Annotated in this window: 61 protein-coding genes and 1 riboswitch (1 of these 62 only partly in view); of the genes, 53 read left to right on the top strand and 8 right to left on the bottom strand. The window is 54.0% G+C overall.

Annotation, left to right across the window (positions count from 1 at the left end; translation table 11 throughout):
- The 17 genes from ACTHO6_RS13315 to pstB (ACTHO6_RS13235) all read left to right on the top strand — a co-directional run.
- Positions 1 to 238, top strand: the 3' end of a protein-coding gene (locus ACTHO6_RS13315; RefSeq protein ID WP_440242057.1) for an LCP family protein. The gene continues 770 nt to the left of window position 1, outside the view; 238 of the gene's 1008 nt are visible here — the last part of the coding sequence; the start codon falls outside the window, past its left edge; its stop codon occupies positions 236 to 238.
- A 68-nt stretch (positions 239 to 306) separates the two neighbouring features.
- Positions 307 to 1758, top strand: coding sequence for a spore germination protein (locus ACTHO6_RS13310; protein WP_440242056.1), 1452 nt, complete (start codon positions 307 to 309; stop codon positions 1756 to 1758).
- Between the two features lie 12 nt (positions 1759 to 1770).
- Positions 1771 to 2883 (top strand): GerAB/ArcD/ProY family transporter, encoded by a 1113-nt coding sequence (locus ACTHO6_RS13305; RefSeq protein ID WP_440242055.1) that lies wholly within the window; start codon positions 1771 to 1773, stop codon positions 2881 to 2883.
- Positions 2880 to 4046, top strand: coding sequence for a Ger(x)C family spore germination protein (locus ACTHO6_RS13300; RefSeq protein WP_440242054.1), 1167 nt, complete (start codon positions 2880 to 2882; stop codon positions 4044 to 4046). The genes ACTHO6_RS13305 and ACTHO6_RS13300 overlap by 4 nt, the downstream gene beginning before the upstream one ends.
- A gap of 105 nt (positions 4047 to 4151) precedes the next feature.
- A riboswitch (SAM riboswitch) is annotated at positions 4152 to 4270 on the top strand.
- 108 nt (positions 4271 to 4378) lie between these two features.
- Positions 4379 to 5392 (top strand): methionine ABC transporter ATP-binding protein, encoded by a 1014-nt coding sequence (locus ACTHO6_RS13295; protein ID WP_440242052.1) that lies wholly within the window; start codon positions 4379 to 4381, stop codon positions 5390 to 5392.
- Complete coding sequence (locus ACTHO6_RS13290; protein ID WP_440242051.1) at positions 5393 to 6058, top strand: methionine ABC transporter permease; 666 nt, start codon at positions 5393 to 5395, stop codon at positions 6056 to 6058.
- Between the two features lie 58 nt (positions 6059 to 6116).
- Positions 6117 to 6956 (top strand): MetQ/NlpA family ABC transporter substrate-binding protein, encoded by an 840-nt coding sequence (locus ACTHO6_RS13285; protein WP_440242050.1) that lies wholly within the window; start codon positions 6117 to 6119, stop codon positions 6954 to 6956.
- Between the two features lie 325 nt (positions 6957 to 7281).
- Positions 7282 to 8907 (top strand): peptide ABC transporter substrate-binding protein, encoded by a 1626-nt coding sequence (locus ACTHO6_RS13280; RefSeq protein WP_440242049.1) that lies wholly within the window; start codon positions 7282 to 7284, stop codon positions 8905 to 8907.
- Between the two features lie 189 nt (positions 8908 to 9096).
- Positions 9097 to 10731: a peptide ABC transporter substrate-binding protein gene (locus ACTHO6_RS13275; protein ID WP_440242048.1), complete on the top strand. Its 1635-nt coding sequence runs from the start codon at positions 9097 to 9099 to the stop codon at positions 10729 to 10731.
- A gap of 144 nt (positions 10732 to 10875) precedes the next feature.
- Complete coding sequence (locus ACTHO6_RS13270) at positions 10876 to 11133, top strand: hypothetical protein (RefSeq protein WP_440242047.1); 258 nt, start codon at positions 10876 to 10878, stop codon at positions 11131 to 11133.
- 92 nt (positions 11134 to 11225) lie between these two features.
- On the top strand, positions 11226 to 11645 hold the full coding sequence (locus ACTHO6_RS13265) for a hypothetical protein (RefSeq protein ID WP_440242046.1): 420 nt from the start codon (positions 11226 to 11228) through the stop codon (positions 11643 to 11645).
- Between the two features lie 174 nt (positions 11646 to 11819).
- Positions 11820 to 13460 (top strand): N-acetylmuramoyl-L-alanine amidase, encoded by a 1641-nt coding sequence (locus ACTHO6_RS13260; protein ID WP_440242045.1) that lies wholly within the window; start codon positions 11820 to 11822, stop codon positions 13458 to 13460.
- 14 nt (positions 13461 to 13474) lie between these two features.
- Positions 13475 to 14023: a GerMN domain-containing protein gene (locus ACTHO6_RS13255; protein WP_440242044.1), complete on the top strand. Its 549-nt coding sequence runs from the start codon at positions 13475 to 13477 to the stop codon at positions 14021 to 14023.
- A gap of 221 nt (positions 14024 to 14244) precedes the next feature.
- Positions 14245 to 15183, top strand: coding sequence for a phosphate ABC transporter substrate-binding protein (locus tag ACTHO6_RS13250; RefSeq protein ID WP_440242042.1), 939 nt, complete (start codon positions 14245 to 14247; stop codon positions 15181 to 15183).
- A 100-nt stretch (positions 15184 to 15283) separates the two neighbouring features.
- Positions 15284 to 16231 (top strand): phosphate ABC transporter permease subunit PstC, encoded by a 948-nt coding sequence (gene pstC / locus ACTHO6_RS13245; protein WP_440242041.1) that lies wholly within the window; start codon positions 15284 to 15286, stop codon positions 16229 to 16231.
- Complete coding sequence (pstA, locus tag ACTHO6_RS13240) at positions 16232 to 17122, top strand: phosphate ABC transporter permease PstA (protein WP_440242040.1); 891 nt, start codon at positions 16232 to 16234, stop codon at positions 17120 to 17122. It abuts the gene before it with no gap.
- Positions 17123 to 17137: 15 nt separating this feature from the next.
- Complete coding sequence (gene pstB, locus ACTHO6_RS13235; protein ID WP_440242039.1) at positions 17138 to 17911, top strand: phosphate ABC transporter ATP-binding protein PstB; 774 nt, start codon at positions 17138 to 17140, stop codon at positions 17909 to 17911.
- A 126-nt stretch (positions 17912 to 18037) separates the two neighbouring features.
- Here the strand turns inward: pstB (ACTHO6_RS13235) and ACTHO6_RS13230 are convergent, their stop codons facing one another.
- Positions 18038 to 18364, bottom strand: coding sequence for a DUF3139 domain-containing protein (locus ACTHO6_RS13230; protein WP_440242038.1), 327 nt, complete (start codon positions 18362 to 18364; stop codon positions 18038 to 18040).
- A gap of 89 nt (positions 18365 to 18453) precedes the next feature.
- On the opposite strand from ACTHO6_RS13230, the gene ACTHO6_RS13225 reads away from it, so the two are divergent.
- Entirely contained in the window at positions 18454 to 19062 is a 609-nt protein-coding gene (locus ACTHO6_RS13225; RefSeq protein WP_440242037.1) for a YiiX/YebB-like N1pC/P60 family cysteine hydrolase, read from the top strand.
- Positions 19063 to 19064: 2 nt separating this feature from the next.
- Positions 19065 to 19346, top strand: coding sequence for a hypothetical protein (locus tag ACTHO6_RS13220; RefSeq protein ID WP_440242036.1), 282 nt, complete (start codon positions 19065 to 19067; stop codon positions 19344 to 19346).
- A 374-nt stretch (positions 19347 to 19720) separates the two neighbouring features.
- Here ACTHO6_RS13220 and ACTHO6_RS13215 read toward each other — a convergent pair whose 3' ends face one another.
- A complete protein-coding gene (locus tag ACTHO6_RS13215; RefSeq protein WP_440242035.1) occupies positions 19721 to 21748 on the bottom strand; it encodes a methyl-accepting chemotaxis protein in 2028 nt (675 codons plus the stop codon).
- Positions 21749 to 21958: 210 nt separating this feature from the next.
- Here ACTHO6_RS13215 and pstB (ACTHO6_RS13210) point away from each other — a divergent pair, with 210 nt between their 5' ends.
- From pstB (ACTHO6_RS13210) to ACTHO6_RS13190, 5 genes are all read left to right on the top strand, one after another.
- The gene (gene pstB / locus ACTHO6_RS13210; RefSeq protein WP_440242034.1) at positions 21959 to 22711 is read left to right on the top strand and encodes a phosphate ABC transporter ATP-binding protein PstB; all 753 of its coding nucleotides are present in this window, start codon (positions 21959 to 21961) and stop codon (positions 22709 to 22711) included.
- Between the two features lie 143 nt (positions 22712 to 22854).
- Complete coding sequence (locus ACTHO6_RS13205) at positions 22855 to 23247, top strand: hypothetical protein (RefSeq protein ID WP_440242033.1); 393 nt, start codon at positions 22855 to 22857, stop codon at positions 23245 to 23247.
- A gap of 6 nt (positions 23248 to 23253) precedes the next feature.
- Positions 23254 to 23853, top strand: a complete 600-nt coding sequence (locus ACTHO6_RS13200) for a gluconate 2-dehydrogenase subunit 3 family protein (RefSeq protein ID WP_440242032.1) — start codon at positions 23254 to 23256, stop codon at positions 23851 to 23853.
- A gap of 49 nt (positions 23854 to 23902) precedes the next feature.
- The gene (locus ACTHO6_RS13195) at positions 23903 to 25477 is read left to right on the top strand and encodes a GMC family oxidoreductase (RefSeq protein WP_440242130.1); all 1575 of its coding nucleotides are present in this window, start codon (positions 23903 to 23905) and stop codon (positions 25475 to 25477) included.
- 95 nt (positions 25478 to 25572) lie between these two features.
- On the top strand, positions 25573 to 25908 hold the full coding sequence (locus tag ACTHO6_RS13190) for an ArsR/SmtB family transcription factor (protein WP_440242030.1): 336 nt from the start codon (positions 25573 to 25575) through the stop codon (positions 25906 to 25908).
- A gap of 21 nt (positions 25909 to 25929) precedes the next feature.
- On the opposite strand, the gene ACTHO6_RS13185 is transcribed toward ACTHO6_RS13190, so the two are convergent.
- On the bottom strand, positions 25930 to 26304 hold the full coding sequence (locus tag ACTHO6_RS13185; protein ID WP_440242029.1) for a glutaredoxin family protein: 375 nt from the start codon (positions 26302 to 26304) through the stop codon (positions 25930 to 25932).
- A 90-nt stretch (positions 26305 to 26394) separates the two neighbouring features.
- On the opposite strand from ACTHO6_RS13185, the gene ACTHO6_RS13180 reads away from it, so the two are divergent.
- The 14 genes from ACTHO6_RS13180 (at position 26395) to ACTHO6_RS13115 (ending at position 38048) form a co-directional block, all read left to right on the top strand.
- Positions 26395 to 26562, top strand: coding sequence for a gamma-type small acid-soluble spore protein (locus tag ACTHO6_RS13180; protein ID WP_327991561.1), 168 nt, complete (start codon positions 26395 to 26397; stop codon positions 26560 to 26562).
- A 123-nt stretch (positions 26563 to 26685) separates the two neighbouring features.
- Positions 26686 to 27072, top strand: a complete 387-nt coding sequence (gene acpS, locus ACTHO6_RS13175) for a holo-ACP synthase (RefSeq protein WP_440242028.1) — start codon at positions 26686 to 26688, stop codon at positions 27070 to 27072.
- A gap of 241 nt (positions 27073 to 27313) precedes the next feature.
- Entirely contained in the window at positions 27314 to 28351 is a 1038-nt protein-coding gene (locus tag ACTHO6_RS13170) for a DUF4367 domain-containing protein (protein ID WP_440242027.1), read from the top strand.
- A gap of 211 nt (positions 28352 to 28562) precedes the next feature.
- Positions 28563 to 29690, top strand: a complete 1128-nt coding sequence (locus tag ACTHO6_RS13165) for a hypothetical protein (protein ID WP_440242026.1) — start codon at positions 28563 to 28565, stop codon at positions 29688 to 29690.
- A gap of 244 nt (positions 29691 to 29934) precedes the next feature.
- Entirely contained in the window at positions 29935 to 30375 is a 441-nt protein-coding gene (locus tag ACTHO6_RS13160; RefSeq protein ID WP_440242025.1) for a hypothetical protein, read from the top strand.
- 2 nt (positions 30376 to 30377) lie between these two features.
- Positions 30378 to 31580 (top strand): alanine racemase, encoded by a 1203-nt coding sequence (gene alr, locus ACTHO6_RS13155; RefSeq protein ID WP_440242024.1) that lies wholly within the window; start codon positions 30378 to 30380, stop codon positions 31578 to 31580.
- A gap of 178 nt (positions 31581 to 31758) precedes the next feature.
- Positions 31759 to 32058, top strand: a complete 300-nt coding sequence (locus tag ACTHO6_RS13150; RefSeq protein WP_025845698.1) for a CopG family ribbon-helix-helix protein — start codon at positions 31759 to 31761, stop codon at positions 32056 to 32058.
- Between the two features lie 3 nt (positions 32059 to 32061).
- Entirely contained in the window at positions 32062 to 32412 is a 351-nt protein-coding gene (locus ACTHO6_RS13145; RefSeq protein ID WP_005830205.1) for a type II toxin-antitoxin system PemK/MazF family toxin, read from the top strand.
- A 301-nt stretch (positions 32413 to 32713) separates the two neighbouring features.
- Positions 32714 to 33070, top strand: coding sequence for an anti-sigma regulatory factor (locus ACTHO6_RS13140; RefSeq protein WP_440242126.1), 357 nt, complete (start codon positions 32714 to 32716; stop codon positions 33068 to 33070).
- Positions 33064 to 34158: a PP2C family protein-serine/threonine phosphatase gene (locus ACTHO6_RS13135; RefSeq protein WP_440242023.1), complete on the top strand. Its 1095-nt coding sequence runs from the start codon at positions 33064 to 33066 to the stop codon at positions 34156 to 34158. Before ACTHO6_RS13140 ends, ACTHO6_RS13135 begins: the two co-directional genes overlap by 7 nt.
- Positions 34091 to 34417: an STAS domain-containing protein gene (locus ACTHO6_RS13130; RefSeq protein ID WP_440242022.1), complete on the top strand. Its 327-nt coding sequence runs from the start codon at positions 34091 to 34093 to the stop codon at positions 34415 to 34417. Before ACTHO6_RS13135 ends, ACTHO6_RS13130 begins: the two co-directional genes overlap by 68 nt.
- Complete coding sequence (rsbW, locus tag ACTHO6_RS13125) at positions 34417 to 34911, top strand: anti-sigma B factor RsbW (protein WP_440242021.1); 495 nt, start codon at positions 34417 to 34419, stop codon at positions 34909 to 34911. Before ACTHO6_RS13130 ends, rsbW begins: the two co-directional genes overlap by 1 nt.
- Positions 34880 to 35704: an RNA polymerase sigma factor SigB gene (gene sigB, locus ACTHO6_RS13120; protein WP_440242020.1), complete on the top strand. Its 825-nt coding sequence runs from the start codon at positions 34880 to 34882 to the stop codon at positions 35702 to 35704. The genes rsbW and sigB overlap by 32 nt, the downstream gene beginning before the upstream one ends.
- A 181-nt stretch (positions 35705 to 35885) precedes the next feature.
- Complete coding sequence (locus tag ACTHO6_RS13115; RefSeq protein ID WP_440242019.1) at positions 35886 to 38048, top strand: Tex family protein; 2163 nt, start codon at positions 35886 to 35888, stop codon at positions 38046 to 38048.
- A 40-nt stretch (positions 38049 to 38088) separates the two neighbouring features.
- Here the strand turns inward: ACTHO6_RS13115 and cmpA are convergent, their stop codons facing one another.
- Positions 38089 to 38211 carry a cortex morphogenetic protein CmpA gene (gene cmpA, locus ACTHO6_RS13110; protein WP_005830216.1) on the bottom strand — a complete coding sequence of 41 codons (123 nt, stop codon included), beginning with the start codon at positions 38209 to 38211 and terminating at the stop codon, positions 38089 to 38091.
- A gap of 79 nt (positions 38212 to 38290) precedes the next feature.
- Entirely contained in the window at positions 38291 to 38626 is a 336-nt protein-coding gene (locus ACTHO6_RS13105; RefSeq protein WP_440242017.1) for a hydrolase/acyltransferase, read from the bottom strand.
- A gap of 111 nt (positions 38627 to 38737) precedes the next feature.
- Here ACTHO6_RS13105 and ACTHO6_RS13100 point away from each other — a divergent pair, with 111 nt between their 5' ends.
- The 7 genes from ACTHO6_RS13100 to ACTHO6_RS13070 all read left to right on the top strand — a co-directional run bounded on the left by ACTHO6_RS13100 (position 38738) and on the right by ACTHO6_RS13070 (position 45582).
- Complete coding sequence (locus ACTHO6_RS13100; protein ID WP_440242016.1) at positions 38738 to 39199, top strand: SprT family protein; 462 nt, start codon at positions 38738 to 38740, stop codon at positions 39197 to 39199.
- Between the two features lie 85 nt (positions 39200 to 39284).
- Complete coding sequence (thiL, locus tag ACTHO6_RS13095) at positions 39285 to 40307, top strand: thiamine-phosphate kinase (RefSeq protein ID WP_440242015.1); 1023 nt, start codon at positions 39285 to 39287, stop codon at positions 40305 to 40307.
- 18 nt (positions 40308 to 40325) lie between these two features.
- Complete coding sequence (gene tsaE, locus ACTHO6_RS13090) at positions 40326 to 40796, top strand: tRNA (adenosine(37)-N6)-threonylcarbamoyltransferase complex ATPase subunit type 1 TsaE (protein WP_440242014.1); 471 nt, start codon at positions 40326 to 40328, stop codon at positions 40794 to 40796.
- The gene (gene tsaB / locus ACTHO6_RS13085) at positions 40777 to 41499 is read left to right on the top strand and encodes a tRNA (adenosine(37)-N6)-threonylcarbamoyltransferase complex dimerization subunit type 1 TsaB (protein WP_440242013.1); all 723 of its coding nucleotides are present in this window, start codon (positions 40777 to 40779) and stop codon (positions 41497 to 41499) included. The genes tsaE and tsaB overlap by 20 nt, the downstream gene beginning before the upstream one ends.
- 4 nt (positions 41500 to 41503) lie before the next feature.
- The gene (gene rimI / locus ACTHO6_RS13080; protein WP_005830227.1) at positions 41504 to 41959 is read left to right on the top strand and encodes a ribosomal protein S18-alanine N-acetyltransferase; all 456 of its coding nucleotides are present in this window, start codon (positions 41504 to 41506) and stop codon (positions 41957 to 41959) included.
- On the top strand, positions 41959 to 43047 hold the full coding sequence (tsaD, locus tag ACTHO6_RS13075) for a tRNA (adenosine(37)-N6)-threonylcarbamoyltransferase complex transferase subunit TsaD (RefSeq protein ID WP_440242012.1): 1089 nt from the start codon (positions 41959 to 41961) through the stop codon (positions 43045 to 43047). The genes rimI and tsaD overlap by 1 nt, the downstream gene beginning before the upstream one ends.
- A gap of 309 nt (positions 43048 to 43356) precedes the next feature.
- The gene (locus ACTHO6_RS13070) at positions 43357 to 45582 is read left to right on the top strand and encodes a hypothetical protein (RefSeq protein ID WP_440242011.1); all 2226 of its coding nucleotides are present in this window, start codon (positions 43357 to 43359) and stop codon (positions 45580 to 45582) included.
- A 57-nt stretch (positions 45583 to 45639) separates the two neighbouring features.
- Here ACTHO6_RS13070 and ACTHO6_RS13065 read toward each other — a convergent pair whose 3' ends face one another.
- The gene (locus ACTHO6_RS13065) at positions 45640 to 47574 is read right to left on the bottom strand and encodes an ABC-F family ATP-binding cassette domain-containing protein (protein WP_440242010.1); all 1935 of its coding nucleotides are present in this window, start codon (positions 47572 to 47574) and stop codon (positions 45640 to 45642) included.
- 105 nt (positions 47575 to 47679) lie between these two features.
- On the opposite strand from ACTHO6_RS13065, the gene ACTHO6_RS13060 reads away from it, so the two are divergent.
- The 6 genes from ACTHO6_RS13060 to ACTHO6_RS13035 all read left to right on the top strand — a co-directional run bounded on the left by ACTHO6_RS13060 (position 47680) and on the right by ACTHO6_RS13035 (position 51700).
- A complete protein-coding gene (locus ACTHO6_RS13060; protein WP_440242125.1) occupies positions 47680 to 48258 on the top strand; it encodes a 5-formyltetrahydrofolate cyclo-ligase in 579 nt (192 codons plus the stop codon).
- Positions 48259 to 48349: 91 nt separating this feature from the next.
- Positions 48350 to 48865: a MogA/MoaB family molybdenum cofactor biosynthesis protein gene (locus ACTHO6_RS13055; protein WP_440242009.1), complete on the top strand. Its 516-nt coding sequence runs from the start codon at positions 48350 to 48352 to the stop codon at positions 48863 to 48865.
- The gene (locus tag ACTHO6_RS13050) at positions 48859 to 49860 is read left to right on the top strand and encodes a molybdopterin-binding protein (RefSeq protein ID WP_440242008.1); all 1002 of its coding nucleotides are present in this window, start codon (positions 48859 to 48861) and stop codon (positions 49858 to 49860) included. Before ACTHO6_RS13055 ends, ACTHO6_RS13050 begins: the two co-directional genes overlap by 7 nt.
- A gap of 41 nt (positions 49861 to 49901) precedes the next feature.
- A complete protein-coding gene (tatA, locus tag ACTHO6_RS13045) occupies positions 49902 to 50261 on the top strand; it encodes a twin-arginine translocase TatA/TatE family subunit (protein WP_440242007.1) in 360 nt (119 codons plus the stop codon).
- Positions 50262 to 50279: 18 nt separating this feature from the next.
- Positions 50280 to 51056, top strand: a complete 777-nt coding sequence (gene tatC / locus ACTHO6_RS13040) for a twin-arginine translocase subunit TatC (RefSeq protein WP_440242006.1) — start codon at positions 50280 to 50282, stop codon at positions 51054 to 51056.
- A 230-nt stretch (positions 51057 to 51286) separates the two neighbouring features.
- Complete coding sequence (locus tag ACTHO6_RS13035; RefSeq protein ID WP_440242005.1) at positions 51287 to 51700, top strand: hypothetical protein; 414 nt, start codon at positions 51287 to 51289, stop codon at positions 51698 to 51700.
- 7 nt (positions 51701 to 51707) lie between these two features.
- Here the strand turns inward: ACTHO6_RS13035 and ACTHO6_RS13030 are convergent, their stop codons facing one another.
- Positions 51708 to 53051, bottom strand: coding sequence for a CAP domain-containing protein (locus tag ACTHO6_RS13030; protein ID WP_440242004.1), 1344 nt, complete (start codon positions 53049 to 53051; stop codon positions 51708 to 51710).
- A gap of 265 nt (positions 53052 to 53316) precedes the next feature.
- Between ACTHO6_RS13030 and groES the strand changes: the two genes are divergently transcribed.
- Both groES and groL read left to right on the top strand, forming a co-directional pair.
- Entirely contained in the window at positions 53317 to 53601 is a 285-nt protein-coding gene (gene groES, locus ACTHO6_RS13025; RefSeq protein WP_005830242.1) for a co-chaperone GroES, read from the top strand.
- A gap of 53 nt (positions 53602 to 53654) precedes the next feature.
- Entirely contained in the window at positions 53655 to 55277 is a 1623-nt protein-coding gene (gene groL / locus ACTHO6_RS13020; protein WP_440242003.1) for a chaperonin GroEL, read from the top strand.
- Between the two features lie 570 nt (positions 55278 to 55847).
- On the opposite strand, the gene ACTHO6_RS13015 is transcribed toward groL, so the two are convergent.
- Positions 55848 to 56061 (bottom strand): hypothetical protein (locus ACTHO6_RS13015; RefSeq protein WP_440242002.1); only part of this gene is annotated, 214 nt, incomplete at its 5' end.

Below are 56061 nucleotides of genomic sequence, written 5' to 3'. Positions count from 1 at the left end.
CATGGATATGTTGAAGCTGTCTGCTCTTGGCTTGAAAATCAACACGGCGGAGCCAGGCAACTACCAACTGCCGCCAATGGGAATGTTCCGCGAATCCCATCGGGCAGGAGCGGTGCTCATTCCAGATGTCGATCAAATCCAGTCTTTCATTCAGGAAAAATTGCAGCAGTCGAGCAAAGAAGCGGTTCCGCAAACCAATCATACGAACGAAAGCATGGAAAACAGCACGCCAAATTGAGCGTGCTGTTTTTTTAGGCGGTTTCGGGCAGACTAACCACGATTTGCTAGGTATGGGAGGTGAGGGAGATGGACCAGGAGTTTGCCCGCAAATGGTTTTCCCATACAGGGGATTTGAGAACGGAGCATATCGACGAGCCGGAAGGCCGCGTGCGCCTGTACTTTTTAACCAGCCTGGCAGATGCCAAGGTGGTTTACAACGAGTTGATCCCGAAGCTGCGGAAGATTTGTCTGGCAGAGGCGAGCATAGAGGAAGTGGAGAAGCAGCTGGGGGCAAGCGGAAGCAATCGAATCTATCGCACCGAGGACGCGATCCAGCGCTTGCTCGAAGGCTTTATCTACGTGCAGGTGGCGCACGCCGCATACGGCATCGCTTTTCCCAGCGACGGAACGGTCGGGAGAAGCATTCAGGCACCGGAAGTCGAGACAGTCGTTCTCGGTCCGCAGATTGCTTTTGTCGAAGTGCTGAATACCAACATAAGCATCATTCGCAAATACATGACAAGCCCCAAGTTGTTTCATGAGCGACTGACTGTTGGCAAAACCATCCCTGTAAACGTGTCGCTTTTCTATCTGGAGGGAACGGCGGAAGCCGAAAACGTACAAACGGTCCGCCAGCGCATCTCGTCGCTGGAAGTCGACACGGTTCTGGAAGCTACCATGCTGGCTCAATATATAGCCGATAACGAAAAGTCGCTGTTTCCGACACTCCAGCAAACAGAGCGTCCGGATCGGGTGGTACACGGTCTGCGCCAGGGGCAGATTGCCATACTCGTCGAGGGAAGCCCGTTTGCCCTGCTCGGTCCGACTACGCTGCTGCAATTTTTCCAGTCGGCGGATGACTATTACTTGCGCTGGAGTCTTGCTACCTTCAATCGACTGATGCGGCTGTTTGCCATGGTGTTATCCTTGATGCTGACGCCGATCTACGTCGCGACCATGACCTATCACTATGAAATGATCCCTGCGGACCTCTTGCTGTCGCTTGCGCAGTCACGGTCGCGCGTCCCGTTGCCGCCGTTGTGGGAGGCGATTTTGATGGAGCTGATTATCGAGCTGCTGCGGGAAGCGGGAGCGAGGCTGCCGACCAAGGTCGGCCAGACGATCGGGATCGTGGGCGGTATCGTCATCGGGCAAGCGATTGTGCAGGCCGGCTTTACGAGCAACATCCTGATTATCATTGTGGCTCTGGGAGCCTTGTCTTCCTTTATTGCCCCCAGTTATATGATTGGCTCGACCATCCGGGTCATCCGCTTTCCGATGATTTTGCTGGCCGGCTTTCTTGGGGCGTTGGGCATTGTCGTGGGCTTCAGCTTTTTGGCTAGCCATCTGCTGCGCCAGACGAGCCTGGGGCGGCCGTACATGTACCCGTTCTATCCCGTGCGCTTCTTCGATTGGAAGGATGGATTCATCCGGGCGCCGCTCTCTGCCTTGACGGATAACCTGATGTTCTTCACGCGGAAGAAGACAAGGTGGTTTGACCCTGCGAAAGCAAACGAGAAGAAGGACATTGACGAATAAGCGAGGCCGACTATGAATCCCAACATGCAAGTGAACAAGACAAATACCGTATCGGCGTTTCTGGCCGCTCTTATGGTTCACGGGACGCAGCTTGGAATCGGGGTGCTCGGCTTTCAGCGCGTCGTCGCCAGGGAAGCCGGACACGATGCGTGGATATCGGTCGCCATGGCCGGCGTGGTTACCCATCTGACGGTGTGGGTCATCGTCAAGACAATGGAACAATACCCGTCTGCCGACTTGTACGGCATTCACCATGACGTATTCGGAAAATGGCTGGGATCGTGTCTCGGTCTTGTGTATGTCACGTACTTTTTGTCGACGGCATGGATCATTTTGCGCGACTACATCGAGGTCGTGCAGACATGGGTATTTCCGTCCTTGCCCACCTGGATTTTGTCCGGGATTATTCTGTTTCTGGTCTATTACACCGTCGTGGGCGGCATACGAGTCATAGCAGGCTACACGTTCTTTTCCATTGCGGTGACGATCTGGCTCGTGTGCGATCTGTACTTTCCGTTGCAGTACGCCCAGTGGGAATATGTCATGCCGATTCTGGATACAAGCTGGGAAAAGCTGGTCAAGGGAATGATCGCCATGTCGCTGACCAGCATCGGGTTTGAAGTGATCTACACCATTTACCCGTATGTGCAAGACAAGGAGAGGGTAGGGAAAAACGTGCAATGGGCGGTGCTTGCGACTTACGGGATCTACATGCTGGTGATGGTTGTATCGTTAGCGTTTTTCAGCCAGGGACAGCTCATGCGAACCATCTGGGCCACGCTCAATCTGAAAAAGATGGTCCAGCTCCCGATCATGGAGCGGTTTGAGCTGGTCGGCATTTCGATGTGGCTGCTGGTGATTTTGCCGAACATGATGCTGTATTTATGGTCTGCCGCCCGCGGGATCAAGCGCTTGTTCGGATGGAATCTGCGCACGTCGCTGTTTTGGATTTTGCCGTTTTTGTATCTCTCTTCGTTGATGCTGTTGACCCGGCAGGAAATGAACGTGCTAAACGATATCTTTGCCAAGATCAGCCTGTATCTGGCCTACGTGTATCCGTACATTCTCTACCTGGCCGTTCTCATCAAGCAGCGCACTTCACGAGCGAAGGAGAGAGGCGTTTGATCCTGCATGGCAAAAGGAATAGCGGGGGACGACGGTGCAAACCGTTCTGGTGCCTATGGTGCTCGCTTGTTCTGGTCGTTTCCGGTTGTTCTGACCTGCAAATTTTTGACGAAACCGGCATGGCTACGATTGTCGGCTACGACCTGATGAAAGACGGCAAAATTCGGGCCTCGATCGTCATGCCCTCGATCAACCCGGAGGCGGAGCGGAAAATTCAGCTCATCTCCGCGGTCGGCGAAACGAGCAAAGGCATCAGGGACAAAGCGAACCTGCAATCCGACAAGCGCCTGTTGGGCGGGCAAATTCGCGTGGCGCTCTACAACGAGGACTTTGCCAAAAAAGGTCTTGGCAGCATCATCGACACGCTGTACCGCGATCCCTCGCTGTCCAGCCGGTTGTTCCCGTGCGTGCTGGAAGGCAATGCCTACGACACGTTGACGTATCCGTACCCGGAGGAAGGCAATATCGGAATCTACCTGTACCGGATGATTGAACAAAACGTACACGGGGAAAAAATCCCGTCTGCCACCATGCACGAATTTTTTCGCGCGTACTATGACACCGGGATCGACCCGATCATGCCGTACATCGCCAGAAAAGGGGACGAGCTGCAAATCAAAGGGGTCGCATTGTTTCAGGGGGATCGCTTCGTGGGCTGGATCACGCCCAGGGAAGCGTTTCTCATCAAGCTCGTGCATGGGAAATTCCGCGTCGGCAGCTACGAGACGTCCGTGCCCGTCCATATTTTCGGGGAGACAGACAAGGAGCGCGGTCATGACACGGATACGGTACACCTTGCTTTTGATACGATTTCCAGCAGTGCCCGCGTTCAACTGGAACAAGTATCGCCCCCGGTGTTCGATGTTCGCATCCGTTTGCAGGCGCGAATTCTTGAGCTGTCCAGGCCGTTGAAGCTGGAAGAAGCTTCGCTGATGAAAACGATGGAGAAGGCTTTGGAACAGAAAATCCAGCAGGAGCTGGAACAGGTCGTCCAAAAGCTTCAGGGCCTGAATGTCGATCCGGTCGGCTTTGGCATCATCTATCGCGCGCAGCGCAGAGGGCTGGAGCGCTTTTCTCCCAGCGATTGGCGGAAGATGTTTCGGGAAGCGACGTTCCGTTTTCATGTCAAAGCGACCATCATTCGGAATGGAGTCATGGATTAAAAAAGTTTTTCCTGTGATTGCTATTGACGAGATATTTTCAAAAAGGATATAATCCGGTTTGTATCAGAAAACGATGAAAAACGAATATCCTATGCGTGGAAATCTTTCTTATCAAGAGAGGCGGAGGGACAGGCCCGATGAAGCCCGGCAACCGGTTCATTTTATGAAAATGGACGTCGCGGTGCCAATTCCTACAAGATTGGTTGGATCTTGATAGATGAGAAAGGTGGATGCGAACGTATATATGCGTTGCAGCCCCTTTTTCGTTTATGAAAAAGGGGTTTTTACGTTTTTCACAAGGAATGTACGGAGATTTGCAGGAGGTGGATGCGTTGATTCAATTACAGAATTTGCATAAAAGCTATCAGGTACAGGGCAAGACGATTCCGGCCTTGCTCGGGATTGACCTTTCCATAGAGCAAGGAGAAATTTACGGGATTATCGGCCATTCCGGGGCAGGGAAAAGCACGCTGATCCGTTGCATCAACCTGTTGGAGCGGCCCACGTCGGGACAGGTTATTGTCAATGGGGTGGATTTGACCAAGCTCGACGACGCCAAGCTTCAGGAAAAGCGCCGCGAGATCGGGATGATTTTTCAACACTTCAACCTGCTGTCCTCTTCGACGGTTGCGGAAAATGTCGCGTTTCCGCTCAAGCTGGCAAAGCGTCCCAAAGAAGAGATTCAGAAAAAAGTGGACGACCTGCTCAAGCTGGTAGGCTTGGAAGCCCATCGGGACAAATATCCGTCCCAACTCTCCGGCGGTCAGAAGCAGCGCGTCGGCATTGCGAGGGCATTGGCGAACGACCCGAAAGTGCTTTTGTGCGACGAGGCGACCTCGGCTCTCGATCCGCAGACGACCAACTCGATTTTGGCGCTGCTGTTGGACATTAATCGCAAGCTGGGCTTGACCATCGTGCTGATTACCCACGAAATGCATGTCATCCGTTCCACTTGTGACCGGGTCGGCGTGATCGACGGCGGGAAAATCGTCGAGTCGGGCGAGGTGCTGGATGTGTTCCTCAAGCCGCAGCATCCGACAACGCAGGAATTTGTCGAGCAAGTGGCGGATTCCACCGAGCTGCGCGAAGCGGTGGCGCACGAAAAAGCAGCGGGGAACCGCACGATTGCGCGCGTGACTTTCCTGGGGGAAAAGACGTACCAGCCGATCTTGTTCCAGACAATGCAGGAGACAGGCACGGTATTCAGTATTTTGCAGGGAACGATTTCCCGGATGAAGGATACGCCGTACGGCCAACTGGTCGTCGAACTGGAAGGCGATATCCGGCAAAACGAAAAAACCATCGAGACGTTGCGTCAGCGTGGCTTGGAAGTAGAGGTGATATAGATGGACTGGACTATGGAAAATGTGGATTGGTCGGAGATTGCCGAGGGTACACTAGATACGCTGACGATGCTGGGCTTCTCCACGCTGTTTACGATTTTGATCGGCTTGCCGCTGGGAATCATTTTATTCCTTACTTCGCGAGGACAATTGCTGCAAAACAAGGCGTTTTACTCGGTTGCCTCCTTCATCGTCAACGTGTTGCGTTCCGTACCGTTTATCATTTTGATGATCTTGCTGATTCCTTTTACGAAACTGCTTGTGGGCACGTCGCTCGGTGTACTCGGAGCGATTCCGCCGCTCGTGATCGGAGCCGCCCCGTTTTTTGCCCGGCTGGTGGAAACCTCGCTGCGGGAGGTAGATCGCGGAGTCATTGAGGCTGCTCAGTCGATGGGCGCGTCCAATTGGCAAATCATTTGGAATGTCCTGCTGCCAGAGTCTCGTCCGGGACTGATTGCCGGCATTACGATCACGACGGTTGCGCTCGTGTCCTACACCGCCATGTCCGGGGTAATCGGCGGCGGCGGTCTGGGGGATTTGGCCATCCGCTACGGCTATCAACGCTTCCAGACGGATGTGATGATTGTCACGGTCGTCATTTTGCTCGTGTTGGTACAGATCTTACAAACGCTGGGCGATCGCCTGGTATTGCGCTTTAGCCGCAAGTAAGGTCTTTCCATATAAGCTTGCAAGTGCAAGAATCAAAAAAAGTAGGGGGAAATCATTGATGAAAAAGCTAGTCGTATCTGTACTTTCTACCGTATTGGCATTTTCTTTGGCAGCGTGCGGGGGCAAAACGGAAACAGCTCCAGCTCCGGCTGAAGGCGGCGCACAAGGCGGACAGCAAGAAGTAACGTTGAAAGTAGGCGCTTCCCCAATTCCACACGCAGCAATCTTGAAGCACATTGCACCAAAACTGAAAGAGCAAGGCGTCATCCTGGAAGTACAAGAGTTCACCGACTACGTACAGCCAAACGTACAGCTGAACGAAAAACAACTGGACGCAAACTTCTTCCAGCACAAGCCGTACCTGGAAGACTTCAATAAAGGCCAAAACATGGATCTGCAACCGGTGGTAGCGGTACACATCGAGCCGTTCGGTGCGTACAGCAAAAAAATCAAATCGGTTGACGAGCTGGCGGAAGGCGCAACCATCGCGCTGCCAAACGATCCGACCAACAGCGGACGCGCCCTCGCCCTTCTGGAGAAAAATGGCGTCATCAAGCTCAAAGAAGGCGCAGGCATCAGCGGAACAGTGAAAGACATTGTGGAAAACAAGAAAAACCTGAAGTTCAAAGAGGTAGAAGCAGCGATGCTGCCACGCGTTCTGGAAGAAGTCGATCTGGCGCTGATTAACACCAACTACGCGCTCGAAGCGAAGCTCGTACCGACCAAAGACGCGCTGTTCATCGAAGACAAGGAATCTCCGTATGCGAACTTCCTGGTCGCTCGTCCTGACAACAAAGACTCCGAAGCCATCCAAAAGCTGGCGAAGGAACTGACTTCTCCTGAAGTGAAAAAATTCATTGAAGAGGAATACAAAGGCTCCATTATTCCCGCATTCTAATCAAGAAGGAATGGAAGAAGCAACGAAAAGCCCAAGCAGCCCAAGTGCTGGTTGGGCTTTTTGTGTGCGCAGATTGATCGCTATGCAGGCGTTCGGCCGAAAGCGGCGATTCAGCGTAATCGCCTGACAGTCTGCATAGTTTGTCTGGGATGAGGCATACTTCATGTAATGAAGAATGTGAATTTATTTCCCTTTACATAATTTGATCTTTGAATAAAAGATAATTAAGCTTGTTAAAATTGTCTTCAATATTACTAAAAATGCAGTATATTTGTGGAAGGAGTTTTCCAAGGAGTGTCAGGCAGATAAAAAGGGGGCAACACCAATGAAAAAAAGCGTTTTTGCAGCGATCAGCTCCATCCTCGTCCTGAGTGCGGCGCTGGCTGGCTGTGGTGGCGGCGAGAAAGCAGGAGAACAGGGAAATTCAGCTGGAAGTGAACAAACAAGCGGCCCAAAAATTCTGCGCATGAACATGAAGAGTGAGCCGCCGACGGCTGACCCTGGCTTGGCGGAGGATTCTACATCCGGCGCTGTGTTGCTTGCGACTTTTGACGGGCTGACTCGGATCGGCAAAGATGGCAAACCGCATGAATCCGTCGCAGAAAAAATCGACATCTCGGAAGATGGACTGACGTATACCTTCCACCTGCGCGACAGCAAATGGAGCAACGGCGATCCCGTCACGGCGAAAGACTTTGAATACGCATGGAAGCGGGCGCTCGATCCCAAGTTCGGCTCCACGTATGCGTACCAGCTGTACTACCTGAAAAACGCGGAAGAGTACAACACGGGAAAAGCAAAAGCAGAAGAGGTGGGCGTCAAGGCAACCGATGACAAAACGCTCGTGGTGACCTTGAAAAACCCGACGCCGTTTTTCCTCGAGCTGACGGCCTTCTACACCTACTTCCCGGTCAACCAGAAAGTAGTCGAATCCGCAGCAAACTGGGCGGGCGAGGCCAAGACGCACGTAGGGAACGGCCCGTTCAAAATCGAGACGTGGGAGCATAAGAGCAAGCTCGTTCTCGCGAAAAACGAGAACTACTGGGATAAAGACGCTGTCAAACTGGACAAAATCGACTTCTCCATGATCGAAGATGAAAACACCGAGCTGTCCATGTTTGAAAATGGCGAGCTGGATTGGGCGGGTGCCCCTACCAGCGCACTCCCCACCGATGCGATTCCGGCTTTGAAAGAGTCCGGCAAAATGCAAACCCGTGCGATTGCGGGTACGTACCTGTACAAATTCAACACGGAGCAGCCGCCGTTCAACAACGCGAAAATCCGGAAAGCGTTCGCCTATGCGATTGACCGCAAAACGATCATCGACAACGTAACACAAGCGAACCAGGAGCCAGCGATGGGGCTGGTGCCGCCAACCATGGCAGTAGCGGCTGGCCCGTACTTCAAAGACGGCGATGTGGAAACAGCGAAACGACTGCTGGAGGAAGGAATGAAGGAAGAAGGCATCACCAAGCTGCCGCCCCTGACTCTTTCCTATAATACATCCGAAGGCCACAAAAAAATCGCCGAAGCCATCCAGGATCAATGGAAAAAAGCGCTCGGCGTAGAAGTAAAACTGGAAAACAAAGAGTGGAAGGTATTCCTGGACGATTTGCACCAAGGCAAATTCCAGATTGCCCGCTCCAGTTGGACAGGCGACTACAACGATCCTTACACCTTCCTGGATTTGTTCAAGCTGAAAAAAGGCAGCAACAACGATACCAACTGGGAAAATCCGAAGTACCAGGAACTGCTGAACCAATCGGCGCTGGAAAAAGACCCGGAGAAACGCAAACAGATTCTGGCGAAAGCCGAAGCCCTGCTTATGGACGAAATGCCGGCAGCGCCCATTTACTTCTACACGCATTCCTATGTGAAGAGCGACAAAGTACAAGGCGTTGTGCTCGACGGTCTCGGCTTCGTAGACTGGAAATGGGCAGACATTCAATAGCAAACAAACAAGGGAAAAGAGGGGCGAACAGCCCTTCTTTATTTTTGCTCCCATCCTGCATTTCTCTTTATAAAATCATAAAGATTTTTATAAATAAATAAAAGTTTATTAAATCAATCTAAAACATATTTAAAAATAATAGAAAAGCTTGTATATTGAAAAAAGATTTAGAAAAGGGGGATTACTTGTATGAAAAAGAATGTTTTCGCAGCAATGAGTTCGATCCTCGTTCTTGGTGCGGCACTCGCAGGATGCGGCAGCAACCAGGCAGCGCCAGCAGATAACAACGCAGGGACGGAAACCGCAGCACCAGCTTCCGGACCTAAAGTATTGAAATTGAACCTGCACTCCGAGCCGCCGACAGCAGACCCGGGCATCGCGGAAGACACGACTTCCGGCACCATCATTACCGCTACCTTCGAAGGTCTGACTCGTGTAGGCAAAGACGGAAAAGTGCATGAAGCAGCAGCTGAGAGCTACACCGTCTCCGAAGACGGAAAAAAATATACATTCAAAATTCGCGATTCGAAATGGAGCAACGGCGATCCTGTAACCGCGAAAGACTTCGAATTCGCCTGGAAGCGCGCGCTCGATCCGAAGACAGCTTCCAACTACGCGTACCAGCTGTACTATCTGAAAGGCGCAGAAGCCTTCAACAAAGGGACGGGCAAAGTGGAAGACGTGGGCGTAAAAGCGATCGACGACAAAACGCTGGAAGTGGAGCTGACCAACCCGACTCCATTCTTCCTGGAGCTGGTCGCGTTCAAAACGTACTTCCCGGTTCACCAAAAAACAGTGGAAGCCAACGACAAATGGGCAACTGACGCGAAAACCATCGTCGGTAACGGTCCATTCAAAATGGAAACCTGGGAACACAAGAGCAAGCTGGTTGTCGTGAAAAACGAGAACTACTGGGATAAAGACAACGTAAAACTGGACAAAATTGAGTTCTCCATGGTAGAGGACGAGAATACCGAACTGTCCATGTTTGAAAACGGCGAGCTGGATTGGGCGGGTGCTCCAACCTCCGCATTGCCGACTGACGCGATTCCGGCTTTGAAAGAATCCGGGAAAATGACCACCCAACCGATCGCGGGTACGTACTTCTATCGCTTCAACACAGAAAAAGCGCCATTCAACAACGTGAAAATCCGGAAAGCGTTTGCTTACGCGATCGACCGTCAAAGCCTGATCGACAACATCCTGCAAGCTGGACAGCTGCCAGCTACCGGATATGTACCGCCGAGCATGGCGCTGAAAACAGACGGCTACTTCAAAGACAACGACCTGGAAACAGCGAAAAAATTGCTGGAAGAAGGCATGAAAGAAGCAGGCATCAGCAAATTCCCTGCGATCACTCTGTCCTACAACACTTCCGAAGGTCACAAAAAGATCGCCGAAGCGATTCAGGATCAATGGAAGAAAAACCTCGGCGTAGAAGTGAAGCTGGAAAACAAAGAGTGGAAAGTATACCTGGATGACGTACACCAAGGAAAATACCAGGTAGCTCGCGCGGGCTGGCTGGGCGACTTCAACGATCCAATCAACTTCCTGGAAATGTTCAAGGAAAAAGACGGCGGAAACAACGATACTCGTTGGGAAAATCCGAAGTACAAAGAACTGCTGAACCAATCCGCTCTGGAAACCAATCCGGAAAAACGGAAAGCCATTCTGGCTGAAGCCGAGCAAATCCTGATGGATGACATGCCGATCATGCCGATCTACTACTACACGCAATCGTGGGTGAAAAGAGACAAGGTTGACGGCGTGATCGTCGACGGTCTGGGCGCTGTTGACTACAAATACGCGGATATCAAACAATAAGAGAAAAAAGGCAACCACTTACAGGAAGAGAGGCGTTTTTGACGCTTCTCTTCTTTTTTTCTCCCGCATGGACAAATGACCAATCCATTGTGCTCCTGGCTACATAGAGTAAAAAGGAACAAACTGCAACCAGGGGGGATCGCTGTGGATATTGGCAAACTGCTTGGGATTGTCAAGTCAATTCCCAAGGATAAGCTGAAAACCGATGCAGGCTTGAAAGAAGTGATTCGCGATTTGGGCAAAAAAACCGGAAAAACCTTCACGGATAAGGAACTGAATGCCTATGTGGCGCAGTTTCGGCATATGTCCAAGACGGAGAACGTCGGCAGCCTGCTGAACAAGCTTTCCAAAAAAGGCGTCAACGCCAAAGACATCGACAGCCTGAAAAAGCGCTTTAAGTAAGGGGGGCCTATCAGGAGGGAGGTGGGATTATCGCTGCCAAGACCAGAAAGAAAAAGAAACAGGCCGGCTCGCAGAGGCAACTGCTGGAGACGATGCACAAACTGGCGGATGCGCACCATGTGAGCAACGCTCAGGTGATGCGCGAGATGAACCAGATGAAGCAAGAGCTGCAGGACATGAAGGATACGCTCGGAAGGCTGAAGGCCGCTCCCGGTCAGGGACCGCGGCGCAGCATTTTGTTTGGCGCACGTCGGCGTCCGATTCCCGTGCAGACCGTCCAGGAGAAAGCAAAGCCTGCCCTTTCGCTTGAGGATTTGCTGCCGTTGTTGCCACATCTGAGCGGGGCGATTCCGCAACTGAAAAATCCGAAGGTGGCCGATTCCATCAAGGTATTGTCCAATCCGGCCGTCCTGTCGATGATTCAGCAGTTTATCGCCAACGGAGGCTTGAACATGTTGAAGGGACCTGTAGAAGAAGTGAGCAGACGAGAACGGCGCGGGTTATTTCGGTAATCGACAGCATTCTTGCTGATCTGTACTGCCTCTTTGTAAAAAGGGGCAGTCTTTTGTCTTTTTGGTACGAAAAGACTATAAACTTTACAGCCAGAATCGCGTCTAATAGAATGGTGAACGTTGCACAGTGGGCTTACGCCACAGAACAGAACAGACATCACGGAGGAGGTCAGGATGAAAAGACGAGTTTACCCTCTGCTTCTGGCGCTATTGGTCCTGCTGCTTATTCCCGGTTGGGCGGCTGCGGCAAGTCGTGCCACCGAAGAAGCCGTCAACCTGATGATCGGTGGACAAGCAGTGACACCGGATGTGCCACCTGTCATCAAGGACGGGCGGACGCTGGTTCCCGTGCGTGTCATCGCCGAAAGTCTGGGCGCGGATGTCGCCTGGGACGAAGGGAAGCGGACAGCGGTGATTACACGGGGAACGACGCAGCTTTCCCTTCGATTGGATTCGCGCACAGCGCAAGTGAACGGCAAGCAGGTAAAGCTGGATACGCCGCCTGTCATCTTGCAACAGCGCATGCTGCTCCCTCTGCGCTTTGTCGGGGAATCGCTTGGGATCACAGTAGGGTGGGACAACAGCTCCCGCACCGTCATTGCAAACGAAACGCCGCAGGTTACGTTGAACGGCCGTGCTCCTGAAAAAGCGATCAAGCTGTATCAAGTGTCCGACACCATGTACGTGACGGCAGATGCCGTTGCCGAGCAAGTCGGGCAAAAAGGATTTGTCTGGAATCGTCCGGAACGCGGCATGACCATTGACAGCCAATTGGTTCTTCCCATCAAGCAAGTAGAGGACGAGCTAGGCGGTACGATTTCCTGGAACAAGCAAAAAAATCGGGTAGAAATCGAAAGACTCAATCGCCTGACAGGTGTCACACAGGACGGGGATCGTGTCTATATCCAGATGAAGCTGCCTGTACAGGCGAATTCATTTGTGCTGACAGGACCCCATCGTATTGTGCTGGACCTGCCTCAAACCGCTTTGGCGGACGATTTGGTGGAAGCGTTGAAAAAGAAAGAAGAAACAGGCAGTATCGGAGAGTCAGAGGATCGCATGCAGCGTGAAGAAGAAGCTGACGCTGCGGACCAGCCAAAAGAAGCAGGCGAACCCAGAGAAGAGTCGCTGATTGCCAGCTTGCGGTACAGTCAGTACAGTGCTTCGCCAGAGACGGTTCGCGTCGTGATTGAGTTGAACCAGAAGAGCGAGTACAATCTCGCTTATACGAAAAACGGCGTGGAAGTCAAGCTGACGCCCAAACCGAAGAAAACAGGCTACCTGGTCGTCATCGACGCGGGTCACGGCGGAAAAGACCCTGGTGCATTGGGCGTGGCGGGCAACCACGAAAAAGACTACACGCTGGCTGTCGCCAACAAGGTAGTCGCTTTGCTCAAGCAGTATCCGGAGTTTCAAGTCGTGCCTGTACGTACGACAGATGTGTTCTACGAGTTGTCCGAGCGTGTGGCGATCGCGAATGAGCTGGAGGCGGACCTGTTTTTGTCCATCCACGCCAACTCGTTCCCGAAACCGACGACAGGCGGTACGGAAACCTTCTATTACAACGCAAACAGCAAGGCGTTTGCGCAAATCGTGCACAAGTATTTGCAGGGGGCAACGCAGTTCCCGGATCGGGGAGTCAAGGCGAGCGGCTTTTACGTCATCAAAAACACCAAGATGCCGGCCGTCTTGACCGAGACAGGCTTCCTGTCCAATCCGCAAGAGAACGCGCTGTTGACCTCGCCTGCATTCCAGGACAAAATGGCGAAAGCCCTCGTTGCGGCTATCCGTGAATACTATCAGTCTTATCAGTAAGGGAGGCTTTCACGATGAACAAAAGTCGGATCATCGGGGTGGCGGCTATGGCTGTCCTGCTTCTGGCGGGTTGCGGACAACAGGCCGCTCCCGCACCGCAGCCAACGGCACCTGTTGAACAACCATCTGGCGCAAACACGAACCCATCGACAGCAGAGCCGACATTGAACAAACAGGTCGTTACCGTTTACTACTCCGATAGTGACCTGATGGAGCTGCAAACAGAGGAACAGGAAATCACGTTTGCAGAAGACATCGAAAAGTACAAGAAAACGCTCTCGCTTCTGGAGAAGCCGACAAAAGCAGAAGAACACTTTCCGCTCTGGAAAGACTTCCAGTACCATGACATCACGTTTGCGGATGGCACGTTGACGATTGATGCCGACAGCAAAAACCAGTACAACCTCGGCTCAAGCGGCGAAGGGATGGCGTTGGACGCGCTGAAGAAAACGTTCTTTCAGTTCCCGGAAGTCAAGCAAATCGTCGTCCTTGTAGATGGCAAAAAAGCCGAATCGTTAATGGGCCATGTCGATATTTCGGAGCCATTGACGCGCGACAACTAAAGAGACAATCGCTTGCCGAAGGCGGTACAACCTGTGTAGCAGACAGGCTGTGCCGCCTTTTTTGCCGTTGGCGCAACCGCCTGCTGTCGATGGATACACCGTCGGCTCCATCTTTAAGAAAGCTTAACAATCGCATCACAATCCTACAACATTCGACCTGTATAGTTTGTACTTGTAAGAGAGAAAACCAAACCGAACCTGTTAAGGAGGATTTTCATCCAATGAAAAAACTCAGCAAAATGTTTATGGCGCTGACATTTGTAGGGGCACTGCTCGCAGGATGTGGCAGCAACAGTGCGGCTCCAGCACAACAACCGGCGCAGCAGCAACCATCTACACCGGCTCCGGAACAAAGCAACTCTGGTTCGACAACTACATCCGGTGAACCGATCACGGCAGTGGGTTCTACCGCTTTGCAGCCTCTGGTCGAGCAAACGGCCAAAGACTTTATGGCAAAAAATCAAGGTGTGCAAATTCAAGTTCAAGGCGGAGGAAGCGGAACAGGACTGAGCCAGGTAGCGAGCGGCGCAGCGACCATCGGCAACTCTGACATTTTTGCAGAAGAGAAAAAAGGAATTCCGGCAAACGAGCTGGTTGACCATAAAGTAGCCGTTGTCGGCATGGCAGCAGCCGTCAGCCCACAAGTAAAAGTGGACAACCTGACCAAGCAGCAGCTGATCGACATCTTTACGGGCAAGATCACCAACTGGAAAGAAGTTGGCGGCGATGACATGAAGATCACGCTGGTGAACCGTCCGAAGTCTTCCGGTACGCGCGCAACATTCAACAAATTCGCACTCGACGGAAAAGAAGAAGCAGAAGGCATCACCGAAGATTCTTCCGGTACCGTTCGCAAAATCATTGCAGAAACTCCGGGCGCAATCGGCTATCTGGCTCTGTCCTATTTCGACGATTCCGTCAAAGCATTGAAGCTGGATGGAGTGGAAGCCAACGCGGAAAACATCGCAACCAACAAATACCCGGTATGGGCGTACGAGCACATGTACACAAAAGGGGAGCCGACTGGCAACGCAAAAGCTTTCCTGGAGTACATCCTGTCTGAAGAAGTGCAAAAGAAAACGATTGTCGACCTGGGCTTCCTGCCCATTACCGATATGAAAGTAGAACGTGACGCTGAAGGAAAAGTAACACCCAAATAAGCAATGGGTCACAGCAAAATAGAGGGGGAGAGGGGCCTTCCCCTCATTTTGCTTGTACAGACAAGCACCCGAAAGCCGTTTTCTTTCTAGGAGGGAGAACATGAACCATCGTATTGAAGGGGTAGGGACAAATCGCCAATCGCTGATTGCGCGAAAAATGTTGACCTATAACAAACGTCAGTTTACAGAGAACCTGACGGGCCGAACGATCGTCACGATCTGTGCGGTCTTGCTGGTCATCGTCGTTGTGTCGATTACGTATTTTATCGCTTCCAAAGGGTTGTCGACCTTTTTTGTCGACGGCGTCAGTATCAGCGAATTTTTAACACAGACAAAATGGGACCCGGAGGGCGAGCCTGCACTCTATGGCGTGTTTCCTTTCATTCTCGGATCGTTTTTGGTGACGGCTTTGGCTGCATTAATCGCGGCACCGCTTGGCATTGGGGCGGCTATTTTCATGACCGAAATTTTTCCGGGCTTCGGCAAAAAAGTGTTGAAGCCGGTAATCGAGCTTTTGGTCGGCATCCCATCCGTCGTGTACGGATATGTCGGTCTGACGCTGTTGGTTCCTTTTATTCGCGAGCAGTTCGATGTACTTGGTTTCAGTCTTTTGGCAGGGGGACTCGTACTCGCCCTGATGATTTTGCCTACGATCACCAGCGTGGCGACAGATGCGATTGAAGCCGTGCCGCAAGACTTGCGCAACGCTTCTCTCGCTTTGGGAGCTACCCGCTGGCAGACGATCTGGAACGTGGTGCTGCATTCTTCGCTCCCCGGTTGCTTGACGGCGGTTGTATTGGGGATGGCCCGCGCCTTTGGCGAAGCGCTCGCCGTGCAGATGGTCATCGGGAACACCACGAAGCTTCCGGGCAGTCTCTTGGATCCGATCAGTACGCTGACCAGCGGCATCACGCTGAACATGGGGAATACCATTCAGGGAACCCCGTACAACAATGCGCTCTGGTCCATGGCGCTTCTTTTGCTTCTGATGTCGTTCGTCTTCATTATGATCTTGCGCTTTTTGGGCAGAAAGAGGCTGGTGAAGTAGATGAGAGCGAGACTGATGGACCGTGTGGCCACGATCGGTTTGACTTTGATTGCCGCCTTGATTATCGGCACGCTCATTGGCTTGCTCGGTTTTATTTTGACGCAAGGCTGGCACAAGCTGAACCTGGACTTTTTGACCTCGCCGCCAGATATCGTCAACGCAGGGGGCGGGATTGGTCCGCAGCTGTTCAACTCGTTTTATTTGCTGGTTCTGACCATGCTGATCGCCTTGCCGATTGGCATCGGAGCCGGAATTTATATGGCTGAATACGCGCCGGATAACAAGTTTACGCAGTTTATCCGCATGAGTATAGAAGTGCTTTCTTCTTTGCCGTCCATTGTCGTTGGGTTGTTCGGCTTGCTCGTCTTCGTCAATATGACAGGCTGGGGCTACACGCTTTTCTCCGGTGCGCTCGCGCTGACCGTCTTCAACCTGCCGCTGCTCGTGCGCGTGACAGAGGATGCGCTGCGCAACGTGCCGCGCAGTCAAAAAGAAGCGAGCCTGGCGCTTGGCATCACCAAGTGGCGGACGATTGTCTCCGTCATCCTCCCGGCAGCATTGCCCGGGATCATTACCGGGGCGATTCTCGCTTCCGGGCGTGTCTTCGGGGAAGCGGCTGCCTTGCTGTTTACCGCAGGGATGTCTTCGCCGAACCTGAACTTTACCGATCTCTCCCTGAACAGTCCGACCTCGCCGCTGAACCCGTTCCGTCCGGCCGAGACGCTGGCCGTGCATATCTGGAAGGTAAACAGCGAAGGGCTGACGCCGGATGCCCGCGATGTGGCGGATGGCGCCGCGGCTGTGCTGATTATTGCCGTGCTGCTCTTTAACGTTTCGGCCCGCTGGTTCGGGACGTGGGTGTACAAAAAGATGACGTCAGGTTCCAACTAAGGAGAGGTGATAGCGATGTCGGTACTCACCATGCAGGATACGATTATTCGGACAAACAATGTCTCGGTTTACTACGGGGAAAAGCAAGCGGTCAAAAACATATCAATGGACATTGAGCGCAACTCGGTGACAGCCTTTATCGGGCCGTCCGGCTGTGGAAAATCAACGCTTTTGCGGAGCCTGAACCGGATGAACGATCTCGTGCCGTCCTGCCGCGTGACAGGCTCCATCGTCGTCGACGGCATCGACATCAACAGCCAGCAGGTCAACATCGAGAGCCTGCGTCAGGTCGTCGGCATGGTGTTTCAACGCGCAAATCCGTTTTTTAAGTCGATCTATGAAAATATCGCCTTCGCTCCGCGCTTTCACGGAATAACCGATCGCCGCGAGCTGGATGAGCTGGTCGAGACGAGCCTGCGCAAAGCGGCGTTGTGGGACGAGGTCAAAGACCGTCTGCGCGACTCTGCGCTCTCCTTGTCAGGGGGACAGCAGCAGCGCCTGTGCATCGCTCGCGCCATTGCCATGCAGCCGACGATTTTGCTGCTGGATGAGCCGGCTTCCGCGCTCGACCCGATCTCGACGATGAAAATTGAAGAGCTGGTCACGCAACTGAAGGAAGAGTACACGATCGTGATCGTGACGCACAATCTGCACCAGGCGGCCCGCATCTCGGACAAAACGGCATTCTTTTTACTCGGGGAACTGATCGAGATGGACGAGACCGCAAAAATTTTCACCTCGCCGGAAAACGACAAGACCGAAGCGTATATTAGCGGCCGTTTTGGCTGAACCGCACAAAAAGCCTTCCCTTCGCCTGGCGCGGAGCGGAGGGCTTTTTGCATGGGGCAATGCAGCCTGGAATGGGGGGCTTTAGAGGGCGTAGACCTTTATCCGTTTGGGATCCTTTTGCGCTTGCTAATTTTCAAGATGCCGTGCATGTTTTCGATCTGAAGAGGTAAGCCCTCTTTGCGTGATCTTCCCATGAATATAACCGTAATAATATATATTGTCTTCTTCCCCACGAAAGACGACTTTCGCGGTATAATTCCCCAGTTTTCGATTATAGAGAACTTGTATATCTTTCACATTTTCTGGCTTGTATCCTCTGGAAGCTAGATGATCCCGTATGTCCATCTCCATTTCATTCTTCACCCACGGGTATCCGCCTACGATCCATTCAAAGTAGAAGACTATCGGGCTGGCTAATAGAATGACAATGGCGACTAAAAAGAATTTCTTCATAATTTTCCAACACCTTTCCATTTACAAATTATAACTGAAAAGTTAATATATTAATGAATATGTAAATATTACCATTAGGAGTGATCGTTTTGAAAAAATTTTTTTCTACAACTTTAGGGATTTTGTCGGCTTTGACATTGATTTTCTCAGGAAATGCATCTGCTGTCAAAAAAACAGATATTGTTACTCCCATGGCTACGGATGACCCTACTTATCCTGGTACTAACATTAAAATTAAAATAGGAGATATTCTTATTTCTGATAAAAACTCTAGCCCGAGTTTTACTGGTCATGCAGCCATTGTGACAGATACTGAAACAGTAGCTGAAATTCTTGGCTATGGCTACCATCCTCAGTTAAACTCATTAAAAAAATTTTTCAATGAACGTACAGGCGGTGATAGAGGTGTCAGAATAGTTCGCTATTATAGTTCAGCAGATGCTAGAGACGCAGCAGAATGGGCAGAAGCATATGTAGATGATTTTGAACATGTAGATTATGAAATTGATGATTTATATGATTATGAGACATCAACTTATTGTTCCAAATTGGTGTGGAATGCCTTTTACTATGGCGCTGATGTCGAACTGAAAACATCCAGGTTAACTATTGGTGGTTCACGCTTTTTAGTATCCTTACCTTATGATCTTGATGATAGCGACGGTGTAAGAATTGTTGCAGAAGTAGGTGATTTCTGATTATGAATATGAAGGTAATTTCAGGTATTCTTTTTATCCTAGCCTTGTTTGGAGCAATTCCTAGTGCTCTTGCTATCAGTAATGCAACATATGGTGATGTCATTATTCAACCCCATGCTTATAAATATATTACCGTGACTGAAAAATATTTCGGTGTTTATCCAGAAGAAATTAACTACGCAGATGGAGAGGGGTATCAAGGGATTCTGCGTTTCACAAGTGCGATAGATGCTGGTGGTGGCTGGTGGTTAGTAACGTACGGTGGATACGTTAGACAAAACTAATCACATGGAAAAGTTGATTTTTAGTTTTTGGGGTGGTCCTCCCTTTTTATCCAAGAAGGGAGGACCAATAAAGTAAGCTCTTGTTTTCTGGATTTTCTTTTTGACGTTTTTCGTTGGGGCAAAAAAGAGAAAAACGAATGGCATAGACTTTGCGATGAAAGCGGGCAGACTCGCGATTTCTTCCCATTTGTTTTGTCTGCTGCAAACGGAGTGTTCACAGGCTAGCAAGAAACTGTGTAAAAAATATTGAACGAAGCTTCATAGATGCTAAACAGCTCTATCGGTATCTTATTTCTGTTTGCGTGGATTACGCAACATGAAGGAACAGGAACTGGTGTCCATAGTGCATGAGATTACTCAACAATCTGTACCTTCTACGCAGAAGGCTTTTCTACTGCCCGGAAAAAGCGGATTTCCTGCTCCAAATCTTCCACGATGCCCGTGAGACGCTCGGAATCGTGCAGGAACTGCTCCGAGAGGGAGAGGCTTTCCTGGTTGGCCGCGACCGCTTGCTGTGTGCCCGAGACGACTTCCTGGGCGGATTCCGCCAGGCTGTCCACGCGCCGGGAGATGATCTGGCTTTGGCTCGCGATGGATTCGGCCAGCTGTCTGATCGTTTCAAACTGCGCGGTGAGCGTCTCGCTGATGGCAAAGGTTTGCTGGAAACTATCCGTTGCCTGATGCAGCGTCTGAATGCCGTTGACGGTGGCATGATCCGTCGTTTCCAGACAGGCCGCTACGTGCTCCATCCGATTTTCTCCTGAAGCGATGACCTGCTGAATACGGGCTGTCGCTTCTTCTGTCTGCTCGGACAGAAGGCGAATTTCGTCTGCGACGATTCCGAAGCCGAGCCCGGCCTGACCGGCTCGTGATGCTTCGATGCGGGCGTTGAAGGACAGCAGCTTCGTGCGCTGGGAGATGGAGGAGATCCACTCGAGAATTTCGCGGATATCGTCCATGCTCTCGCGCATCGAGCCCATCGCCTGGAGGGAGGCTTTCATGTCTGCCGAGATTTTTTGCATGTTCTCTTTCAGCAAGTCGATGGAGGTGGCGGCTTTGGCGCTCTGCTCGCGCGACTTTGCGTTTTGCTGAACCGCCGTTTCCATGGATTGCGCAATCCGTGACATTTCTTCCGTGATGCCCGCCATCGTGGCGTGAATGTCGTCGATTTGCACCTGCTGCTTGTCCATTTCCTGCGCCAGCCGCTCGGTGACGGAGACGACCTCTGTCTGCATGGCGTGAGAGTGGCGCGAGCCTTGGCCCACATGCGTGGCCACCTGTTTGACATCGGCGATGACGTGCTGGATTTTGCCGATGATGGTGCGGATTTGCCCGCTCATCCGATTGAAGCTGTCGGCGAGCTGACGGATTTCGTCGTTGGTCTGGACGTGCATCGTCTGAAACAGGTCGCCTTCGCTGAACGCCGTCATTTTTTGCTGCACCTCTTTGACGGGCTTGATAATCTTGCGGACGTACAAGTAGAGCAGCAATGCCAACGAGCCTAATCCGACGAGGGAGACTGCGAGTATCGTCCATTGCAGGCGGCGCACCTCCTGCTTGACCTCGGATACGGACTGCACGACGATCATGCCCCATTGGAGCGCCGGGTCGAATTTATAGGCGGCAAAGGCGTCCACGCCGTTGATCGGAAACGATTCAAAGCCGGAATGGCCCGCAATGACATGGGCGACGACAGGCAGCTCGGTCAGGAGGGGCCGCTGCAAGGCGTAGGCTTTATCCGGGTGAGCGAGCAGCTTTCCCTGCCGGTCGACAATCATGGCGTATCCGGTTTGCCCCAGCTTGATTTGCCCGATCGACTCACTGAGCTTTGGCACGGAGACGAAGGCGACGACGACGCCGACAGGCTCCTCCTCCTCGTTGCGCAAAGCCATGGAGACCGCGATCTTGGGAAACTCCGTGGCGGAAAACTGAAAGACGTCGGAGACGAATGCGTTTGGCTTGTCCCAGGCGCCTTTGTACCAGTCGGCTGTTCGCGGATCGTAGGAGCTGTCCAGCGGTGAGCCGGGAAAGGTCAAATAGCGCCCGTCTGCTGTCACGACCTGGATTTCGGAAATGGTTGGATTGTTGTTTACCATGTCGGTAAAGATGCCGAAGCTTTGGCTGTTCGTGACTTTGCTGTTTTTATAGGTGGAAGCATAGGAGGACAGGGCGGTGATGATGGACTGTACCCGGCTGTTGACTTCCTGCAAGGCGGCATCGGATGCGTCGTGGAGCTGCTGCTTTGTTTTTTCGTTGAGCATGCTCTCGGATTGATAACTGATAAAAAAGGCAGCGATAGCCATCATGCTGACTACCATGGTCAAAATCCCGAAAAACAATCGGGTGAAGATCGAACGGTACGGAAACGACGTGGTACCTCTTGTTCGTAGTTTTCTCGGCATGACAGGCTCTCTCCTTATTCGACAAAACGTTCAGCTTTATTGTAGGGGCTGCCATGGGGAGCGTACATGGTTTGCAAGAAACATTTACCATAACTTTACCTGGCGTTAAAACTTTAAGGAAACTTAATAATCCCCACACCAAACCATAACATTGTCGTGCTACAGTAGTCGGGAAAGCAGATGCGACAGCCGCGAAGGAGCGAAGGAAGCATGAGTGTTATTTCGGTGAGAGAGTTAAATCTTTTCTACGGGAACAAACAAGCCCTCTTCCATATAAATCTCGATGTCGAGCCGAATTCCATTACCGCGCTGATCGGACCGTCCGGTTGTGGGAAGTCGACGTTTTTGCGAACGCTGAACCGGATGAACGACTCGGTGCCCAACACCAAAATTACCGGTGAGGTCAAAGTGTTTGGGGAAGACATTTACAGTCCCGGTGTGGAAGTCGAGCGCTTGCGCAAAAATATCGGAATGGTGTTTCAACACCCGAATCCGTTCCCGAAAAGCATCTACGACAATGTGGCCTACGGCCCGAAACTCCACGGCCTGACGGATCGCCACAAGCTCGACGAGATCGTGGAGACAAGCCTCAAGGCAGCAGCATTGTGGGACGAGGTCAAGGACGTGTTGAAAAAGCCGGCAACCGGCCTGTCCGGCGGGCAGCAGCAACGGCTCTGTATCGCCCGGGCGCTGGCGGTTCAACCGCAGGTAATTTTGATGGATGAGCCGACATCTGCCCTGGACCCGATCTCGACGGCCAAAATCGAGGAGCTTCTGGAAGAGTTGAAAGAATCGTATACGATTGTCATCGTCACGCACAACATGCAGCAGGCGGCACGCATCTCCGACAAAACCGCGTTTTTCCTCAACGGAGAGCTTGTCGAGTTTGACCAGACGCCAACGATTTTCCAAAATCCCCGCGATAAACGGACGGAAGACTACATTACGGGCCGTTTCGGCTAACAAGCGTATTTGCCAAAAAAGTAGATACCGTAACAAAAGCTTGCTGATGCAACGAATCAGCAGGCTTTTTCTTTTTGCTGGAATAGGAGAGCAGACGCCAGGGGAAAAATAGGCGCAACGTACAGAAAAAGGAGGATGTTTCCATGTGGCAGGGCTGGCCGATAGAGCGTGTGCTCATTTTGTTTACGGGACTGGCGTTTGTCTTGATTGCCGTGCAGGTCACCCTTTTTCATTCCAGGCAAAACTTTCGGCATTGGGCCATGTGGGTGCCTGTCATTGAGCTGCCTGTTTTTGCGGTGACGGCTGTTGTTTTATCGTTTGTAAATGCGGGGTGGCTGCGGTGGGTATTTGCTGTGATGATGGTCGTCGGGATGGGCGGCGGCGTGTACGGGGCATACTTGCATGCTGCCGGAGTCAAACAGCGGGTAGGGGGTTTTTCGCAATCGCAAAATTTCCTCGTCGGCCCACCCGTGATTTTGCCTCTGCTCATGACCGCTATCGCCGCTTTGGGGCTTCTGGCCCTTTTCTGGGGGTGAAAACAGATGGCCAAATATAGACGTTATCCTTCCTACGACGTGTGGGAACAGCATCAAAACTGGGATGTCCACACGAGACAAGTTGTCGGGGCCAGAAAAATGCCGCAGGTGGCCCATCGGTATTTGCAGCAGGCGGAAGCTTTGCTGTTGCAGGCCGTCGTGAGCGTCCTCGTCGACGACCATCGGCTGGAAGTGCTGACTTTTGTCGTCGCGCACCTGGATGACTCGCTGGCGAGTACGGTGGGAGAGTCTCAGCGCAAGGTCGGGGTTCCCCCGAAAAAAGAGCTGTACCGACTGGGGCTGGCAGGGGTGGAAGCGGAGAGCCACGCCGCGTACGGGACGGAGTTCGGGGCGCTTTCTGCCGCAGAACAGCAGGAAGTGCTGCGGCGGATTTCCGCGGGCAACGTCAAGGATACGGAGGCATGGAGCCAGGTCGCTCCCGTCGATTTTTTCAAGAAACTGCTGCATGACACGGTGCAGGCGTATTACTCGCATCCGCTCGTCTGGTCAGATATCGGCTACGGCGGGCCTGCTTATCCCCGCGGTTATGTGCGTGTCGAAAAAGGATTGACGGACCCATGGGAGGCGAGGGCAGATGGCGAATAAAGAGCAGGAGCAGCGCGCAGGCGATAGCCGGGAACGCGGTACACGGCAGATGGAAAACAGGAAATACGCCGATGGAGCCGATGTATGTATCGTCGGAGCAGGGGCGGCAGGCGGCGTGCTGGCGTATGAGCTGGCAAAAGCGGGCTTGCGCGTCGTCGTACTGGAGGCAGGGCCTTTTTGGGACCCGCAGCGGGACTTTGCCAGCGACGAGCTGGCGATGCAGCGTCTGGCCTGGCAGGAGACGAGGCTGGTAGCGGGAAACGATCCTCTGCGCCTCGGGCACAACAACTCCGGCCGGGGAGTCGGCGGAGGAACGGTGCATTTTACCGGGGTGTTTTTGCGGTTTCACGAGAGCGATTTCATGACGAAAACGATAGACGGCGTCGGGGAAGACTGGCCGATTACGTACCGCGATTTGGCCCCGTATTACGACAAGATCGAGCGGGACATTGCCGTTTCCGGCCCGAGCCATTTTCCCTGGGGGCCGTTTCAGGGACCGTATCCGTACCCGGTCCGCGAGCCGATCAGCGCGAATGCGCAGTTGTTCCGGGAAGGCTGCGACAAGCTCGGGATCGAGAGTGTGGTCGCTCCGCTGGCCATTTTGTCCGCTCCGTTCGAGGGGCGTCCGCCCTGTATCAACCGCGGCTTTTGCAACCAGGGATGCATGCCCAACGCCAAATACAGCGGCCTGATCCACCATATTCCGAAGGCCATTGCAGAAGGGGCCGAGGTGCTGTCAGATTGTATGGTCACGGAAATTCTCATGGCGGGCGACCGGGTCAGCGGCGTGTTGTTCTCGCACAACGGGCTGATGCATCGGCAAATGGCGCGGGTCGTCATTCTCGCCGGTTTTGTCGTGGAGACGCCCAGGCTGCTGTTCAATTCCGCGACCTCGCGCTTTCCCGACGGGCTGGCTAACTCCAGCGGCTGGGTAGGCAAGGCGATCATGCCGCATTCCAGCCATGACGTCTACGGCCTGCTTCCGGAAGAAGTGCGTCTGTACAAAGGAACGCCTGTGCTTGCCCTGACCCAGCATTTTTATGAGACAGACCGGGAACGCGGCTTTGCCAGAGGGTACACCCTGAGCGCCCACGGGGCACGACCTGTCGCCATGGCGGGGGCCATCGCGGCGGAGCGGGAGGACCAGACCTTTTTATGGGGAAAACAACTGCGGGAAACGATGCTCGACTACAATATGTATGCGCGCATTACGCTCGTAGGGGAAGTGCTTCCTCACCCTGGCAATGCCGTGACGCTCAGCGGGGAAAAAGACGAGTACGGAATGCCGGTGCCCACGGTTACCTTCAGCTATCAGGAAAACGATCGCAAGCTGTATCGGCATGCGATCGGGCAAATGAACCGGATTATGGAAGCGATGGGCGGAAAGCCGGAGCACGTCGTCTCCGATACCGCGCATTTGATGGGCGGCTGCCGGATGGGCAACGACCCTGCGCAGTCCGTCGTGAATGAATTCGGCCAGTCGCACGACATTCCCAATCTTTTCATAGCAGGCGCGTCCACGTTCGTGACTTCGAGCGGCAGCAACCCGACCCATACGGTCATGGCGCTGGCTGCGCGCACGGCGGACAAGCTGGTCGAAGCGATGCGGCAACGCGATGTGTAAGAAGTGTTCAAGGAACTTTTACGTTCCTATCTTCCCCATCTTATAAGCCATATAGTATACTGGGAAACAGATATGCAAGGCAAAGGTGGGTTCGTATGGAAACGGATTTGATGCAGGTACTGTTTTTGTCCGAGGTTTACAAGCTGCTTGGTGACAAGACGCGCTTGACGATCATGGCTCTTTTGCAAGTACAATCGTTATGTGTCCGTGATCTCGTGGAGATTCTGCAAACTTCCCAACCCTCTGTTTCCCAGCACTTAGCTAAGCTAAAGACACATGGTTTGGTCAAAGAGCGTCGCAAGGGACCATGGGTATTTTACTCCGTTAATACAGAATGCTCTCCTGCTGTCAAGCAAATTTTGTCGAACTTGCCGGATATGTCACCGATTCTCAAACAAAAATCAGCCGCAAGTGAACCTTCCTTCGGCTGATCGCTCTTAGGAAGCGTTGGATCATGAAAGATCCAACGCTTTTTTTAATTCTTCCTTGTCGAAGCCGTGAATGACGATCTGTTCTCCATTTTCCTTTTCAATAAAAGTAACAGGTGTCATGCTGGCGCCGAGGTTGATTGCTTCCTGGAAATACGCATCGTTTTTGCGGATGTCTCTGTCTTCAAACGCGATGTTATGGGATGTGAGCCACATTTTTTCTTCCTGACAAGGACCGCATGTGGTTTGGGTATAGACAATCACGGTATGAGCCATATGGATGCTCCTCTCAAATGTAGTCGAACCACCTACTTCGCGGTTCGCTCCTGGATTTCCTGCGTAGTCAGGCACGTATAGGATGCCCAGGCCCAGACGGAAATAAGGCAGCCACAGCGGCATTTGTGGAGCGATCTGGAAAAATGAGGATGGATATGAGCGAGGGGGGCGGTACAAATTATATTCAGTGACGTCGAGGAGGTGAATGGAACGATGCCTAAACAAAACAAGCAAGACGCAATGAACAAAGCAAACCAAGCAGCTCAGGCGCAAAACACTGCGACTGAATTCGCGAGTGAAACAAACGTAGCGGAAGTTCGTCGTCAAAACCAACAATCCGCTCAAAAATCCGGCCAACAAGCAGGTCAAGCTACTGAGTAGTAGCTATGGACAACAACCCCCGCTATTTTGCGGGGGTTTTTCGCTTGTACGCCCAGCTTGCCAAAAGGTAGAGGAGGATGGTACTGTGACAGCAGAATCTACAAGCTGGGAGGGCGCTGGCCCATGATTATAGGCATAGGCGTGGATATGGTGGAAATCGAGCGGATCGCCGCCCTGATGCAGCGTCAGGATAAGACGATCGGCCGCTTTTTAACCGAAGCAGAGCAGAAACTGCTGGCTGGAAAAACGAAATCGCGACAAGCGGAAATCGTGGCGGGCAGGTTCGCGGCGAAGGAGGCCGGAGCAAAAGCGCTTGGGACAGGCATCGGCCGTGCGCTCGGTTTTTTGGATATGGAAATTACCCCGAGCGAGACAGGCAGGCCGATGATGCGGGTAAACAGCCACGTCTTCACCAGACTCGGTCTGGACCCGCAGCGTGTTCGCGTACACGTCAGCATTTCCCACAGCCAGACACATGCCATGGCACAAGTGATTGTGGAAGAGTTATAATCTTGTCTGCATATTGGGACGAGGATGGACATACATTTATATCGCGTAGATCAGGAGGGACTACCTGCTCTTAACAGGAAGGGTAAGTCTTCAGCCGATCAAGCGATATCGCGTCCTTTGTACCCAGTACAGGATTTTGACACGATGAGCGCGGCAAGAGGCGAAAGACTGACAGATTTCCCAGGAAATAGACAGGGGTGCCCTTCTTTGTCGAAAATGTTGACAAGGAGGAGTTTATTGAATGAAGAGGGCAGCTTTACCACTGGCGTTATTGTTGGTCTTTACGTTGCTGCTTGGCGGTTGCTTCGGTCAGAAAACACCGGAAGACGTGGTGAGTGACCTGAACGGGACGCTGGGAAAAATGAGCGGGTACAAGTCTCAGGCGACTTTGACCATGCAGACGGGCTCTACTCCCATGGAGTACGACGTTCAGGTCTGGTATGAGAAGCCTAGCAACTATCGGGTAGCTCTCACTTCCAAACAGCGCGGGATTACGCAGATCATTTTGCGCAACAACGAGGGAGTCTTTGTACTGACTCCGCATCTGAACAAGAGCTTCCGCTTCCAGAGCGGTTGGCCGGAAAACAACGGTCCCCTGTATTTGTACGAGACGCTGGCGAAGAGCATTATCGACGACACGGAGCGTCAGATGAAGCTGGAGGAAAAGCAGTACGTATTCGAAGTGAAAGCCAATTACACCGGCAATCGCTCGTTGACCAAGCAAAAAATCTGGCTGACAGAAGACTTCAAGCCTACGCATGCGGAGATTATGGATTCGAGCATGAAGCCGCTGGTAAAAATCGATTTCAACGAGTTTACGTTCAACCCGACGTTTGACAAGGATGCCTTTGACAAGGATCGCAACATGACGACCAGCGCGCTGACGGCGGTTCCCACCATGGCAGGGGCGAATGGAAAGGTTGCCGAGCAGCCGAACAGCCAGTTTGGCGTCATCGTTCCAACCTATGTGCCGGAAGGAGTCGAACAGGGCGATATCGAGCCTGTCACGCGGGACGGGGTGAGAACGGTCATCCTCAATTACAAGGGAGCGTATAACTACAAGCTGATCGAAGCCCGTCCGACCGAGGCGTCCGTCTCGTATGAACAAGGCATGCCTGTCAACCTTGGATTCACAGTCGGGGTGCTGGCGCAAACGGGCGAAAATACACGGCTTCTGACGTGGGAGCTGGATGGCGTAGAGTTTACGATCGCCGGTGATTTGCCAGAAGAAGAAATGGTGAGCGTCGCCCAGTCGACATATGGTCTCGGCGGGAAATAAGGAAAGAAAATACGGGAGAGGGGACGGGTCGTAACCGTCCTCTTTTTTAGTTGATTTTGATATCCAGTGCTTTTTGTTCTTACCAATCTTCCTTGACTTTCCCGCAAGTTTTCCATTTTTCTCAAACAGGAATCTAAAAAAGCTTCCGTACACTTGGACTTGTACCAGAGAAGCGGTACATACCTACAGCAAAGGAAAGGGTGGAGCAAATATGTTTAGCAAAGCAAAACTGGGCATGCTTTTGGGCACGATGGCAGCGGTTCTCAGTATCGGGAGCTTGGGCAGCGCCTTTGCAGCAGATACAGCGCAGACACAGGCGCAAGCTCAGCCGGGGAACAAATCGGCAGAGGTGAAGTTCGCTTTCGGCAAGCCGGGTCACCACGGCGGATTCGCAAAAGGTCTGTCTTTCAACCAAAATACAGAACTGCTGTATCTGTTGAAGCTCGACGCGGCCAAACTGCAAGAAGAACTGAAAGCAGGCAAAACGCTGGCCGCGGTAGCGGAAGCGCAAGGCGTGTCTGTAGATGACGTTGTGGCGCTGCTGGTCAAACAGCAGGAAGCGAAGCTGAAAGAAGCGGTCGAAGCAGGAAAGCTGACGCAGGAGCAGGCCGACAAGCTGAATGAAAACGCAGCGAAGCGCGTAAAAGACATGGTGCAAAACACGCATCCGGGCAAAGGACCAGGCAAAGGCTTCGGATTTGGCTTCGGCTTCGGCAAAAACGAAGAACTGCTGTCCCTGTTGAAGCTCGACGCAGCCAAACTGCAAGAAGAACTGAAAGCAGGCAAAACGCTGGCAGCGGTAGCGGAAGCGCAAGGCGTGTCTGTAGATGACGTCGTGGCGCTGCTGGTCAAACAGCAGGAAGCCAAGCTGAAAGAAGCGGTCGAAGCAGGCAAGCTGACGCAGGAGCAGGCCGACAAGCTGAATGAAAACGCAGCGGAGCGCGTAAAAGAAAGGGTGCAAAACACGCATCCGGGCAAAGGACCAGGCAAAGGCTTCGGGTTTGGCTTCGGCTTCGACAAAAACGAAGAACTGCTGTCGTTGCTGAAGCTCGACGCAGCCAAGCTGCAAGAAGAACTGAAAGCAGGCAAGACACTGGCAGCGGTAGCGGAAGCGCAAGGCGTGTCTGTGGATGACGTCGTAGCCCTGCTGGTCAAAGAGCAGGAGGCCAAGCTGAAAGAAGCGGTCGAAGCAGGCAAGCTGACGCAGGAGCAAGCGGACCAACGCAGCGAGAAGCTGGCGTCCATGGTGCAAAAAATAGTGGAAGGCAGCTTTCAGAAAATCGCCATCCACAAACAAGATCTGAAAAAAGAAGAGCAGGACAAAGCGAGCGAGCAATAACAGCGCTGCAAACAAGTCAGGCGGGAGCCCATCTCGCCTGACTTTTTGCGTCTCCGGCTTCGCCGCGCCCGGCGAGATGTCTTTTGTCACGCAAAATAACGCTCCGGGATCGCGCGCAGTCGGCCGATTTGCCTGCAAGCACGCGCTGGCAGGAGGAAAAAGGACAATCCATGAATTGACACGCACCAGGAAAACACGATACATTCAAGGTAACTTATACCGTAATGAGGTGGCATGCCGTAAGATGAAAAAAACGTCTACCGATGTTTTGTACCAGGAAGAGTCGACCTACAAGGACATACTGCTGCGAAAAAACTGGAGTATGCGCATTGCGGAGACGGTTGCTTTCGTTTTGGGCATGATGATTCTCGCCCAGCTGTTTCCCAGCAATGACACGACCTTCAAAGTGCTTGCCTTTGCGATTGCGATTGCGGTCGTCGGTCTGGCGCCGTTTCTGTACAAGGCGACCATGCGTCCTGTGTACAAGCTGACGAAAACGCACCTGATCGTCAGCCTCTCTGGAAAAGAGACCAGCTACCCGCTGTCGGAAGTGGAGCAAATTTACGAAGGCCGCCATTTCTACCGCCTGGGGGGCAAAAAAGAATCGTTGATGGTTTCCAGACAGTTTCTCAGCCATTTGAATGAGCGCTTGTTTTATTACCATAAAGGAAACAAGAGGAGATAGAGATGAAACCGTTTTGTCGTGACACTTGGGTTGAGGTTGATTTGGACGCCATCCGTGCCAATGTCGAGACGTTCCGCGGCCATTTGCCAAAAAGCACAGGCATTATGGCTGTCGTCAAGGCAGACGGCTACGGTCATGGCGCTGTGCAGGTCGCAAGAGAGGCACTGGCGAGCGGCGCCGACTCGTTGGCAGTGGCAATGCTCGACGAAGCGGTCATCCTGCGTACCGCAGGGATTGACGCGCCGATCCTGGTGCTTGGGTACACCCCGGCCGACTCGGTCGAGACAGCCAGCAGGCTGAATGTCGAACTGACGGCGTACAGCCCGGAATGGATCGATTCGGCGAATCGACGGCTGGAGCAGGCGGAGCTGCGTCCGGTCGGTGTGCATGTCAAAATCGACACGGGCATGGGACGTCTGGGAGTCCGGACAACAGACGATTTGCTGGAAGTGGTCGGAGCGCTTGAAAACAGCGCGAAGCTGGAATGGACAGGCATTTTCACGCACTTTGCCTGCGCGGATGAACCGGATACGCCCCATGTGCGACGACAACACGAGACGTTTCAATCCTTTTTGCAGGCGCTGCGCGCGCAAGGGAAAACACTCCCGAAAGTTCACTGCTGCAATACGGCGGCAGCGATCGCTTTCCCCGATTGGGGGTATGATACGATCCGTTTAGGCATAGGTTTATACGGATTGTATCCTTCGCCGTACATGAAAGAGCGCGCGGATGTCCCTCTTGTTCCCGCCCTTTCCCTGAAAACAAAAATCGCGCATGTAAAGACCGCCGTGGAGCCGTTCACGGTCAGCTATGGCGCTACGTACACCGCGGAGCCAGGCGAACGGATCGCGACCCTGCCCATCGGGTACGCGGACGGATATTCCCGCCTCTTGTCCAATCGGGGAGAAGTGTTGTACAATGGTTCCCGCTATCCAATTGTCGGGCGAGTCTGCATGGACCAGGTCATGGTCAGATTGGAGCCGGGAGCGGGGCAGGTGGATGAGGAGATCGTTCTGTACGGCAAACAGGGAGACGAGGAGATCTCGCTGGATGAGGTTGCGGCTTTGCTTGGAACGATCAACTACGAGCTTCCCTGCATGCTCAATTACCGGATTCCGCGCGTTTACGTTCGCAACAAGGAAGTGGCCGAAGTGTTTCATCCACTGGCGATGACACGTGCGCCAGGAAAAAATGTGAATAACTAACAGACAAAAAACAGCAGGAATTTTCTTTTGGAGCGCGAATACTAGTTAAGCGCAAAGGCAGTCTTTTTTGCCTGAAAAGCATACGGATAGGTATATTTTTGCAATGGTTTCGACATAATGGTATTGTTCCTATCGGCTGTTCTTGCCAGAACGGACACGGTAGATGGAAGTTACGGTCATGGTTGGAGGTGGATTTGTCTTGTCGAAGTCAAACACAAAGCGCATCATGATCAGCTTGCCACAACACTTGCTACAAGAAGTGGATGGCGTCATTCAAAAGGAGAAATCCAATCGCAGCGAGTTTATTCGCCAGGCGATGCATTTGTATTTGAAGGAGCGTAAAAAACGCACGATCCGGGAGACCATGCAAAAAGGGTATATGGAGATGGCGAAGATTAATCTGAAAATGGCATCGGAGGCTTTTGGCGCTGAAGAAGAGGCTGACCATACTCTTGTCCGCTTAGTTAGCGGGGTGTGACCAGTGATTGTCAAACGTGGCGATGTATTTTTCGCGGACCTGTCACCGGTCGTTGGCTCTGAGCAAGGAGGCGTGCGGCCTGTTTTAGTCATTCAGAACGACATTGGAAATCGATTTAGTCCGACGGTCATCGTCGCAGCCATAACGGCCCAAATTCAGAAGGCAAAACTGCCTACGCATGTGGAAATTGACGCAAAAACATACGGATTTGATCGTGACTCCGTCATTTTGTTGGAACAAATACGAACCATTGACAAACAGAGGCTGACTGATAAGATTACCCATCTCGACGACGAGATGATGGATCGGGTCAATGAGTCTTTGCAAATCAGTTTGGGCCTCATTGATTTTTAAAACTGAATCAATCGCTGGGAGAGGAAAAGCCACTTGGGTGAAGCAAGTGGTTTTTTTGCTATGGGGGCAGGGAATTGCCGTGTGTGTAGCGAATGTGTTGGGTGAGAATCGTAGACAAAAAGTGACACGATTTGCTATTACTTCCGAGGTAGAGAAAAATTTCGCTCGCATTCCTTTCATGATTTCTACCTATTCAGTGAGGGCGGAAGGGGTTTTTTGATTGTGGCAGAGCTGTAGTCCTGAGACAATCAAGATAGAACGAGAGGCAGACATTGTGACAGCGCGGCAAGTGGGACGAAATATGTCGAGACAGCTCGGCTTCGGTACAATCATGCAGTCCCGGATCGCTACTTCCATCTCGGAACTGGCTCGCAACATTTATTTGTACGCAGGCAGCGGGACGATTACCATAGCGCCGATCGAACAAAACGGAGTGATCGGCTTGCAGTTGACAGCGATAGACGCGGGGCCGGGAATCCCGGACATCCGCAAGGCTTTGGAAGACGGCTATTCGACTTCCGGCGCGCTTGGAGCCGGGCTGCCTGGAGTCAGGCGCATGATGGATGAGTTTGAAATCCACAGCTCGCTTGGCATGGGGACGCGCGTTGTCGTGGTGAAGTGGAAGAGCCCGATGGAGGAGGAGGTAGAAAAATGGTAACCCGAAGCCTGGAAGAAGAGTATGTACAGCTTCTTCGGGATTACCTGAACGGCCCGGGCGAGGATCAGCTGTACGTCGCCCAGCAGATGGGCAAATGGCTGCTCGCGCGCAATGTTTCGCCGGAGGAATTGACAGACATGCACGGGCGGGCGTTGGAAAAGCTGGGGGAGGTGCCGGAGTTCGTGCGTGCCTCCTTTTCGGTCCTGACCGAGGTGATGATTGAATACGGCAATGAGCACCGCTCCGTCCATAGCTGGCGAAGCAGGCATCAACAGATGGAAGCGGAGCTGACTGTGGCGCAGGCGATGCAGCAGACGCTTTTGCCCAGTCAACTGCCCGATTATCCGGGACTGGAGATCGGTCTTGTCAGCATAGCAGCCAAGCAAATGTCCGGGGACTACTACGATTTTATTCGTCAGGATGCCGAGCGGTTTTGCCTGGCTGTCGCGGATATTACCGGCAAGGGGATTTCCGCAGCCATGTGCATGTCCATGCTCAAATATGCGATAGACAGCTTGCGGGAGATGCCGCTTGGTCCTGACGAAATGCTCCGCCATCTCAACCGGGTTGTCGGGCGCAATATCGACCCCAGCATGTTTGTGACCATGCTCTACGGGTCTTACGATACACGCCGTCATTGCTTTCGCTACGCAGTGGCCGGACACGAGCCAGGCTTTTTGTACCGGGCTTCGGAAGGGAAATTTTCCGATTTGGAAGGCCAGGGCTCCGTGCTGGGACTAAGCCCGAACAGCGAATACGAGGTGCAGGAAGTTCATCTGGAACCAGGAGATGTTCTGATTCTTCTGACCGATGGTGTCACAGAGGGCAAAAGTAGCCGATATGATCTGCAAAGGGATGAGCTTGTACGCCATATGCAAGCCGAAGTGGGTGTTCATGCTCAAAAAATGGCGAACGCCCTGTACAACAGGCTGCTTACGCTCTCCCAATTTGAACTGCTGGATGACTACACCATGATTGTGCTTCGAAGAACGGGAAGCAACGCAAGGGAGGGAGATAGCGATGGATTTGTTCTTGAAAATCACCAGCCAGGACACGGAGCATCGGGTGGTCCTTGGAGGCGATATTGACGCGCATACCGGACCAAAGGTGAAGGAGACGCTCATGTCCCTCGCGAATGAGCCAGGCACGAGCCGCCTTTTGGTTGATTTGGAAGCTGTCGAGTACATGGACAGCACGGGAATCGGAATATTCATCGCGGTCATGAAAGCATGCAAGCAAAGGGAATGCGCGTTTGAGGTCCAAAAATTGTCTGCACGCGTGGAGAGGCTGTTCCGCATCACGGGCTTATACGAACATATTGCCATCCGCAAAGGAGAGAGCGAGTAATGGCTCAACAAAAACCGCAAGCTGACGTGATTCGTTTGACCCTGCCCAATCAGACGGAATATTTGGGCGTGGCGCGGCTTACTGTGTCCGGGATCGCGAATCGCATGGGCTTTTCCTATGAGGAGATTGAGGACATCAAGCTGGCGGTAGGGGAAGCTTGCACGAATGCAGTCAAACACGCGTACAAGGAAACAGGCGAGCGTGGCTTTATCCACATTGAATGTCAGGTTTTTTCAGACCGTCTGTGCATCGAGGTAAGCGATCAAGGCGTGGGACTGGCGAGCGAGCTAATCCCGGAACAACTGACACCGATCTTTGCAGGAAGAGAACTGGAGGATCTGGATGAGGGAGGTCTCGGGCTTTATCTGATCCACACGCTCATGGATGAAGTGGTGATCCGCTCCGAATCGGGAGTGGCGGTCTCCATGACCAAGTATGTTCGGCGGGATGAGGTGGCTGGCGATGACAGGACAATCTCGGAAACGGAAGTATAGTCCGGAGGAACTCCGGCAACTCATTGACCTGTACAGGCAGACGCGGGACGAAAGTCTGCAGGAGCAACTGGTGACAGCCTACACCCCTCTGGTAGAGACGCTGGCCAAAAAGTTTGTGCGCGGACAAGTCATGTACGAAGACCTCGTGCAAGTCGGCATGATCGGCTTGCTGGCCTCGTTGCGCCGGTTCGATCCTTCTTTTGACCGCACATTTGAAAGCTTTGCGATCCCGACCATTGTCGGAGAAATCAAGCGATATATCCGGGACAAGACATGGAGCGTACACGTCCCGCGCCGCGTGAAGGAGCTCAGTCCGAAGATCAAGCGCGTCGTGGACGAGTTGACGGCCAAACTGCAGCGTTCCCCGCAAATTTCCGATATCGCAAGCTGCCTGGGCGTGACCGAAGAAGCCGTGTTGGAAACACTGGAGATGGGGCGGAGCTACCATTCCCTCTCCATGGACAGCGAGCTGGAAGCAGACAACGAAGGCAATACGATCACGCTGCTGGACCTCGTCGGCCAGCAAGAAGCGGGCTACGGACAAGTTGAACAAAATCTGATGCTTGATCGGGCGCTGCACGTTCTGGACAAGCGTGAAAAAGAAATCATTCATTTAACCTTTTATCAAAATTTGAGCCAGAAGCAGGCCGGAGACATTATGGGCATGTCCCAGATGCACATTTCCCGCTTGCAGCGCAGGGCGCTGGGCAAGCTGAGAGAGGCCCTGCGGTTAGAACAGCTGGAAACGACGAAAACAGCGAAAGCAGCAAAATCAGCGAAAACAGCTACATAGAAAACAGCTACATAACGGGAGAACTTGAAGGAGAGGGGCAGAGATGCCTCTTTTTTTGTATGCAGGAAGCTTCCGATCCGCTTCGCCAATCGCTGGCACAGCCCCGTTTCCGTATCTGTTTCCAGACGCTGCTAGCAAATATGGTACAATAAACGGCGAAGTACGAGCGCAGGAGGAATGTATGGAGCTTACATTGATGATCCAGACAATCGCCCAGGATACGGGCGTCAAACCTCATCAGGTGGAACGCACGATTGCCTTGTTGGATGAAGGCAATACCGTTCCGTTCATAGCCCGCTATCGCAAGGAGATGACCGGGCAGCTGGACGAAACGCAAATACGGGCGATCGAGGAACGCGTGCGGTATTTGCGCAACTTGTCCGTACGAAAAGAAGAAGTGATCCGGCTCATCGAGGAGCAGGGCAAGCTGACGGAAGAACTGCAGGCCGCGATTGAGCGGGCGACGAAGCTGCAAGAAGTGGAAGACCTCTACAGGCCGTACCGGCAAAAACGCCGCACGCGCGCGACAATGGCCAAGGAAAAAGGGCTGGAGCCGCTTGCCGCCTACTTGCTGAGCCTGCCCAAGACAGGCGATCCCGAGCAGGAAGCACAAAAATACGTAGACGCGGAAAAAGGCGTGGATACGATCGCGCAAGCCTTGCAAGGGGCCATGGACATCGTTGCCGAGCATTTTTCCGACGACCCGGACATTCGTCAGTGGATTCGCCAGCGCACCGTGCAAAAAGGGCTGCTTTTGACCGAGCAAAAGGCGGAAGAAGCCGACGAGAAAAACGTCTATCAAATGTATTACGCATACAGCGAGCCGTTGAAAAAAGTCGTTCCGCACCGTGTGCTCGCCATTAACCGCGGAGAGAGCGAAGGTATTTTGAAGGTGACGGTAGAAGCGCCGATGGCGGAAATTTTGGCCTGGATGCAGCGGCGGCTCATTCCCCGCGACACCGTCGTTCGCCCTCTGCTGGAGCAGACGATCGAGGACGCGTACAAGCGCCTGATCGCCCCGTCGATTGAGCGGGAGGTGCGGGCGGAGCTAACGGAGGCGGCGGAAGAGCGGGCCATTCACATTTTTGCGGAAAACTTGCGCAACCTGCTGTTGCAGCCCCCCGTCAAAGGTAAAGTGGTTCTGGGAGTCGACCCGGCATTTCGGACAGGCTGCAAGCTGGCAGTCGTGGATGAGACGGGCAAATTGCTGGAGGTGGCGGTCGTCTATCCGACCCCTCCGGCGAACAAGGTGGCCGAGGCTGCGGCAAAAGTCCGGCAGCTCATCGAGACGTATGACGTCGGCGTCATCGCAATCGGCAACGGTACCGCTTCCCGGGAGACCGAGCAGTTCATTGCCAACCTCCTGAAAGAAGGAAAGCGCCCGGTCGTGTACACGATTGTCAACGAGGCAGGGGCGTCGGTATATTCGGCTTCCGCACTGGCCAAAGAAGAGTTTCCAGACCTTGATGTGGCGGAGCGAAGCGCTGTTTCCATCGCCCGTCGTTTGCAGGACCCGCTGGCTGAACTGGTCAAAATCGACCCGAAATCGGTTGGCGTAGGCCAGTACCAGCACGATGTGTCCCAAGCGAGATTGGCAGACAGCTTGCAGTTTGTCGTCGAATCGGCGGTTAACCACGTCGGGGTCGATGTCAACACCGCTTCCCCTTCGCTGTTGCAATACGTGTCGGGCATCAGCAAGCAGGTGGCGGGCAACATTGTGAAAAAGCGTGAAGAAATCGGCATGTTCACATCGCGCGCCCAGTTGAAGGAGGTACCGCGGCTGGGAGCCAAGACGTACGAGCAGTGTATCGGATTTTTGCGCATCGTCGGGGGAACCGATCCGTTGGACAAGACACCGATTCACCCGGAGTCGTACCCGGCTACGCACAAGCTGCTGGCGATGATCGAGATTGCGCCGCAGGAGATCGGCAGCGAACGCTGCAAGGAACGCCTGCAATCGCTGAATCTCGAACAGACGGCAGAAAGGCTCGGGATCGGCGTGCCGACGCTGACGGACATCGTGGAAAGCCTCCTGCGTCCCGGACGCGACCCGCGCGATGAGCTGCCGAAGCCGCTGTTGCGCAGTGACGTGCTCCAGCTTTCTGACCTGGGCGTCGGAATGAAACTGCAGGGTACCGTCCGCAACGTGGTCGACTTCGGCGCGTTTGTGGATATCGGCTTGAAAAATGACGGTCTCGTGCACATCTCCCGCCTGAAAAAAGGCTTCGTCAAGCATCCGCTCGATGTCGTCGCGGTAGGGGACATCGTGGACGTGTGGGTGGCTGAGATCGACGAAAAACGCCAGCGCGTGGGGCTGACCATGATTGCGCCGGGCGAGGCGTAGGGACATAACGGCAAACGCACATAAAAAGGCGGCCCTCCTGCTACTCGGGACGGCCGCCATGTTTTTCCCAATATAAGAACCAGCAACTGTTCAGCAAACGAATTTGTCGAACGTCCTTCCCGCTGAAGGCACGCTGCAACTGCTTACGCATCCATTGGGGCATGTAGGTACCTCCTGGAATGATTCGCCTATTGGCAATGTATGCACGAAGGCGGCCAGGAGGTACTTATTTTCCAAAAAACTTATTCATCGTCACGCAAAAATTCCAGTTGGGCTTGCAGGGCACGAATTTCGGTCAACAACGAGATCAACGGGTACTGACTCTCAGGCAGGGCAGCGAAGCGTTCTTCCAGACTGCTGACGTAATCGAGTCCATCGACGATAGCAAGCTCGCCTCCCAAAAGCTCCAGGTCAGCGCATTCCGCCAGCACGGTCGGCAGCTCAGGCCGATCGGCGATTGTCAGCTTGTCGATTTCCTTGTGCAGTCGCTTGAACAGGGCAACAAGCTGGTACATATGCGTTTGTGGCAGGGCAACGAACTTCAGCCCGACTTTTTCCTGCAAAATCAAATAGCGCATAAGCTCCTCCAAACCAATCTGCTTTTCTTCCACCCAGTGTAGCCTATCTATCTGGCACTTTTCAACAGGAACTGCTATCGTGAACAGTAGAGAGGAGCGTTTGATCAGGCTATGACCGATACGGAATTGCAAAAGCTGGTGGAGCAAATATCCCGTCAATTTTTCGCCAAGCCATTTCGCCATCGGGCTCGCTTCAACAGCAGATTGCGCACGACAGGCGGGCGATATTTGCTGCGCTCTCACGATATTGAATTGAATCCCAAGCATCTGGAGGAGCACGGCGAGGCGGAGCTGGTGGCGATCATCAAGCACGAGCTGTGTCATTATCACCTGCATCTGGAGCAAAAAGGCTACCGCCATGCCGATCAGGATTTTCGCAGGCTGCTTGCCCAAGTGGGGGGAAGCCGGTATTGCCAGCAGGTCGGGGGTGGACGCAAGGTGCTGCCTGATCGCTATGAGCTGATGTGCCAGGCGTGCGGGATGACGTATAGACGCAAGCGCAAAATGGACCCTTCGCGCTATCGCTGCGGACGCTGCCGGGGGAGATTGCGGCTGCGAGAGTTGAAAAGGTAGCGAGCTGGCTTACGGGCGGCTTTCTTGCACGCCTTTTGACAGCAGAGGTATAATGGACTCACTATGCAAAAAAGGAGCGTTTGCGGTGGCACATGATGAATTTTCCCTGATCCGGCAATGGACGAGCCGTTCGGACGGACAGGAAGGAGACGGCTTGACTGTCGGGATCGGGGACGATGCCGCCGTTTTTTCTCCTGCGCCAGAGATGGAAGTCGTGGCCTGCTGCGACGCGATGGTAGAGACGGTTCATTTTTTAAAAGAAACCATGAGCCCAAGCGACATCGGCTACAAGGCGGTGACGAGCAATGTGAGCGACGTCGCGGCGATGGGCGGCTATGCCCGCTATGCGCTGGTCAGCATCGCCGTGGCGCCGCACTGGACGCCGGAGGAATGCCAGGGTATCTACGATGGCATCTACGCTGCGTGTGAAGCGTACAACGTGAGGGTGGTCGGCGGTGATACGGTTTCTGCGCCGGATGCGCTGCACTTGTCTGTCACGGTGCTGGGCGAAGTGGAAAAAGGGCGCGCGATTCGCCGCTCGCAGGCGCAGCCGGGGCAGGTCGTTTTTGTGACCGGCCATGTAGGCAGCTCTGCCGCCGGCTTGCATGTGCTCTTGCACGGTGACCCGGCAACGGTTGAGCCGTCGGGTCGCTGGGCGAAACTGATAGAAGCCCATCAGCGCCCCCGCGCGCAGGTGGAGGCGGGCAGGCTGCTTCTGGAATCCGGAGCCTGCGGAGCGCTGAATGACGTGAGCGACGGCTTGGCTTCCGAGCTGTGGGAGATCGCCGAGGCAAGCGCCGTCAGCATGTGCGTCGATGCGGACAAGATTCCTGTCAGGGAGGATGTTCGCGCCTATGCGCTTCTGAGCGGGCAGGACCCGTTGAAGTGGGCGTTTTACGGCGGAGAGGACTATCAGCTGGTAGGCACGCTGGAAAAAAGCCAGGTGGAGGCGGTGCGTGCGCGGTTCGCGGCGGCAGGCATTTTGCTGACCGTCATTGGCGAGGTGGAGGAAGGCAAGCCCGCCCGGCCGAAGCTGTCCCTGCGCTCGGGCGACAGCCGCACCGATCTGCCCAAGGCAGGCTACAATCATTTCAGGCAGCGGGAGTAAGCGAGGAGTGGATGAAAAATGGGCTATACTTGGAAGCTTGCGGGCCCAGAGGAAACGCAGCGCTTTGCGGAGCAGCTGGCGAAAAGTCTGGCGCCGGGCGACTTCCTGGCGCTGGAAGGCGACCTGGGAGCCGGAAAAACGACGTTTACCCAAGGACTGGCGCGCGGACTTGGCGTTCGCCAGGTGGTGAACAGTCCGACGTTTACGATCATAAAAGAATATCAGGGGCGTTTGCCGCTTTATCATATGGACGTCTACCGGGTGGGCGACGATCCCGATTCCCTCGGCCTGGACGATTACTTTTTCGGAGAAGGGGTTTGTGTAGTCGAGTGGGCCTCGTTGCTTGCGGAGTACTTGCCAACCGATCGGCTGACGGTCTTCCTGCGCGCGGCAGGCGAGGAAGCGCGGAGCATCGAGCTTTGTCCCCAGGGAGAGCGTTACGTGAAATTGTGCGAGGAGTTTGATTTTGATGCGCGTACTGGCGATTGATACATCCAATCTGGTGTTGAGCGTTGCGGTTGTGGAGGAGGAGCGCGTTCTCGCCGAAATGACGACGAACCAGCAGAAAAACCATTCGGTGAGGCTGATGGACTGCATCAGCGAGCTTTTGGATGCGACCGGAACTTCTCCCGAGCAACTGAGCGGCTTTGGGGTAGCGAATGGACCAGGCTCCTATACGGGAGTGCGCATCGGAGTGGCTACGGCAAAAAGCATGGCCTGGTCGCTGAACGTGCCGGTCATCGGCGTGTCCAGCCTGGAGGTTGTCGCCATGAATGCCTTGGGCTTTCCCGGGCTGATCGTGCCGTTGTTTGACGCTCGCCGGGGACAGGTGTACGCGGGCTGCTACCGCACCAACGGTCTGGAATCGGTAGAAGCGCAGGAGAAGGACAAAATCGTGTTGCTGCAGGAGTGGCTGCCGCAGCTCAGGGACTTGGCGCAGGGAGAGCCTGTTTTGTTTTTGGGCGAAGATGTGCGAATTCATCGGAAGGCGATTGAGCAGGAACTGGGGGAGCAGGCCCGGTTTGCCTCTCCTGCTGCCAACCACCCGCGCGCGGCCCATATCGGATTTGCGGCGTTGCGCCGACTGCAGGACGGAGGCAGTGCGCACGAGCTTGTCCCCGAATATTTGCAGCTGGCGGAAGCAGAAGCGAAGTGGCTTGCCCAAAAGCAGGCGGGGACCGTAAAGGAGTAGAAGCATGAGCCAACCAATTGACCTGGAATATCGTTTCATGACGATGCAGGACGTAGGGGCTGTGGCGGAGCTGGAGCGCCTGTCGTTTTCCACTCCCTGGCCGCATGAAGCATTCGTCAACGAGCTGACGAAAAATCCGAACGCCCGCTATGTCGTCGTCGTCCATCAAAATCGGATCGTCGCTTACTGTGGCATGTGGATCGTGGTTGATGAGGCCCATATTACCAACGTGGCCGTCCATCCGCTGTTTCGCGGGAAAAAAATCGGTCTGGGGCTGATGATTAAGATGATGGGGGTCGCGCGAATGTTTGGAGCGAAAAGCATGACGCTGGAAGTTCGGCCCTCCAACACGGTCGCGCGCAACATGTACACCAAGCTCGGCTTCCGGGAGCACGGCGTGCGCAAAGGCTACTATTCGGATAACAATGAGGACGCAATCATTATGTGGGTGACTTTGTAATGAACAAGACCAAGATGTCGCGCTACGAGCTGCGCGTACAAGAAGCTTACGAGGCGCAGAAAAAGTCCGGCGCGCCCGTGTACATTTTAGGAATTGAAACCAGTTGCGACGAGACGTCGGCCGCTGTGGTTCGCGACGGCCGAGAGGTGCTGTCCAATGTCATCGCATCCCAGGCCGATATTCACAAGCGCTTCGGCGGTGTCGTGCCGGAAGTCGCCTCCCGCAGGCATGTGGAAAACATTACGCTGACAATCGAGCAGGCTTTGGCGGAAGCGGACAAGAAGCTGGAGGACATTTCTGCCATTGCAGTGACCTATGGCCCTGGCCTTGTGGGCGCGCTCCTGGTTGGCGTGGCGGCGGCGAAAGCCATTTCACTGGCGCGCGGAGTCCCGCTGATCGGCGTTCATCATATCGCCGGCCATATTTATGCGAACCGGCTGGTGGAAGAGATGGACTTCCCGCTGATCGCCCTGGTCGTCTCCGGCGGTCATACCGAGCTTGTCTGGATGAAAGAGCACGGACAGTTTGAGATTTTGGGGGAAACGCGGGACGATGCCGCGGGCGAAGCCTACGACAAGGTAGCACGGGCCCTGAATCTGCCGTACCCCGGCGGTCCGCACATCGACCGCCTCGCGCACGAAGGGGAAGCGAACGTGCCCTTGCCGCGCTCCTGGCTAGAGCCGGATTCGTACGATTTCAGCTTCAGCGGCTTGAAGTCGGCCGTACTCAATACGCTGCACAATGCCGCGCAGCGAGGAGAGACGATCGAGCCGGCGAATCTGGCCGCGAGCTTCCAGGACTCGGTAACAGAGGTGCTGGTGGAAAAAACGATTCGTGCCGTGCGCGCCTGCCAGGCGAAGCAAGTGCTTTTGGCAGGCGGCGTGGCAGCAAATCGCGGCTTGCGGGAACGGCTGCAGGCCCGCTGCGACGCGGAAGGAATCCCGCTCGTCATCCCGCCGCTTTCGCTTTGCACGGATAACGCCGCCATGATTGCGGCAGCCGGCTATATCAAGTATCAAAAAGGACAGTTCGCCGCGCTTGATTTGAACGGCGTGCCTGGTTTGTCGCTGAACGAAAACGAATCGTAGCGGGATCGCTGCGAAGAAGCCCATTCCTTGCCGGGGATGGGCTTTTTGTGCATCCGTACCCCGTATCCGTGCAACGAAGGCTGCGTCGAGCCATGGGCGCAGCGACGTTTTCCGGCGTTGCCCGAGTCTGGGTGCCCAAGCGCATTTCGCGTTATCCACAAGTTCAGGATAACTTTTCGGATTGCTCTCACTGCCACCTGTGAATACTGGTGATAACGCGAAAAATGACCGGGAAATTCACGTATAGCCTGTGGATGATTTTGTGGAATATGTGGATAAAAGCTTCTGGTTATCAACAGGAGGTTCATCGTGAAGACAAAATACGCATGGCTCTGTTTGGTCATCCTGATTGTGCTTTCGCATCCATGGGGGAAAAGTGCGCTCGCGGCCACCGAAAAGCCGCAAGTCGTCATCCTGTTTGTAGACGGGCTGTCTTTTTCCGATCTGGAACAGCTCCAACGTTCCCCGCTTGTGGAGAAATGGATCGACAAAGCGGCAGCGGGCGCTCTTTCCATCCGCACGCCAGGAGCGCGGACAGCGGCAAACGGCTACCTGCTGATGGGCAGCGGAGGCCAAGCTCTCTACACGGAGCGCAGCGGCACGGCCTATCACCCGCAGGAAGCTTTCTCCGCCAACGAAACGGCGGGAGAGCGGATGCAGGCGCTGAGCGGCTACCTCGCGCAGGACCTGGCGCGCTCTGCCATCGTATTTCCCGGTATTTTCCGGCTGCACGAAGAGAACCGGGACAAACCGTACTCCTCGCGGCTTGGACTTCTGGGCACGACACTGGCCGCGCACAAGATCCGGGTAGCGTCCTACGGCAATGGGGACGTGGGGGAAACCAGGCAACGGCACGCCGTTCTTTTTGCCATGGATCAGAAGGGGCGGGTTCCGGCAGGGGACGTGTCCGGTAAAAACATGCTGCTCGCTCAAGGATATCCGTTCGGGGTGAAAACGAATTACGCCTACCTGCGCGAGCAGATTCAGGCAGACCGCACATCCGGCCTGATTGCGGTACAGCTTTCCGACTTGGCCCGCCTGTACCAGCTTGGCCCGGATATGGAGCCGGGCCAGTTTGCCAGACAGTATCAACGGGTGTTGCACGAGCTGGCGCAGTTTCTCGATCAACTGCTTGCTGCGCGCGGGGACAATCAGCTGGTCATGCTGGTGTCGCCGACGGTCAACCCGGTAGCGGCAAAAGAAAAGGCGCTGCTGTTGCCGCTGTTGAGCTGGTCAGGGGAAGGAGCGGGCTTGCTGACCTCGGCGACTACGCGGCAATCCGGCCTGGTTAGCGGTCTCGACGTGTTGCCGACGGTGTTGTCCTGGCTGGACGTGCCTGTTCCGAAAGGATTGGCGGGCCATGCCATGTCCAGCACAGAGGGAGGATCGCTGCCGCTGTTGATCCAGCAGGTAGGGAACATGCACCATACGTACGCCACGCGATCGTCCGTCCTCTACACATATGTCATGCTGCAAATCGTGACGTTGGCGTGCGCGGCCTTGCTGTGGCTATGGGGCAGGAGAAAAGAAGGCGCAGGTCTGTCCCGCATACGCAGGGGTGTCCGTCTGGCGCTTCTGGCACTGCTCTGGTTTCCCTTTCTGCTCTTGGCCGAGAGCTTGCTCGACTGGCAGGCTCATGGCCCGGTCATTCTCGGTGCGTTGATTCTGGCAGCCCTGGCTGCGGCCTTTTGGCAGGAAAATCAGTCGCTTGCCCGGATTACGCTGACTGTCAGCGCGGTAACGGTCGTCGCTTTGCTGATCGACGGCTGGTCGGGTGCGCCGCTGATGCGCCAGTCGTTTCTCGGCTACGACCCGGTGATCGGAGCGCGTTTTTACGGCTTGGGCAATGAATACGAAGGAGTCATGATCGGGGGAACGATCATGCTGGTCGCTTCGCTGTACCAGCTTTACCGGAAGCTTTCCGGGGCCAGCCTGCTTTTGCCTGCTGCCTCGGTTGCGATTTGCGGAGTCGTCCTGTACTACATGGTCGCGCCGGATTTGGGCACGGACGCAGGCGGCTTTCTCGCCGGACTGATCGGCTTTTTTGTCGCTTTTTCCCGACTGCACGGCTGGCGTCTGGGCAAAAAAGGCCTCCTGCTTCTGGCAGGCGGCCTCCTGGTTGGCGTGATAGGATTGATGGCGGTGAGCCTCGTTTCCGATCAGCCGCCCACTCACGTCGGGAGAGTAGCTCAGCAAATCATGGCAGGCGAGTGGACGGAGATCGGGCAGATGGTCGAGCGGAAGCTGGCGATGAACGTGCGCTTGATTCGCGTCTCGATCTGGAGCAAGGTGTTTGCCGTTTCGCTCATCGCGCTCGGGCTGCTCGCTTTGAAAAACGACCGCTTTCTTCGCCATTTGGCACAGGATACGCCGTATCTCGCAAATGGCTTTGCAGGTGTCATTGCCGGAGCGCTGGCAGGGCTTGCGCTCAACGACTCGGGGATCGTAACCGCTGCGACCTGCATTTCGTTTCTCGTCGTGCCCGCGCTGTACGCGGCCCTGGAGGAGCCGGCGCAGGAGCGCTGCTCGACGTGAATCGCAAGTGTAAGCATGGCGCCCCCCTCTGCATACGCTCATGCGGTCAGACCGTCGCTATTCCTCCGACAGCGCGCTCCACTCGTCGTACAGCTGCTCCAGCTCCTGTTTGGCAGCCTGAATCAGGTCGTTGCGCTCCTTGGCCTGCACGTGATCGCTGTAGATTTCCGGAAGGCACAGCTCTTCCTCCCATTTGACGATATCGGCTTCCCGCTTTTGAATCGTCGCCTCAATCTCTTCCAAACGGCGCTGGCGTTGACGCTCGCGTCGTTTGGCTTCCTTGTCCAGCTCGTAGGATGACTTTTCCGGCTGGGCGGCGGCAGTAAATCCCTGCCTTTTCGCAGGTGGAGCCGCTTGCTCGGCGGCGAGCTCGGCCAGCTCCTGCTTTTTCTCCACGTAGTAATCGTAGTTGCCCAGATAGCTCGTCACCCCTTCGCCTGTCAGCTCCAGCACGCGGCTGGCTATCTTGTTCAGGAAGTAGCGGTCGTGGGAGACGAACAGAATCGTGCCCGGGTAGTCGTAGAGGGCGTTTTCCAGCACCTCTTTGCTGAAAATGTCCAGGTGGTTCGTCGGCTCGTCGAAGATCAGGAAGTTGGCCTGCTTCAGCATCAGCTTCGCCAGCGAGACACGCGCGCGTTCTCCGCCTGACAGATCGCTGATTTTCTTTTGCACATCGTCGCCGCTGAACAGGAAATTGCCGAGTAGCGTCCGCACGTCTTTTTCCAGCATGTGCGGGTACTCGTCCCAGATTTCGCCAAGCACCGTGTTGCGCTCGTTCAGATTGCGATGCTCCTGATCGTAGTAGCCGATCGTCACATTGCTTCCGAAATGCACGTCGCCCCCGAGAGCTTGCAGTTGTCCCACAATCGTTTTCAGCAGGGTGGACTTGCCGATCCCGTTCGGCCCGACCAGTGCGACCCGCTCTCCGCGTTCGATTTCAAACGTCAGGCCGCGAGAGAGGACAGCATCCGGGTAGCCGACAGTCAGATTGTTTGCTTTCATGACAACCGTTCCGCTCATTTTGGCTACATCGAAGGAAAAATTTACCGACTTGTTGTGCAGGATCGGTTTCTCCAGGCGCTCCATTTTCTCCAGCGTCTTGCGTCTGCTCTGTGCCCGTTTGGTTGTGGTGGCGCGCGCGATGTTGCGGGCGATGAAGTCCTCCAGCTTGGCAATCTCCTCCTGCTGCTTCTCGAAGCGCTTCAGCTCCTGCTCCAGACGGGCGGCCTTTTCCTCAAGAAAGCGGCTGTAGTTGCCTACGTACCGTGTAGCGCGAGTCCGCTCGATTTCATAGACGATCGTCACCAGCTTGTCGAGGAAGTAGCGGTCGTGAGAGACGACGAGAATCGCACCCGGATAGTTTTGCAAGTACGTCTCCAGCCAGGTGAGCGTCTCGATATCCAGGTAGTTGGTCGGCTCATCCAGCAAAAGAATCGTAGGCGATTGCAGCAGCAGCTTGGCGAGCGCCAGTCGCGTCTTCTGTCCGCCGCTCAATGTCTTGATCGGAGTCTGGTAGTCCATGTCCGCAAAGCGCAGGCCGTGCAGGACGCCGCGAATGGCTCCCTCGTAGCTGTAGCCGCCTTTTTCCCGGAACGCTTCCGAGCGGAGCGAGTAGTTCTCCAAAATGTGCTGGTAGCGTTTTTCGTCCGCAAGCACGGCCGGGTCGCCCATTTTGGCCTCCAGCTCCCGTAGTTCTTTTTCCTCCGCACGCAAGTGGTCGAATACGCTCAACAGCTCATCCCAAATACATCGCTCGGATTCAAGACCGCCGTTTTGGGCCAAATAGCCGACCGTCACATCTTTCGGGATGCGAACCAGCCCGCTGTCGTAGCTCAGCTCGCCCGCGAGTATTTTCATCAGCGTCGATTTGCCCGCGCCGTTCACGCCGACGAGACCGACCCGCTCTCCGGTTTGTATTTGCAGAGAGATGTCTTGTAGAATGGTTTCGATGCCATACGTTTTTTCTATATGTTCAGCCTGTAGCAAAATCATCTGTTTCACCTCTTTATATCGTAATGCAAGTGTAGCCTAGAGACGGCGCACGGGACAACCCTTCAAGGGGCGACCCGGCGCGTTCAGGAGAGGAATGGGGTCGTGATGGACCAAAATGCGAATAAAAAACGGCTGCGAATCCATATTTTGGAGAGGCGGAGAGCGATTCCGCCCACCGAGCGACAGCGATACGCAGCGCAGATATGCCGCCATCTGCTGGAGAATGAGCAGCTTGCGGCAGCGGGGGCAATCATGGCCTTTCATCCTTTTGGAGACGAGGCAGACATTTTGCCGTTCATTCAGGCGGCCGTGAACAGAGGCCAGGAAATCTGGCTGCCTCTCGCCCTTGTCGAACAGCGCCGTCTGATTCCTTATCGCTATACAGGACCGCAGATGCTCAAGCCGGGCGCGTACGGGATCATGGAGCCGGACCCGGCAAAAGCAGAGGAAGCCGAGCTGGCTCGCCTGGAGGCTGTAGTCGTTCCCGGCGTGGCGTTTGACCGCCAAGGCGGCAGAATGGGCTACGGCGGGGGCTTTTACGATCGCTTCCTGGCCGGGCTGGACAAGCTGCCTTTTTTGCTTGGCGTCGGCTTTTCCATACAGGTAGTCGAACATGTCCCGCTGGAGCCGCACGATATCCGGCTGGATGGAATTGTGACGGAAAACGGCTTTTTCCAATCGTGAAGGTTTTGTGTCAGGAGGTTCCTTTTTCGTGCTGTTCCCTCTACACTATGGACAAAAAAGTGTACAATATGAGAAAACGGAGGAATGAACTGTGGGCAAATGGAAGGTAGGCGTTATTTCGGCAAGTGACTCGATTGCCAAAGGGGACCGGGCTGACGATCGAATCCCTATCATCCGTAATCTGACAAGGGATTGGCTGGACGTAGATGTTGCTGTCTACCGCGCCGTTACGGACGATATGGAAGAGTTGCAGGAAACGATGATTGAGCTGGTGGACCGCGAAAAATGCGACCTGCTGATCGTAACCGGGGGGACGGGGCTGAGCCCGCGCGACGTTACGCCGGAAGTGACCGCCTGGGTGATCGACCGACCGGTACCGGGGCTTGCGGAAGAAATGCGCCGCGTCGGCTTGCAGCAATCCCGCCGGGCGATGCTGACGCGCGCCGTAGCGGGAACACGCGGCAACTCGCTCATCATGAACCTTCCCGGAAATGCAAAAGGGGTAGAAATCTGTTTTAACGCCATCGGCGACATGCTCGCGGATGCTTTGCACATTTTGCAAGGGACAGGAGAAGCCAATGAAGATTGGGGAGGATTGGGTTGGTAGAAAAACCGAAACTGCGGGAGGTCCCGGTGCGAGAAGCGATCGGTATGATGCTGCCGCACGACATGACGCAAATTTTGCCCGGCGCGTTTAAAGGCCGCCTGTTCAAAAAAGGACATGTCGTCACGGAGGCGGATATCGAGCCGCTTTTGTCCATTGGCAAGGAGCACATTTACGTGCTGGAAATGCCAGACGGCTTCATTCACGAGGAAGAGGCGGGCATGCGGATCGCCAAGGCTGTATCCGGTCAAGGCTTGACGCTGACGCCTCCGTACGAGGGCAAAGTCTCGATGAAAGCATCGCGGACGGGTCTGGCCAAAATCAACGAAGAAGCCGTACACGCCTTAAACGCACTGGAGGGCATTGCTTTCTCCACGATTTACGGCGATCAGGTCGTGCACCCTGGGCATACGCTGGCTGCCACCCGAATCATTCCCTTGCTTATCGAAGAAGCGCGCATTGTGGAGCTGGAGCAGCTGGCCAAGCAGTTTGACGGCCCGATTATCGAGGTGAAGCTGTTTCAGGAGAAGCAGGTCGGCCTTGTGACGACGGGAAGCGAAGTGTTTTCCGGCCGAATCGAGGACAAGTTCGGCGCTGTGATCCGCAACAAGGTGGAGGCGCTCGGCTCTACCGTTGTCGATCAACGCTTCGCTCCAGACGATAAAGAAGCGATCGAAACACAAATTCGCTCGTTCCTCGACGAAGGGGTTGATCTGGTGCTGGTCACGGGCGGCATGTCCGTCGATCCGGATGACCGGACACCGGGAGCGATTGCCGGAGTGGGAGCGGAAGTAGTCCGCTACGGCACGCCGATGCTGCCAGGCTCCATGCTGATGGTCGCCTACAAAGGGGACGTTCCCATCCTCGGCCTGCCCGGCGCGGTGATGCATGAGCCGTTTACCTCGTTCGATGTATGTTTGCCGCGCATCCTGGCGGGAGAGCGAATCGTCGCTTCCGACATGACGAGACTCGGTTACGGCGGTTTGCGGAAGGGCTAGCTGGTTAGACTGGCAACTAACAGGAAAAAGGAGTGAGAAGCATGAGTACGATTGGGATTCCCGGATTGATTTTGATTCTGGTGTTGGCGTTGGTGCTCTTTGGACCGAAAAAGCTCCCGGAGCTGGGACGGGCCGTAGGCCATACATTGAAAGAGTTTAAAAACGCAACGCGCGGCCTGACGAGTGACGACGATGATGACGACGAAGCGAAAAAGAAGGAGCTGGCCGCAAAAGAAGCATTGGTCACAACGACGGTCGTAACGGAGAAAGATGCCTTGGATCGCGAAAAAATCGAGCGGGAAGTACGGGAGCGCCTGGAGCGTGAGCGTCTGGAACAAGAAATTCGCGAAAGGCTGGAAGCGGAGCGCCTTCAGATGGAAAAAGAACAGCAGAAAGCGTAATCAGGTAAGGTGGTGGCCATGAGAGATCGGGAAATGACAGTGGTTGAACACCTAACGGAGCTGCGTCAGCGCATCATTTGGGTGCTGGTTGTGTTTGTCGTTGCACTGATAGCCGGCTTTTTCTTTGCCGGTCCGTTGATTGAGTATTTGAAGCAAGAGCCCATCGCCGATGGCGTGCCGATTATTTCCCTGCATCCATCCGATGCGCTTCGCGTCTATATGCAGTTTGCCTTTTTGATCGGTGCGGTAGTGACTCTGCCCGTTGCGCTCTATCATCTCTGGCGCTTTGTCTCGCCAGGCTTGCAGGAGCATGAGCGACGCGGTTCGCTTTACTTTATTCCGGCAGCCTGCTTGCTTTTCATTGCGGGCATTTTGTTCGGGTATTATATCGTCTTTCCGCTGATTATGCAGTTTATGACCGGTATGACCGCAACCATCGGGGCTGATCCGAACTACGGAATCGCTGAGTACTTCGGCTTTCTGTTCAACATGGTCATCCCTTTTGGCATCCTGTTCCAGCTGCCGATCATCGTGATGTTTCTGACCCGTTTGCGCATCTTGAATCCGATGCGGCTGGCAAAGGTAAGGCGGTTCGCTTATTTTGGACTGGCCGTGGTCGGCATTACCTTGACGCCTCCGGAGATCGTCAGCGACATTCTGGTGACGATTCCGCTGCTGCTGCTCTATGAGCTGAGCATTTGGATGTCGCGCATCGTTTACCGCAAGCAGCTGCGGGAAGAAGCGGAGTGGGAAAACGAATTTGGCAGCCTGGAAGCGGACGAGCTGGTACGATAACGGCGATCACAGAGAAAACCAAAGACTCTTTGCTAGTGGTACGGATAGCAAAGGGTCTTTTTTGTGTTTCCCGCTCGGCATTCGGTGTTCGTCGCGGCCGAGTGGGAAGCATCGGCTCTGTTTGCATCAGGCACGCTGCTTTTCGGACGGGGCGAGAGAGCAAGTTTTCGAATGGCAGCAAACAGGGGGGAGATACTAGAACAGTTAGGAAGGGGAGGTGTTTGAGCAACATGTGGCTGATTCTGTGCTTGACCCTGTTTTTTTCGGCTGGCTCGGCCAATGGCGGCGAGCAGGTGGAGTTGTTCGATTCGGACGAGCAGCGGGTTGTGGCGACGTTTGCCAATTCAGATCGGTTTCAACAAGAAGCGCAGCAACTGCTCCGCACCGTGAGCGGGCGGGTGCTGGAGCTGAACCCGTCGCTCGATCACGTGATGATCGTCAAAATCCCGTTGGCGCCGCCGCAGAGGCTGAAGCATGCTGCGTCTGGCATCGACACGGAAATCGCGGAGATGTTCGTCATCATGCCGAAAAAAGCAGCGAGACGCCCTTGGCTGATTTTGCACACCAAAGAATACGAGACGGTTGTGGTCGAGTTTTCCGGAGCGGTGGATCAGCTTAGGGCGAGCGTACAGTTACCGGACTGACAGCGGCTTACTTGCTCGGCGTGAGGAAGGTTTGGGTGAAATAGTCGGTAATGACGCCGACGCCAAGCTGGGTGAAGTCTTTTTCCAGGATGTTTTTCCGGTGGCCGGGACTGTTCATCCAGCTTTCATGCGCTTCGATCGCGTCGGGATAGCCTGCTGCGATATTTTCACCCGCCAGGCGGTAGGAGATGTTGGCCTGTTTCAGACGATCAAACGGGCTGCTTCCGGTCGTGGCGGAAACATGATCGAAATAATCGTTCGTTTCCATGTCCAGGCTGTGCGCGCGGGCCACCTGGGCGGCTTCCTCGTTCCATTGCAGCGGAGGCAGCTTGTAACGGTAGCGGGAGACGTTGACGAGATCGAGGGTTTGCCGCTCGTTTGCGAGGTTGACCCGTTCCCGTTCGCCTACGCTCAAGGCTGGAGGATCGAAATCCGGAGCTTGCCCCTGGTACGACCATTTTGTCTCGTAAAACCCGCCGCGCAGTAGCATTTGCGTGTCGATCAGGCGCAGTCCGGTCACTTTGCTGCCATTTTGCTTGTCCAGGTAAAAAATGTGCGGGATGCCGTTCTTCATGACGAGCGGACGCTGCTGCTTCTGGTTGGTAATCTGGATGTTAGCCCCCATATAGGAAAAGGTGAGTGTGTTTTGCGGGCTGTATTGTCGCTCCAGCGCCTGCAGGCTGCTGCCCACCCCGATGTTGCCCAAGGTTGCGGTCGGGGCGAGCGAGTACAGGTCAACCACTTTACCGTTGGCGATGCCCACCTGGACGTACCGGGCCGGATCGCGGTTGTACACCCACCATTCATAGCCGAGGCTGCTCGGTTCTTTTCGCGCCGGTTCGCCCAGCAGCTTCCCGACCTCCTCGGAAGGTGTCCCGATAGTCAGGCCAAAGAGCGTGGCGGACTCTTGCTGTGAAGAAGCGTCTGTAACGGTTGGTTTTGCCGACGCTTTCTGGGCAGGAGCGTGTGCGGGTATGGCCTCGTCCGGTTTGGGGGACGAGGGAGCGGGGGAGGGGCTGGTGTCGACAGACAGGTCGGTCGGGATCGTCGGCGGCTGGCCGACCCAGGCAAAATGGGCGACTTCGTTCCAGCCAACCGGTTTGTTCAGGTGGCGTCCGATCATGGACAGAGGGACGTAGAGCGTTCCCCGATATTCCAGGGAAGCGGGTACCTCCTGGCCTCTTTCTACATAATACCCTTGCTTTGTGCCCGTGGCGATTTCGCGTCCGTCCCAATAGAGGGCGGAAGGGTAGATGTTTACTCGTATAAAGGAAGTGGTGTCCGATGAAAACAAACGGCTGATTCCCAACACACCAAGGGCAATCAGGCCGATGCAGAGCCATTTATGCATGGAACATATCCCTCCTTGGTAGGCTTGTCTGATCGTATGTTTGATTTATATGAGCCGGTCTGGTTGCTAGAACCGTTTTACTAGAAAAATCGTCTGCGAGAGGCACGGCAAACGGAGATGGGCAGTTGGGAAAAAATGAGGAAAACCACTTGCAAAGTACATAGTGATTGATTATTATAGGAATTGGGTGTTAGCACTCACAACGGACGAGTGCTAACAACAGAAAAAATTTGTTTACCTACATTTTTTGAGGAGGGTGTTTTTAGTGCTTAAGCCATTGGGTGACCGTGTGGTAATCGAAGCTATTTCCAAAGACGAAACGACTGCAAGTGGGATCGTTTTGCCTGACACTGCAAAGGAAAAACCGCAAGAAGGCCGAGTAATCGCAGTTGGTTCTGGCCGTGTTGCTGACAACGGCGAGCGCATCGCCTTGGAAGTAAAAGAAGGCGATAAAGTAATCTTCTCCAAATACGCTGGTACTGAAGTGAAGGTAGACAATAAAGAATACCTCGTGTTGCGCGAATCCGATATCCTCGCGATCATCGGTTAAGATCTTGATATAGGAAGTCGAACGATATACACATAACAGGAGGTTGAGTTTAGATGGCAAAACAAGTCAAATTCTCGGAAGACGCTCGCCGCTCCATGCTGCGCGGTGTGGAAACTTTGGCAAATGCAGTGAAAGTAACTCTCGGTCCAAAAGGACGTAACGTAGTTCTGGAGAAAAAATTCGGTTCTCCTCTGATTACAAACGACGGCGTAACCATCGCGAAAGAAATCGAGCTGGAAGACGCTTACGAAAACATGGGTGCGCAGCTGGTTAAAGAAGTTGCTACCAAAACAAACGACATCGCCGGTGACGGTACTACCACTGCAACTGTTCTGGCTGCAGCGATGATCCGCGAAGGTCTGAAAAACGTAACAGCTGGCGCTAACCCGATGGTAATCCGTCGCGGTATGGAAAAAGCTGTTCGTGCAGCTGTAGAAGAAATCAAATCGATCGCGAAGCCAGTTGAGAACAAGTCCTCTATCGCACAAGTTGCTGCGATCTCCGCTGACGATCAAGAAGTAGGTAACCTGATCGCAGAGGCGATGGAAAAAGTAGGAAAAGACGGTGTCATCACCGTTGAAGAGTCCAAAGGCTTCGTAACGGAGCTGGAAGTAGTAGAAGGTATGCAATTCGACCGTGGCTACGCTTCCCCTTACATGATTACCGACACTGACAAGATGGAAGCGGTTCTGAACAACCCTTACATCCTGATTACTGACAAAAAGATCTCCAACATCCAGGAAGTTCTGCCTGTACTGGAGCAAGTGGTACAAAGCGGCAAACCTCTCCTGATTATCGCGGAAGATGTAGAAGGCGAAGCGCTGGCTACTCTCGTAGTGAACAAACTGCGTGGTACCTTCACAGCTGTAGCGGTAAAAGCTCCTGGCTTCGGCGACCGCCGCAAAGCGATGCTGCAAGATATCGCTGTTCTGACTGGCGGTGAAGTAATCACAGAAGAGCTGGGTCTGGACCTGAAATCCACTAAGCTGGAGCAACTGGGCCGTGCTGGCAAAATCGTGGTTACCAAAGAAACAACTACAATCGTTGAAGGTGCTGGCGACAAAGCAGCTATCGAGAGCCGCGTAGCTCAAATTCGTCAACAAATCGAAGACACTACTTCCGATTTCGATCGTGAAAAACTGCAAGAGCGCCTGGCTAAACTGGCTGGCGGCGTAGCAGTAATCAAAGTCGGTGCAGCTACCGAAACGGAACTGAAAGAGAAAAAGCTCCGCATCGAGGACGCTCTGAACTCTACTCGCGCTGCAGTAGAAGAAGGTATCGTTCCTGGCGGTGGTACTACTCTGATTAACGCGATCAAAGCGGTTGAAGCGATTCAAGTAGAAGGCGAAGAGGCTGTAGGTGTACAAATCGTACTCCGCTCCCTGGAAGAGCCAGTTCGTCAAATCGCTGCGAACGCAGGATTGGAAGGTTCTGTAATCGTAGAGCGTCTGAAAAAAGAAGCGGTTGGCATTGGTTTCAACGCCGCTACCGAAGAGTATGTAAACATGATCGAAGCTGGTATCGTTGACGCAGCGAAAGTAACTCGCTCCGCACTGTCCAATGCTGCATCTGTAGCGGCTATGTTCCTGACTACAGAGGCTGTAATTGCTGACAAACCAGAAGAAAACAAAGCTCCTATGGGCATGCCAGACATGGGCGGCATGGGCATGATGTAAGAAAGCGGCTCGCCGTTTTCTGCAAAAAGAGGCAGACAGTAGTCTGTCTCTTTTTTTTGCAAAAAGCGGGATGCCCTCAAAAGGAAGCTTGCGCACGATCGAGGCGCCTTCGCTGAAAGGAGCGGCATATGTGAAGCGGCTGTCGCAAGGCCAATGGGGACAGCGAACGACTGGAAGGATACGGCCTGGTACGGAACTCTCGGATGGCTTGCAAGGGAGATCCGTGGGATCGCTAGTGCATCTGTACTTGAGGAGAGAAACGTTCGGGAGACAGTCAGCAGAATGGCTCTCCTTTTATGAGCGTGCGTGACCAGCGGGGACGCAGGCCTTTGTAATGCTGTGCATAGGGGGGAACATGGATCGCAAACACCGGATTGCAAGGCCTTCCAGAGCAGCTTGTACCGAGCGGCGGTCGTCGTTTCTTTGACAGAGCTGTCCTTGATTTTGGCGATGGAAGGATGGTGGAAAATTCCAGTGTATTTCTACTTGCGTTTTTGCTTTGGACTTGATAAGATAACTCTTGTCGCTTTTGAAGGGTTTTTTAAACAGAATGAAAAAAACCACGAACTTCTAAAAAATAACCCTTGATTTAAAAGAGAAGACGTGATATAGTTTAAAAGGTCGGCGCCACAAGGTGCTGATGGCAAGAGAAGGCAAAATGCTCTTTGAAAACTGAACAGCGAAAGCGTTGATGAGTCTATCGTTTGAAATGATTTGCCAGCTTGAACCAGCAACAAACTTTATTGGAGAGTTTGATCCTGGCTCAGGACGAACGCTGGCGGCG

This window comes from Brevibacillus sp. SAFN-007a, assembly GCF_051967035.1.
GTDB lineage: Bacteria > Bacillota > Bacilli > Brevibacillales > Brevibacillaceae > Brevibacillus.
Note: the sequence above shows the minus strand (reverse complement) of the source record. Positions and strands in the feature narration are given on the sequence as shown.

Coding starts and splice junctions, on each gene's coding strand:
- cmpA (WP_005830216.1), bottom strand. CDS start 38,211: ATGCCCCAATGGATGCGTAAGCAGTTGCAGCGTGCCTTCAGCGGGAAG.
- ACTHO6_RS13255 (WP_440242044.1), top strand. CDS start 13,475: ATGAACAAAAGTCGGATCATCGGGGTGGCGGCTATGGCTGTCCTGCTT.
- pstB (WP_440242034.1), top strand. CDS start 21,959: ATGAGTGTTATTTCGGTGAGAGAGTTAAATCTTTTCTACGGGAACAAA.
- pstB (WP_440242039.1), top strand. CDS start 17,138: ATGTCGGTACTCACCATGCAGGATACGATTATTCGGACAAACAATGTC.
- ACTHO6_RS13250 (WP_440242042.1), top strand. CDS start 14,245: ATGAAAAAACTCAGCAAAATGTTTATGGCGCTGACATTTGTAGGGGCA.
- ACTHO6_RS13105 (WP_440242017.1), bottom strand. CDS start 38,626: ATGCGCTATTTGATTTTGCAGGAAAAAGTCGGGCTGAAGTTCGTTGCC.
- ACTHO6_RS13140 (WP_440242126.1), top strand. CDS start 32,714: ATGTCGAGACAGCTCGGCTTCGGTACAATCATGCAGTCCCGGATCGCT.
- ACTHO6_RS13290 (WP_440242051.1), top strand. CDS start 5,393: ATGGACTGGACTATGGAAAATGTGGATTGGTCGGAGATTGCCGAGGGT.
- ACTHO6_RS13115 (WP_440242019.1), top strand. CDS start 35,886: ATGGAGCTTACATTGATGATCCAGACAATCGCCCAGGATACGGGCGTC.
- tsaD (WP_440242012.1), top strand. CDS start 41,959: ATGAACAAGACCAAGATGTCGCGCTACGAGCTGCGCGTACAAGAAGCT.
- tsaE (WP_440242014.1), top strand. CDS start 40,326: ATGGGCTATACTTGGAAGCTTGCGGGCCCAGAGGAAACGCAGCGCTTT.
- ACTHO6_RS13170 (WP_440242027.1), top strand. CDS start 27,314: ATGAAGAGGGCAGCTTTACCACTGGCGTTATTGTTGGTCTTTACGTTG.
- ACTHO6_RS13160 (WP_440242025.1), top strand. CDS start 29,935: ATGAAAAAAACGTCTACCGATGTTTTGTACCAGGAAGAGTCGACCTAC.
- sigB (WP_440242020.1), top strand. CDS start 34,880: ATGACAGGACAATCTCGGAAACGGAAGTATAGTCCGGAGGAACTCCGG.
- ACTHO6_RS13030 (WP_440242004.1), bottom strand. CDS start 53,051: ATGCATAAATGGCTCTGCATCGGCCTGATTGCCCTTGGTGTGTTGGGA.
- ACTHO6_RS13310 (WP_440242056.1), top strand. CDS start 307: ATGGACCAGGAGTTTGCCCGCAAATGGTTTTCCCATACAGGGGATTTG.
- ACTHO6_RS13130 (WP_440242022.1), top strand. CDS start 34,091: ATGGATTTGTTCTTGAAAATCACCAGCCAGGACACGGAGCATCGGGTG.
- pstA (WP_440242040.1), top strand. CDS start 16,232: ATGAGAGCGAGACTGATGGACCGTGTGGCCACGATCGGTTTGACTTTG.
- ACTHO6_RS13185 (WP_440242029.1), bottom strand. CDS start 26,304: ATGCCGCTGTGGCTGCCTTATTTCCGTCTGGGCCTGGGCATCCTATAC.
- ACTHO6_RS13190 (WP_440242030.1), top strand. CDS start 25,573: ATGGAAACGGATTTGATGCAGGTACTGTTTTTGTCCGAGGTTTACAAG.
- ACTHO6_RS13150 (WP_025845698.1), top strand. CDS start 31,759: ATGGTTGGAGGTGGATTTGTCTTGTCGAAGTCAAACACAAAGCGCATC.
- alr (WP_440242024.1), top strand. CDS start 30,378: ATGAAACCGTTTTGTCGTGACACTTGGGTTGAGGTTGATTTGGACGCC.
- ACTHO6_RS13060 (WP_440242125.1), top strand. CDS start 47,680: ATGGACCAAAATGCGAATAAAAAACGGCTGCGAATCCATATTTTGGAG.
- ACTHO6_RS13180 (WP_327991561.1), top strand. CDS start 26,395: ATGCCTAAACAAAACAAGCAAGACGCAATGAACAAAGCAAACCAAGCA.
- acpS (WP_440242028.1), top strand. CDS start 26,686: ATGATTATAGGCATAGGCGTGGATATGGTGGAAATCGAGCGGATCGCC.
- ACTHO6_RS13285 (WP_440242050.1), top strand. CDS start 6,117: ATGAAAAAGCTAGTCGTATCTGTACTTTCTACCGTATTGGCATTTTCT.
- ACTHO6_RS13265 (WP_440242046.1), top strand. CDS start 11,226: ATGCACAAACTGGCGGATGCGCACCATGTGAGCAACGCTCAGGTGATG.
- ACTHO6_RS13100 (WP_440242016.1), top strand. CDS start 38,738: ATGACCGATACGGAATTGCAAAAGCTGGTGGAGCAAATATCCCGTCAA.
- ACTHO6_RS13260 (WP_440242045.1), top strand. CDS start 11,820: ATGAAAAGACGAGTTTACCCTCTGCTTCTGGCGCTATTGGTCCTGCTG.
- ACTHO6_RS13220 (WP_440242036.1), top strand. CDS start 19,065: ATGAATATGAAGGTAATTTCAGGTATTCTTTTTATCCTAGCCTTGTTT.
- ACTHO6_RS13305 (WP_440242055.1), top strand. CDS start 1,771: ATGAATCCCAACATGCAAGTGAACAAGACAAATACCGTATCGGCGTTT.
- ACTHO6_RS13195 (WP_440242130.1), top strand. CDS start 23,903: ATGGAAAACAGGAAATACGCCGATGGAGCCGATGTATGTATCGTCGGA.
- ACTHO6_RS13275 (WP_440242048.1), top strand. CDS start 9,097: ATGAAAAAGAATGTTTTCGCAGCAATGAGTTCGATCCTCGTTCTTGGT.
- groL (WP_440242003.1), top strand. CDS start 53,655: ATGGCAAAACAAGTCAAATTCTCGGAAGACGCTCGCCGCTCCATGCTG.
- pstC (WP_440242041.1), top strand. CDS start 15,284: ATGAACCATCGTATTGAAGGGGTAGGGACAAATCGCCAATCGCTGATT.
- ACTHO6_RS13065 (WP_440242010.1), bottom strand. CDS start 47,574: ATGATTTTGCTACAGGCTGAACATATAGAAAAAACGTATGGCATCGAA.
- tsaB (WP_440242013.1), top strand. CDS start 40,777: ATGCGCGTACTGGCGATTGATACATCCAATCTGGTGTTGAGCGTTGCG.
- rimI (WP_005830227.1), top strand. CDS start 41,504: ATGAGCCAACCAATTGACCTGGAATATCGTTTCATGACGATGCAGGAC.
- ACTHO6_RS13230 (WP_440242038.1), bottom strand. CDS start 18,364: ATGAAGAAATTCTTTTTAGTCGCCATTGTCATTCTATTAGCCAGCCCG.
- ACTHO6_RS13035 (WP_440242005.1), top strand. CDS start 51,287: ATGTGGCTGATTCTGTGCTTGACCCTGTTTTTTTCGGCTGGCTCGGCC.
- ACTHO6_RS13165 (WP_440242026.1), top strand. CDS start 28,563: ATGTTTAGCAAAGCAAAACTGGGCATGCTTTTGGGCACGATGGCAGCG.
- tatA (WP_440242007.1), top strand. CDS start 49,902: ATGAGTACGATTGGGATTCCCGGATTGATTTTGATTCTGGTGTTGGCG.
- ACTHO6_RS13135 (WP_440242023.1), top strand. CDS start 33,064: ATGGTAACCCGAAGCCTGGAAGAAGAGTATGTACAGCTTCTTCGGGAT.
- tatC (WP_440242006.1), top strand. CDS start 50,280: ATGAGAGATCGGGAAATGACAGTGGTTGAACACCTAACGGAGCTGCGT.
- ACTHO6_RS13200 (WP_440242032.1), top strand. CDS start 23,254: ATGGCCAAATATAGACGTTATCCTTCCTACGACGTGTGGGAACAGCAT.
- ACTHO6_RS13215 (WP_440242035.1), bottom strand. CDS start 21,748: ATGCCGAGAAAACTACGAACAAGAGGTACCACGTCGTTTCCGTACCGT.
- rsbW (WP_440242021.1), top strand. CDS start 34,417: ATGGCTCAACAAAAACCGCAAGCTGACGTGATTCGTTTGACCCTGCCC.
- ACTHO6_RS13280 (WP_440242049.1), top strand. CDS start 7,282: ATGAAAAAAAGCGTTTTTGCAGCGATCAGCTCCATCCTCGTCCTGAGT.
- ACTHO6_RS13205 (WP_440242033.1), top strand. CDS start 22,855: ATGTGGCAGGGCTGGCCGATAGAGCGTGTGCTCATTTTGTTTACGGGA.